47 protein-coding genes (1 of these 47 running past the window's edge) are annotated in these 52,831 nt (G+C 72.6%); 29 read left to right on the forward strand and 18 right to left on the reverse strand.

The window, feature by feature from the left end:
- Window positions 1-238: the start of a threonine aldolase family protein gene (locus AMK11_RS13915; protein ID WP_073726712.1), read on the reverse strand. Its footprint begins 929 nt before the window's first position; the window shows 238 of its 1,167 coding nt (coding positions 1-238); its start codon is at window positions 236-238; its stop codon lies off the left edge, out of view.
- Window positions 239-405: 167 nt separating this feature from the next.
- Between AMK11_RS13915 and AMK11_RS13920 the strand changes: the two genes are divergently transcribed.
- The 10 genes from AMK11_RS13920 to AMK11_RS13965 all read left to right on the forward strand — a co-directional run bounded on the left by AMK11_RS13920 (window position 406) and on the right by AMK11_RS13965 (window position 8,920).
- Window positions 406-1,443, forward strand: coding sequence for a Rossmann-like and DUF2520 domain-containing protein (locus AMK11_RS13920; protein ID WP_073726713.1), 1,038 nt, complete (start codon window positions 406-408; stop codon window positions 1,441-1,443).
- Complete coding sequence (gene panC / locus AMK11_RS13925) at window positions 1,440-2,447, forward strand: pantoate--beta-alanine ligase (RefSeq protein ID WP_073726714.1); 1,008 nt, start codon at window positions 1,440-1,442, stop codon at window positions 2,445-2,447. The genes AMK11_RS13920 and panC overlap by 4 nt, the downstream gene beginning before the upstream one ends.
- Window positions 2,444-4,177, forward strand: a complete 1,734-nt coding sequence (locus AMK11_RS13930; RefSeq protein WP_073726715.1) for an L-aspartate oxidase — start codon at window positions 2,444-2,446, stop codon at window positions 4,175-4,177. The genes panC and AMK11_RS13930 overlap by 4 nt, the downstream gene beginning before the upstream one ends.
- Window positions 4,178-4,182: 5 nt before the next feature.
- Window positions 4,183-5,163, forward strand: a complete 981-nt coding sequence (gene nadC, locus AMK11_RS13935; protein ID WP_073726716.1) for a carboxylating nicotinate-nucleotide diphosphorylase — start codon at window positions 4,183-4,185, stop codon at window positions 5,161-5,163.
- Window positions 5,164-5,168: 5 nt separating this feature from the next.
- Window positions 5,169-5,966 carry a type III pantothenate kinase gene (locus tag AMK11_RS13940; RefSeq protein ID WP_073726717.1) on the forward strand — a complete coding sequence of 266 codons (798 nt, stop codon included), beginning with the start codon at window positions 5,169-5,171 and terminating at the stop codon, window positions 5,964-5,966.
- Between the two features lie 400 nt (window positions 5,967-6,366).
- On the forward strand, window positions 6,367-6,990 hold the full coding sequence (locus AMK11_RS13945; protein WP_079187417.1) for a hypothetical protein: 624 nt from the start codon (window positions 6,367-6,369) through the stop codon (window positions 6,988-6,990).
- Window positions 6,991-7,013: 23 nt separating this feature from the next.
- Complete coding sequence (locus tag AMK11_RS13950; protein WP_073726719.1) at window positions 7,014-7,193, forward strand: hypothetical protein; 180 nt, start codon at window positions 7,014-7,016, stop codon at window positions 7,191-7,193.
- Window positions 7,194-7,340: 147 nt separating this feature from the next.
- A complete protein-coding gene (locus tag AMK11_RS13955) occupies window positions 7,341-7,775 on the forward strand; it encodes a BlaI/MecI/CopY family transcriptional regulator (protein ID WP_073726721.1) in 435 nt (144 codons plus the stop codon).
- Window positions 7,776-7,784: 9 nt separating this feature from the next.
- Window positions 7,785-8,294, forward strand: a complete 510-nt coding sequence (locus AMK11_RS13960) for an amino-acid N-acetyltransferase (RefSeq protein WP_073726723.1) — start codon at window positions 7,785-7,787, stop codon at window positions 8,292-8,294.
- A 290-nt stretch (window positions 8,295-8,584) separates the two neighbouring features.
- On the forward strand, window positions 8,585-8,920 hold the full coding sequence (locus AMK11_RS13965) for a histone-like nucleoid-structuring protein Lsr2 (RefSeq protein ID WP_073726725.1): 336 nt from the start codon (window positions 8,585-8,587) through the stop codon (window positions 8,918-8,920).
- A gap of 20 nt (window positions 8,921-8,940) precedes the next feature.
- Here AMK11_RS13965 and AMK11_RS13970 read toward each other — a convergent pair whose 3' ends face one another.
- Entirely contained in the window at window positions 8,941-9,657 is a 717-nt protein-coding gene (locus AMK11_RS13970; RefSeq protein WP_073726726.1) for an SCO3374 family protein, read from the reverse strand.
- A 430-nt stretch (window positions 9,658-10,087) separates the two neighbouring features.
- Here AMK11_RS13970 and AMK11_RS13980 point away from each other — a divergent pair, with 430 nt between their 5' ends.
- Window positions 10,088-12,613 (forward strand): ATP-dependent Clp protease ATP-binding subunit, encoded by a 2,526-nt coding sequence (locus AMK11_RS13980; protein ID WP_073726728.1) that lies wholly within the window; start codon window positions 10,088-10,090, stop codon window positions 12,611-12,613.
- Window positions 12,614-12,707: 94 nt separating this feature from the next.
- Here AMK11_RS13980 and AMK11_RS13985 read toward each other — a convergent pair whose 3' ends face one another.
- The 3 genes from AMK11_RS13985 to AMK11_RS13995 form a co-directional block, all read right to left on the reverse strand.
- Entirely contained in the window at window positions 12,708-13,394 is a 687-nt protein-coding gene (locus AMK11_RS13985; RefSeq protein WP_073726729.1) for an HAD family acid phosphatase, read from the reverse strand.
- Between the two features lie 133 nt (window positions 13,395-13,527).
- Window positions 13,528-16,101 (reverse strand): NACHT domain-containing protein, encoded by a 2,574-nt coding sequence (locus tag AMK11_RS13990; RefSeq protein ID WP_073726730.1) that lies wholly within the window; start codon window positions 16,099-16,101, stop codon window positions 13,528-13,530.
- A gap of 21 nt (window positions 16,102-16,122) precedes the next feature.
- Window positions 16,123-18,696, reverse strand: a complete 2,574-nt coding sequence (locus AMK11_RS13995) for an NACHT domain-containing protein (protein ID WP_073726731.1) — start codon at window positions 18,694-18,696, stop codon at window positions 16,123-16,125.
- Between the two features lie 399 nt (window positions 18,697-19,095).
- Between AMK11_RS13995 and AMK11_RS14000 the strand changes: the two genes are divergently transcribed.
- Window positions 19,096-19,773, forward strand: a complete 678-nt coding sequence (locus tag AMK11_RS14000) for a M23 family metallopeptidase (RefSeq protein ID WP_073726732.1) — start codon at window positions 19,096-19,098, stop codon at window positions 19,771-19,773.
- A gap of 10 nt (window positions 19,774-19,783) precedes the next feature.
- Here the strand turns inward: AMK11_RS14000 and AMK11_RS14005 are convergent, their stop codons facing one another.
- Entirely contained in the window at window positions 19,784-20,383 is a 600-nt protein-coding gene (locus AMK11_RS14005; RefSeq protein WP_198941353.1) for a TetR/AcrR family transcriptional regulator, read from the reverse strand.
- Window positions 20,384-20,529: 146 nt separating this feature from the next.
- Here AMK11_RS14005 and AMK11_RS14010 point away from each other — a divergent pair, with 146 nt between their 5' ends.
- Window positions 20,530-22,131 (forward strand): MDR family MFS transporter, encoded by a 1,602-nt coding sequence (locus AMK11_RS14010; protein WP_073726733.1) that lies wholly within the window; start codon window positions 20,530-20,532, stop codon window positions 22,129-22,131.
- Between the two features lie 442 nt (window positions 22,132-22,573).
- On the opposite strand, the gene cseC is transcribed toward AMK11_RS14010, so the two are convergent.
- The 5 genes from cseC to AMK11_RS14035 all read right to left on the reverse strand — a co-directional run bounded on the left by cseC (window position 22,574) and on the right by AMK11_RS14035 (window position 27,190).
- Window positions 22,574-23,974, reverse strand: a complete 1,401-nt coding sequence (gene cseC, locus AMK11_RS14015; protein ID WP_073726734.1) for a two-component system sensor histidine kinase CseC — start codon at window positions 23,972-23,974, stop codon at window positions 22,574-22,576.
- Window positions 23,975-23,998: 24 nt separating this feature from the next.
- Window positions 23,999-24,703 carry a two-component system response regulator CseB gene (gene cseB, locus AMK11_RS14020; RefSeq protein ID WP_073726735.1) on the reverse strand — a complete coding sequence of 235 codons (705 nt, stop codon included), beginning with the start codon at window positions 24,701-24,703 and terminating at the stop codon, window positions 23,999-24,001.
- A gap of 122 nt (window positions 24,704-24,825) precedes the next feature.
- Window positions 24,826-25,491, reverse strand: a complete 666-nt coding sequence (locus AMK11_RS14025) for a hypothetical protein (RefSeq protein ID WP_073726736.1) — start codon at window positions 25,489-25,491, stop codon at window positions 24,826-24,828.
- On the reverse strand, window positions 25,479-26,012 hold the full coding sequence (locus AMK11_RS14030; RefSeq protein ID WP_043371941.1) for a SigE family RNA polymerase sigma factor: 534 nt from the start codon (window positions 26,010-26,012) through the stop codon (window positions 25,479-25,481). Before AMK11_RS14030 ends, AMK11_RS14025 begins: the two co-directional genes overlap by 13 nt.
- Before the next feature lie 242 nt (window positions 26,013-26,254).
- Window positions 26,255-27,190 carry an A/G-specific adenine glycosylase gene (locus AMK11_RS14035; RefSeq protein WP_073726737.1) on the reverse strand — a complete coding sequence of 312 codons (936 nt, stop codon included), beginning with the start codon at window positions 27,188-27,190 and terminating at the stop codon, window positions 26,255-26,257.
- A 617-nt stretch (window positions 27,191-27,807) separates the two neighbouring features.
- Between AMK11_RS14035 and AMK11_RS14040 the strand changes: the two genes are divergently transcribed.
- Complete coding sequence (locus AMK11_RS14040) at window positions 27,808-29,343, forward strand: sensor histidine kinase (protein WP_079187419.1); 1,536 nt, start codon at window positions 27,808-27,810, stop codon at window positions 29,341-29,343.
- Window positions 29,340-30,005 carry a response regulator transcription factor gene (locus tag AMK11_RS14045; RefSeq protein WP_073726738.1) on the forward strand — a complete coding sequence of 222 codons (666 nt, stop codon included), beginning with the start codon at window positions 29,340-29,342 and terminating at the stop codon, window positions 30,003-30,005. Before AMK11_RS14040 ends, AMK11_RS14045 begins: the two co-directional genes overlap by 4 nt.
- Window positions 30,006-30,011: 6 nt before the next feature.
- Here AMK11_RS14045 and AMK11_RS14050 read toward each other — a convergent pair whose 3' ends face one another.
- Window positions 30,012-30,653 (reverse strand): phosphatase PAP2 family protein, encoded by a 642-nt coding sequence (locus tag AMK11_RS14050; protein WP_107429677.1) that lies wholly within the window; start codon window positions 30,651-30,653, stop codon window positions 30,012-30,014.
- Between the two features lie 175 nt (window positions 30,654-30,828).
- Between AMK11_RS14050 and AMK11_RS38140 the strand changes: the two genes are divergently transcribed.
- Window positions 30,829-31,677: a hypothetical protein gene (locus tag AMK11_RS38140; RefSeq protein ID WP_073726740.1), complete on the forward strand. Its 849-nt coding sequence runs from the start codon at window positions 30,829-30,831 to the stop codon at window positions 31,675-31,677.
- Between the two features lie 22 nt (window positions 31,678-31,699).
- Here the strand turns inward: AMK11_RS38140 and disA are convergent, their stop codons facing one another.
- On the reverse strand, window positions 31,700-32,824 hold the full coding sequence (gene disA, locus AMK11_RS14060; RefSeq protein WP_073726741.1) for a DNA integrity scanning diadenylate cyclase DisA: 1,125 nt from the start codon (window positions 32,822-32,824) through the stop codon (window positions 31,700-31,702).
- Between the two features lie 81 nt (window positions 32,825-32,905).
- Window positions 32,906-34,315 carry a DNA repair protein RadA gene (gene radA / locus AMK11_RS14065; RefSeq protein ID WP_073726743.1) on the reverse strand — a complete coding sequence of 470 codons (1,410 nt, stop codon included), beginning with the start codon at window positions 34,313-34,315 and terminating at the stop codon, window positions 32,906-32,908.
- 335 nt (window positions 34,316-34,650) lie between these two features.
- Between radA and AMK11_RS14070 the strand changes: the two genes are divergently transcribed.
- Window positions 34,651-36,417 carry a BACON domain-containing protein gene (locus AMK11_RS14070; RefSeq protein WP_073726745.1) on the forward strand — a complete coding sequence of 589 codons (1,767 nt, stop codon included), beginning with the start codon at window positions 34,651-34,653 and terminating at the stop codon, window positions 36,415-36,417.
- A gap of 26 nt (window positions 36,418-36,443) precedes the next feature.
- Here the strand turns inward: AMK11_RS14070 and AMK11_RS14075 are convergent, their stop codons facing one another.
- Window positions 36,444-37,283, reverse strand: coding sequence for a hypothetical protein (locus AMK11_RS14075; RefSeq protein WP_073726747.1), 840 nt, complete (start codon window positions 37,281-37,283; stop codon window positions 36,444-36,446).
- A gap of 71 nt (window positions 37,284-37,354) precedes the next feature.
- On the opposite strand from AMK11_RS14075, the gene AMK11_RS14080 reads away from it, so the two are divergent.
- From AMK11_RS14080 to ilvD, 4 genes are all read left to right on the forward strand, one after another.
- The gene (locus AMK11_RS14080; RefSeq protein ID WP_073726749.1) at window positions 37,355-38,287 is read left to right on the forward strand and encodes a Ppx/GppA phosphatase family protein; all 933 of its coding nucleotides are present in this window, start codon (window positions 37,355-37,357) and stop codon (window positions 38,285-38,287) included.
- Between the two features lie 155 nt (window positions 38,288-38,442).
- Entirely contained in the window at window positions 38,443-39,279 is an 837-nt protein-coding gene (locus AMK11_RS14085) for a sugar phosphate isomerase/epimerase family protein (protein WP_073726751.1), read from the forward strand.
- Window positions 39,276-39,887: a TetR/AcrR family transcriptional regulator gene (locus tag AMK11_RS14090; RefSeq protein WP_383585182.1), complete on the forward strand. Its 612-nt coding sequence runs from the start codon at window positions 39,276-39,278 to the stop codon at window positions 39,885-39,887. Before AMK11_RS14085 ends, AMK11_RS14090 begins: the two co-directional genes overlap by 4 nt.
- 121 nt (window positions 39,888-40,008) lie before the next feature.
- Complete coding sequence (ilvD, locus tag AMK11_RS14095) at window positions 40,009-41,862, forward strand: dihydroxy-acid dehydratase (RefSeq protein ID WP_073726753.1); 1,854 nt, start codon at window positions 40,009-40,011, stop codon at window positions 41,860-41,862.
- Between the two features lie 27 nt (window positions 41,863-41,889).
- On the opposite strand, the gene AMK11_RS14100 is transcribed toward ilvD, so the two are convergent.
- On the reverse strand, window positions 41,890-44,016 hold the full coding sequence (locus tag AMK11_RS14100) for a serine/threonine-protein kinase (RefSeq protein WP_073726755.1): 2,127 nt from the start codon (window positions 44,014-44,016) through the stop codon (window positions 41,890-41,892).
- Between the two features lie 180 nt (window positions 44,017-44,196).
- Here AMK11_RS14100 and AMK11_RS14105 point away from each other — a divergent pair, with 180 nt between their 5' ends.
- The 7 genes from AMK11_RS14105 (at window position 44,197) to proC (ending at window position 49,520) form a co-directional block, all read left to right on the forward strand.
- Window positions 44,197-44,523 (forward strand): SH3 domain-containing protein, encoded by a 327-nt coding sequence (locus AMK11_RS14105; protein ID WP_073726757.1) that lies wholly within the window; start codon window positions 44,197-44,199, stop codon window positions 44,521-44,523.
- A 152-nt stretch (window positions 44,524-44,675) separates the two neighbouring features.
- On the forward strand, window positions 44,676-45,341 hold the full coding sequence (locus tag AMK11_RS14110; RefSeq protein ID WP_073726759.1) for a DUF4232 domain-containing protein: 666 nt from the start codon (window positions 44,676-44,678) through the stop codon (window positions 45,339-45,341).
- Window positions 45,342-45,382: 41 nt separating this feature from the next.
- A complete protein-coding gene (locus AMK11_RS14115) occupies window positions 45,383-45,877 on the forward strand; it encodes a hypothetical protein (protein ID WP_073726761.1) in 495 nt (164 codons plus the stop codon).
- Between the two features lie 152 nt (window positions 45,878-46,029).
- Window positions 46,030-46,836 carry a class I SAM-dependent methyltransferase gene (locus AMK11_RS14120; RefSeq protein ID WP_073726763.1) on the forward strand — a complete coding sequence of 269 codons (807 nt, stop codon included), beginning with the start codon at window positions 46,030-46,032 and terminating at the stop codon, window positions 46,834-46,836.
- A gap of 32 nt (window positions 46,837-46,868) precedes the next feature.
- A complete protein-coding gene (locus tag AMK11_RS14125) occupies window positions 46,869-47,687 on the forward strand; it encodes an ABC transporter ATP-binding protein (protein ID WP_073726765.1) in 819 nt (272 codons plus the stop codon).
- Window positions 47,684-48,484 carry an ABC transporter permease gene (locus tag AMK11_RS14130; RefSeq protein ID WP_073726767.1) on the forward strand — a complete coding sequence of 267 codons (801 nt, stop codon included), beginning with the start codon at window positions 47,684-47,686 and terminating at the stop codon, window positions 48,482-48,484. Before AMK11_RS14125 ends, AMK11_RS14130 begins: the two co-directional genes overlap by 4 nt.
- Before the next feature lie 223 nt (window positions 48,485-48,707).
- Window positions 48,708-49,520 (forward strand): pyrroline-5-carboxylate reductase, encoded by an 813-nt coding sequence (gene proC / locus AMK11_RS14135; protein ID WP_073726769.1) that lies wholly within the window; start codon window positions 48,708-48,710, stop codon window positions 49,518-49,520.
- A 37-nt stretch (window positions 49,521-49,557) separates the two neighbouring features.
- On the opposite strand, the gene AMK11_RS14140 is transcribed toward proC, so the two are convergent.
- Complete coding sequence (locus AMK11_RS14140) at window positions 49,558-50,142, reverse strand: cysteine hydrolase family protein (RefSeq protein ID WP_073726771.1); 585 nt, start codon at window positions 50,140-50,142, stop codon at window positions 49,558-49,560.
- A gap of 74 nt (window positions 50,143-50,216) precedes the next feature.
- Between AMK11_RS14140 and AMK11_RS14145 the strand changes: the two genes are divergently transcribed.
- On the forward strand, window positions 50,217-51,200 hold the full coding sequence (locus AMK11_RS14145) for a GlxA family transcriptional regulator (RefSeq protein WP_073726773.1): 984 nt from the start codon (window positions 50,217-50,219) through the stop codon (window positions 51,198-51,200).
- Here the strand turns inward: AMK11_RS14145 and trpS are convergent.
- Window positions 51,155-52,165: a tryptophan--tRNA ligase gene (gene trpS, locus AMK11_RS14150; protein ID WP_073726775.1), complete on the reverse strand. Its 1,011-nt coding sequence runs from the start codon at window positions 52,163-52,165 to the stop codon at window positions 51,155-51,157. The two genes, AMK11_RS14145 and trpS, sit on opposite strands and share 46 nt — an antisense overlap.
- Window positions 52,166-52,831: the final 666 nt, after the last annotated feature.

Raw genomic sequence — 52,831 nt, forward strand, 5'->3', positions numbered from 1 at the left:
GGGCGGCGGTCTTCTCCTCCAGTGCCGCCACGATGCCGTTGCCGTACATGTCGGAGGGTTCGTCGAGGTCGTACAGCTCGGCGGCGTCGTCCAGCAGCGCCATGCGCTCCCGCAGGCTCGCGATGAACCCCGGGCGCGCCAGCAGGCGCCGTGCGTCGCGGTGGACGGCCACGCGCCGTGCGCGAAGCCGCCGGTACCGTTCCTCGGTCGTTTCAGCTCGCTCTGCGGTATCGCTCATGCCGGGATCATGCCGCGCGGGCCGCGGACGGGGCACCCGGGTTACACGGCCACCGTGCGGAAACCCACAGCCTGTGGACGACCGGACGTGCCCCGAACCAATCGCGTTAACATGACGAGAAATCGTCCGGTACCCCGAGCGGACTGGAACGGGAAGGCCGCCGTCGCGTGAACACAACCCCACAGCCAGACCCCAAGGACCGCCCCGCGCGGCTCACCGTAGGCGTCGTCGGCGCCGGACGCGTGGGCCCCGCGCTGGCGGCGTCGCTCCAGCTCGCCGGGCACCGCCCGGTGGCCGCCTCCGGGGTCTCCGACGCCTCCAGACGGCGCGCCGCGGCACTCCTGCCCGACGTGCCGCTCGTCCCGCCCGCCGAAGTGCTCCAGCGCGCCGAACTGGTCCTGCTGACCGTGCCCGACGACGCCCTGCCGGGGCTGGTCACCGGGCTCGCCGAGACGGGGGCGGTGCGGCCGGGCCAGCTGCTCGTGCACACCTCCGGGCGGTACGGCGCGAGGGTCCTGGACCCCGCCCTGCGCGCCGGCGCCCTGCCGCTCGCCCTGCACCCGGCGATGACCTTCACCGGCACCCCCGTGGACGTCCAGCGCCTGGCCGGCTGCTCCTTCGGCGTCACCGCGCCCGAGGAGCTGCGACTGGCCGCCGAGGCACTGGTCATCGAGATGGGCGGCGAGCCCGAGTGGATCGCCGAGGAGCGGCGCCCGCTGTACCACGCCGCGCTCGCCCTCGGCGCCAACCACCTGGTCACCCTGGTCGCCCAGTCCATGGAGCTGCTGCGCACGGCCGGCGTCGCGGCCCCCGACCGGATGCTCGGCCCGCTGCTGGGCGCCGCCCTCGACAACGCCCTGCGCTCCGGCGACGCGGCCCTCACCGGGCCCGTCGCGCGCGGGGACGCGGGCACGGTCGCGGCGCACATCGAGGAGCTGCGCGCACACGCCCCGCAGGCGGTCGCCGGCTACGTGGCGATGGCCCGCGCGACCGCCGACCGGGCCCTGGACCACGGCCTGCTGAGGGCGGAACTCGCCGAGGACCTCCTCGGGGTACTCGCAGACGGGACCGGGACCGCGGCCGGCGGACCCGGCGGCGCGACGCGGGCCCCCGCCCCCACCGACGACGACGCCACGAGCACAGACGACACCGGCGGCACAGACGACACCGGCGGCACAGACGGCACCGAGGGAGACGCCCGATGACCACCACCACCCCGCCGCCCGTCCTGCTGCGCACCGCCGCCGAACTCCACGCGCGCGTGCGGCACGGCCGCCGGGCCGTCGTGATGACCATGGGTGCCCTGCACGAGGGCCACGCCACGCTGATCCGCACGGCCCGCGACCTGGCCGGCCCGGACGGCGAGGTCGTCGCCACCGTCTTCGTCAACCCGCTCCAGTTCGGCGCCGGCGAGGACCTCGACCGCTACCCGCGCACCCTGGACGCCGACCTGGGGATCGCCGGGCAGGCGGGCGCGGACGCCGTCTTCGCCCCCTCCGTCGACGAGGTCTACCCGGGCGGCGAGCCCCAGGTGCGCGTCACCGCCGGCCCGATGGGCGAACGCCTGGAGGGCGCCTCGCGCCCCGGCCACTTCGACGGCATGCTGACCGTCGTCGCCAAACTGCTCCACCTCACCCGCCCGGACCTCGCCCTCTACGGCCAGAAGGACGCCCAGCAACTCGCCCTGATCCGCCGCATGGTCCGCGACCTGAACTTCGGCGTGGACATCGTCGGCGTCCCCACCGTGCGCGAGGACGACGGCCTGGCCCTCTCCAGCCGCAACCGCTACCTCTCGCCCCGGGAGCGCCGTACCGCCCTCGCCCTCTCCCAGGCGCTGTTCGCCGGCCTCGACCGGCACGCCGCCCAGGAGGCGCTGCGCGCGCGGGCCCGCGAGGTGCCCGCCACGCACGCGCGCGCCGAGGCGCTGAGCGCCCTGGGCGAGTCCCGCGCGGCGGCCGACGCCCACGCCGTCTCGAACGCGACCCCGGGCACCCCGGGAGCCGTACGCGCCGCCGCCCGCCTCGTGCTCGACGACGCCGCCCGCCTCGACCCGCCGCTGGAGCTGGACTACCTCGCCCTGGTCGACCCGTCCGACTTCACCGAGATCGGCGACGACCACACCGGCGACGCCGTCCTCGCCGTCGCCGCCCGGGTCGGCGCGACCCGGCTGATCGACAACGCACCCCTCACCTTCGGAGCCGCCTCGTGACCAGCACAGGCATACGACTGCACGCCCCCGCGCCCGGCTGGGCCATCGACGCGGACGTGGTGGTCGTCGGCTCCGGAGTCGCCGGTCTCACCGCGGCCCTGCGCTGTGAGGCGGCGGGCCTCAGGACGGTCGTCGTCACCAAGGCCCGCCTCGACGACGGCTCCACCCGCTGGGCCCAGGGCGGCATCGCCGCGGCCCTGGGGGAGGGCGACACCCCCGAGCAGCACCTGGACGACACCCTGGTCGCGGGCGCGGGCCTGTGCGACCAGGAGGCGGTCCGCACCCTGGTCACCGAGGGCCCGGACGCCGTACGCCGCCTCATCGCGACCGGCGCGCACTTCGACGAGTCCACCGAGGGCGGCCTGGCCCTCACCCGCGAGGGCGGCCACCACCGCCGCCGCATCGCCCACGCGGGCGGCGACGCCACGGGCGCGGAGATCTCCCGCGCGCTGGTCGAGGCGGTCCGCGCGCACGGCATCCGCACCGTCGAGAACGCCCTCGTCCTGGACCTCCTCACGGACGCCGACGGCCGCACGGCAGGCGTCACCCTGCACGTCATGGGCGAGGGCCAGCACGACGGCGTCGGAGCCGTCCACGCCCCCGCCGTGGTCCTCGCCACCGGCGGCATGGGCCAGGTCTTCTCGGCGACGACGAACCCCGCCGTCTCCACGGGCGACGGCGTGGCACTCGCCCTCCGCGCGGGCGCCGAGGTCAGCGACCTGGAGTTCGTCCAGTTCCACCCCACGGTCCTCTTCCTGGGCCCGGACGCCGAGGGCCAGCAGCCTCTGGTCTCGGAGGCGGTCCGCGGCGAGGGCGCCCACCTGGTGGACGCCGACGGCGTGCGCTTCATGCTCGGACAGCACGAACTCGCGGAACTCGCCCCCCGGGACATCGTCGCCAAGGGCATCACGCGCCGCATGCAGCAGCAGAACGCCGAGCACATGTACCTGGACGCCCGCCACTTCGGCGCCGAGATGTGGGAGAACCGCTTCCCCACGATCCTCGCCGCCTGCCGCGCCCACGGCATCGACCCGGTCACCGAGCCGATCCCGGTCGCCCCGGCCGCCCACTACGCCTCCGGCGGCGTCCGCACCGACGCCTCGGGCCGCACCACGGTCCCCGGCCTGTACGCGTGCGGCGAGGTGGCCTGCACGGGCGTGCACGGAGCCAACCGCCTGGCCTCCAACTCCCTCCTCGAAGGCCTGGTGTACGCCGAGCGCATCGCCGCCGACATCACGACGGCCCACGCGGAAGGCACCCTGCACGCGCGCGTGCCGGCCGCCGTCCCGCACCGCGAACAGCCCGAGCACCCCCTCCTCCCGCCCGAGTCCCGCCTGGCCGTCCAGCGGATCATGACCGAGGGCGCCGGCGTCCTGCGCTCGGCGGAATCGCTCACCCGCGCGGCGGACCGGCTCCACCACCTGCACACCGAGGCCCGCGAAGCCCTGCACGAGCACGGCAAGACGTCCGAACCGGGCGTGGACACGTGGGAGGCCACCAACCTTCTCTGCGTGGCCCGCGTCCTGGTGGCGGCGGCGGCCCGGCGCGAGGAGACCCGCGGCTGCCACTGGCGCGAGGACCACGCCGACCGCGACGACACGACGTGGCGCCGCCACATCGTCGTACGCCTGAACCCGGACCGCACTCTCGCCGTGCACACCACGGACACGCCAGAATTCCCCCCGACGAACCCCTCTCCCCAGCCGACGCAGCGCCCCCAGGAGCAGTGACAGCAGTGAACACCCCCGACCTTCCCCTCGCCTCCGGCGGAGGCTGCGGCGACGGCTGCGCCTGCGGCGCGGACACCGACGAAGACACCTACCTGGAGTGCGGCCTCGACCCGGCCCTCGCGGCACTCCTCCTGGACTCCGGCCTTGACCCCGTCGAGATCGAGGACCTGGCGAACCTGGCGATCCAGGAGGACCTGGCGGGCGGCGTGGACGTCACGACGGTCGCGACCATCCCCGAGGACGCCGTGGCGACCGCCGACTTCACGGCCCGTGAGCCCGGCGTCGTGGCGGGCCTCAGGGTCGCCGAGGCGGTCCTCTCGGTCGTCTGCACGGACGAGTTCGAGGTGGAACGCCACGTGGAGGACGGCGACCGCGTCGACGAAGGCGACAAGCTCCTCTCCGTCACCACCCGCACCCGCGACATCCTCACCGCCGAACGCAGCGCGCTGAACCTCATGTGCCGCCTGTCGGGCATCGCGACCGCCACGCGCGCGTGGGCGGACGTTCTGGACGGCACGAAGGCGAAGGTCCGCGACACCCGCAAGACGACCCCCGGCCTGCGCAGCCTGGAGAAGTTCGCGGTCCGCTGCGGAGGCGGCGTCAACCACCGCATGTCCCTCTCGGACGCGGCCCTGGTCAAGGACAACCACGTGATCGCGGCCGGCGGTGTGGCGGCGGCCTTCGAAGCCGTCCGCGAGCGCTTCCCGGACGTCCCCATCGAGGTCGAGGTCGACACCCTGCACCAGCTCCGCGAGGTCCTCGACGCGGGCGCCGACCTGATCCTCCTGGACAACTTCACCCCGTCCGAGTGCGAGGAGGCGGTCGCCCTGGTCGGTGGCCGGGCCGTCCTGGAGGCGTCGGGCCGACTGACGCTCGACAACGCCAAGGCGTACGCGGCCACGGGCGTCGACTACCTGGCCGTGGGAGCCCTCACCCACAGCTCCCGCATCCTGGACATCGGCCTGGACCTGCGAGCGGCGGAGTAGAAGCCATGCTGCTGACGATCGACGTAGGCAACACGCACACCGTCCTGGGCCTCTTCGACGGCGAGGACATCGTCGAGCACTGGCGCATCTCCACGGACTCGCGCCGCACGGCCGACGAGCTCGCGGTCCTGCTCCAGGGCCTGATGGGCATGCACCCGCTCCTCGGCGACGAGCTGGGCGACGGCATCGACGGCATCGCCATCTGCGCGACGGTCCCCTCGGTCCTGCACGAACTGCGCGAGGTCACCCGCCGCTACTACGGCGACGTCCCCGCGGTCCTCGTCGAACCGGGCGTCAAGACGGGCGTGCCCATCCTCACCGACCACCCCAAGGAGGTCGGCGCCGACCGCATCATCAACGCGGTGGCGGCCGTCGAGCTCTACGGAGGCCCGGCGATCGTCGTGGACTTCGGCACGGCGACGACGTTCGACGCGGTCAGCGCGCGCGGGGAGTACGTCGGCGGGGTCATCGCCCCCGGCATCGAGATCTCGGTGGACGCCTTGGGCGTCAAGGGCGCGCAGCTCCGCAAGATCGAGGTGGCCCGGCCGCGCAGTGTGATCGGCAAGAACACGGTCGAGGCGATGCAGTCCGGGATCGTCTACGGCTTCGCGGGCCAGGTCGACGGTGTCGTCAACCGCATGGCCCGCGAGCTGGCCGACGACCCCGACGACGTCACGGTCATCGCGACGGGTGGGCTGGCGCCGATGGTGCTGGGCGAGTCCTCGGTCATCGACGAACACGAGCCGTGGCTGACCCTGATGGGACTCCGCCTGGTGTACGAACGGAACGTGTCCCGCCTGTAGCGGTGACGCGGGGTGCGTGCGGGTGGGCTCCGCGGCCCGGCGTCCACGGTCACCCGGCGTGGGTGCGGGCGTCGGGGGTGGGTGCGCGGCCCGGCGCAGGCCGGTTGCCCGGCGTCGGTGCGGGCGTGGGGGTGGGTCGCGCCGCCCGGCGCTGCCGGGGTGCCGCTGCGCCCACCCGTGCCGCCCCAGCGGCACGACTGCCCGCAGCTGGGCAGGACGGCGCGGACCCGACCCACCGACAACGCACCGCGCTACCCGCACCCCCACCGACCCGCACAGGCCGCCGGAGGCAACCGCAGGCACCTCGCCCCACCGCCGGAGGCCCACGCAACAGAGTGGCCCCCACGCCACACCCCATCCCCTATGCCGAGTTTGTCTGATTAGCGCGTATCGTCACCGCATGCCCACGCCCTACGGACCCCGCGGCGGCATGGCGTTCGGTGCTCAGGAGCTGCGTGTGCTCCGGCGCGCCCTCGCCCTCGCCCTCAAGCCCAGCCCCGTCTCGGCACAGGAGGCCCGGGACTGCCTCCACCTCGCAGAGTCGCTCGACGAGGCGATGCGGGAGAGCGCCAGGCTGCGCGCCTTCCTGGTGGCCGACCTCGCCCGGTACCGCGCCGCCCTCCCCGGCACCGCCGCCGGCTACCTCGCGCTCCTGGAGGAGGCCCTGGCCGCCGGACACCGCCCGGACGCGGACGACCTGGCCGCCCTCGGCGCCCTGCGCGGCAACCCCGCCGCAGCCGCCCTCCTGGCCCGCTGCGCGCCCCAGGCGCCGTCCGCCCCCAAGGTCACCCTCCCGGCCGCGCGCACGCGCACCGGCACCCGTCTCCTCCTCGCCCTCCCCGGCGGCCGGCGGTCCGACAGGAAGCCCGAGCAGGACCCGCCCCGGAAGCCCGCACAGCAACCCACCCCGAAGCCGGCCACCCCCAAACGTCCCGTCCCCACCCCGGGCGAGGTGTTCCCCCGCCGCAAGCCCGCCCCGCCCGAGCCCGAGTCCGCGTCCCGGCACCACCTCGCCGCCGGCTGAGACGGCCTGGCTACCCTGGATCCATGGACTACGTCTCCGCGCTCCTGCCTCCGGCCGTCATGGCCGTGTTCTTCATCGGCGTGATCAGGGTGATCGTGAAGACCCAGGGCGGCGCCAACAAGGCCAAGGAGGACGCGGCCGTCGACGCCGCCCTCGCGCGAGCGGAGGGCGCCCGCCAGCCGTCCGCCCACCCCGAGACCTGACCGGCATCACTCCGCCCCACGGGCGTACGACTCCCCGCACCCACCACGAGGAGTCGTACGTCCTTTTCGCATCTGTTTGACACCAAACGCGCACGTACGGCACGTTCCGGCACGCCATCGCCCGGATCCCCCACTATCGTTCGAAGCGTGCCTCGCCCATTGGGAGAACTCGAAGACGCGGTCATGACGAGGGTGTGGAAGTGGAACCGCCCCGTCACCGTTCGAGAAGTCCTGGAAGATCTGCAACAGGAACGGTCCATCGCCTACACCACGGTGATGACCGTTCTGGACAATCTCCATCAGAAGGGCTGGGTGCGCCGCGAGGCGGAAGGCCGGGCCTATCGATATGAGGCGGTCTCCACCCGCGCCGCCTACGCCGCCGCGCTGATGAACGACGCATGGTCCCAGAGCGACAACCCCGCCGCGGCCCTCATCGCCTTCTTCGGCATGATGAGCGAGGAACAGCGCCAGGCGCTGAGAGACGCCATCCGCATCGTGCAGGGTCCGGATACGCCGCCCGATACCCGGCCCGATACCCCCGCTCCCAACCCCGGTTCGGTACCGGACGCCGGCGAGCGATAGCGTCCCCACATGCCAAAAGCCATCACCGTCCGGCGGGCCCGCACCAGCGATGTCCCGGACGTGCGCCGGCTCCTCGACGCGTACGTTCGTGACCGCATCCTGCTCGACAAAGCGATGGTGATGCTTTACGAGAGCATCCAGGAGTTCTGGGTCGCGGAACGGGACGACAACGCCGAGGTGGTCGGCTGCGGCGCCCTGCATGTCATGTGGGAAGACCTCGCGGAAGTGCGGACTCTCGCGGTGAAGCCCGGCCTGAAGGGCTTCGGCGTGGGTCACCGGTTGCTGGAGAAGTTGCTGGACACGGCGCGCTGGCTCGGTGTTCGCCGCGTTTTCTGCCTGACCTTCGAAGTGGACTTCTTCGGCAAGCACGGCTTCGTCGAGATCGGGGAGACGCCCGTCGACACGGATGTCTACGCGGAGCTGCTGCGTTCCTATGACGAGGGCGTTGCGGAGTTCCTGGGTCTCGAACGAGTGAAACCGAACACTCTGGGCAACAGCCGGATGCTTCTGCATCTGTGATCGCCGCGCACCGACGGGCTGTCACAGGCTTCGACGGGCTTCGACTGGCTTCGACAGGCGTCCTTCGCCAGGTTTATTCGACCGATGCACCGTGCGCGGGTTCCCTATGTCCGAAACGCGCATCTTTTCGTCCCGGAGGCGGGCTACCGGTCTCCGCCGGGGGTTTGTGTTTTTCCGGCAAAAGCGGTTTGCTTTCCGACGTACTGCAGTACTGCATATAACAAGGGACGGCGATACGGCGGACGCCGGCGGACCTCCGGTCCCTCAAGTTATCGATGAAAGGAAATCCGGTGGCACAGAAGGTTCAGGTCCTTCTTGTCGACGACCTCGACGGTGGCGAGGCAGACGAGACCGTGACGTTCGCGCTCGACGGCAAGACGTACGAGATCGATCTCACCACCGCCAACGCGGACAAGCTCCGCGGTCTTCTCGAGCCTTACGTGAAGGGCGGGCGTCGCACCGGGGGCCGTGCTTCCGGCGGACGCGGCAAGGCGCGTGCCTCTTCGGGTGGCAGCCAGGACACCGCGGCGATCCGCGCCTGGGCGAAGGAGAACGGCTACGACGTCAACGACCGCGGCCGTGTCCCCGCGATCATCCGCGAGGCGTACGAGAAGGCCAACGGCTGATCACCCGGCCGCGCCACACGTCACAGGATCGGCGCCCGGGGCGGCGAGAGCCGGACCCGGTGGCATTCCGTCGCCAGGGTGTGCACCAGCCGGGCGAGATCGGGGGCGGACCCCACGCCGCCCACGGCCGACAGCGTCGGCAGCGAGGCCTCGACCTCGCACCCCTGCTCCGGGGGCCGCAGCCAGACGGCGGTCCCCCGCCGGAGCCGGCCGTCGCGGTCCGGGGGACGCGGCGGCGGGAGCACCGAACCGGAAGCCGGGGCCGGGGCGCCCGCACCGCCCACGCCGCCCTGACCGGTCACGTCGGCCACCGGTCCCAGCGGCGCCTCCACCAGGCCGCCCGCTCCGGCCGCCGCCAGGTCGAGCGGCAGGGACCCCCACTCCAGCCACTCCAGCAGCCCGGGCAGCTCGTCCGCGCCGCCCGCGGCCACGAGCAGCAGCATCCGCTCACCGCGCAGGGCCACCGGGAACCCGGGCCGCCGCGGGCCGGTGCCACGGCGGCCGAGCCGTTTCAGTGCCGCGTGACCGGCCTTCGCCGGGACGTCCAGGACGTCGAAGCGGACTCCCGTACGCAGCCGGACCGGCGCCCCGGGAGCCGTCGGCCAGCCGAGCACGCTCTCGTACCACCACCGCACCCGGTCCCAGGAGCCGGCCGCTTCGGCCGGGCGGCGGGGCACGGGCACGCCGGCGACGGACGCATCACGGACTGCCGGTACCGAGGGCGGGACGCCAACCATGCCAAGTGCAACAGTCGAAACAGCCCCCGAGTTACGCTGGGTGGCGATACGGACGCACAGAGTGCTGGAAAGGGGGGCGTGCGGGGGTGCGGGGAGGCGCAAGGTTGTTCGCCCATAGCGGAGGGAACCGGTGCGCGCGGCATGGAGTGTCAGTCCCAGCGGGTAAGACATCCCTAGTGGGAGGGGGCGACGAGCGGATCGGGCCGCCTCACGTTCGCCATCGGCGTAGTGGCGAGTGGGGTAAGTGCCTGGCCTGCGGGAACATCGTCTCGCACCATCGGGTTGTGGCAGATGTCGGCGTCTGGGGTCAGGAGGCCATCGACGGTGTCGGCAGTTGGAATGAGCGGTCCCCGCTTGCGGGACTAAGCTGCGGAAGGACAGGGAGGGGAAGTTCCCCTTACTGCCTGACCGCTCTGAGGAGCGATTAACGATGTTCGAGAGGTTCACCGACCGCGCGCGGCGGGTTGTCGTCCTGGCTCAGGAAGAAGCCCGGATGCTCAACCACAACTACATCGGCACCGAGCACATCCTCCTGGGCCTGATCCACGAGGGTGAGGGTGTCGCCGCCAAGGCCCTTGAGAGCCTCGGGATTTCGCTCGAGGCGGTCCGCCAGCAGGTGGAGGAGATCATCGGGCAGGGCCAGCAGGCTCCGTCGGGTCACATCCCCTTCACCCCCCGTGCCAAGAAGGTCCTGGAGCTGTCGCTCCGCGAGGCCCTCCAGCTCGGTCACAACTACATCGGCACGGAGCACATCCTGCTCGGCCTGATCCGTGAGGGCGAGGGCGTCGCCGCCCAGGTCCTGGTCAAGCTGGGCGCCGATCTGAACCGGGTGCGGCAGCAGGTGATCCAGCTGCTCTCCGGTTACCAGGGCAAGGAGACCGCCACCGCCGGCGGTCCTGCGGAGGGCACGCCTTCCACGTCCCTGGTCCTCGACCAGTTCGGCCGGAACCTCACCCAGGCCGCTCGTGAGTCCAAGCTCGACCCGGTCATCGGGCGCGAGAAGGAGATCGAGCGGGTCATGCAGGTGCTGTCCCGCCGTACCAAGAACAACCCGGTGCTCATCGGTGAGCCCGGCGTCGGCAAGACCGCCGTCGTCGAGGGCCTCGCGCAGGCCATCGTCAAGGGCGAGGTGCCCGAGACCCTCAAGGACAAGCACCTCTACACCCTGGACCTCGGCGCGCTGGTCGCCGGCTCCCGCTACCGCGGTGACTTCGAGGAGCGCCTGAAGAAGGTGCTCAAGGAGATCCGCACCCGCGGTGACATCATCCTGTTCATCGACGAGCTGCACACGCTGGTCGGTGCGGGTGCCGCCGAGGGCGCCATCGACGCCGCGAGCATCCTCAAGCCGATGCTGGCCCGTGGTGAGCTGCAGACCATCGGTGCGACCACGCTGGACGAGTACCGCAAGCACCTGGAGAAGGACGCGGCCCTCGAGCGCCGCTTCCAGCCCATCCAGGTCGCGGAGCCGTCGCTGCCGCACACGATCGAGATCCTCAAGGGCCTGCGCGACCGGTACGAGGCGCACCACCGCGTCTCCATCACGGACGAGGCCCTGGTCCAGGCGGCCACGCTCGCCGACCGCTACATCTCGGACCGCTTCCTGCCGGACAAGGCGATCGACCTGATCGACGAGGCCGGTTCCCGGATGCGCATCCGCCGGATGACCGCGCCGCCGGACCTGCGCGAGTTCGACGAGAAGATCGCCGGCGTCCGCCGCGACAAGGAGTCCGCGATCGACTCGCAGGACTTCGAGAAGGCCGCCTCCCTCCGCGACAAGGAGAAGCAGCTCCTGGCCGCCAAGGCCAAGCGGGAGAAGGAGTGGAAGGCCGGCGACATGGACGTCGTCGCCGAGGTCGACGGCGAGCTGATCGCCGAGGTCCTCGCCACGGCGACGGGCATCCCGGTCTTCAAGCTCACGGAGGAGGAGTCGTCCCGCCTGCTGCGCATGGAGGACGAGCTCCACAAGCGGGTCATCGGCCAGGTCGACGCCGTCAAGGCGCTGTCCAAGGCGATCCGCCGTACCCGTGCCGGCCTGAAGGACCCGAAGCGTCCCGGTGGCTCGTTCATCTTCGCCGGTCCGTCCGGTGTCGGTAAGACCGAGCTGTCCAAGGCGCTCGCCGAGTTCCTCTTCGGTGACGAGGACGCGCTGATCTCCCTCGACATGTCGGAGTTCAGCGAGAAGCACACGGTGTCGCGTCTCTTCGGTTCGCCCCCCGGCTACGTGGGCTACGAGGAGGGCGGCCAGCTGACCGAGAAGGTCCGCCGCAAGCCGTTCTCCGTCGTCCTCTTCGACGAGGTCGAGAAGGCCCACCCGGACATCTTCAACTCGCTGCTGCAGATCCTGGAGGACGGTCGCCTGACCGACTCCCAGGGCCGGGTCGTGGACTTCAAGAACACGGTCATCATCATGACGACCAACCTCGGCACCCGGGACATCTCCAAGGGCTTCAACCTCGGCTTCGCCGCCGCGGGTGACACGAAGTCCAACTACGAGCGCATGAAGAACAAGGTCCAGGACGAGCTGAAGCAGCACTTCCGGCCCGAGTTCCTCAACCGTGTCGACGACGTGGTCGTCTTCCCGCAGCTCAGCCAGGACGACATCCTGCGGATCGTCGACCTGATGATCCAGAAGGTGGACGAGCGCCTCAAGGACCGGGACATGGGCATCGAGCTCTCCCAGTCCGCCAAGGAGCTGCTGTCCAAGAGGGGCTACGACCCGGTGCTGGGCGCGCGTCCGCTGCGCCGCACGATCCAGCGCGAGGTCGAGGACACGCTCTCGGAGAAGATCCTCTTCGGCGAGCTGCGTCCCGGCCACATCGTGGTCGTGGACACCGAGGGCGAGGGCGACTCGGCGACCTTCACCTTCCGGGGTGAGGAGAAGGCGGCCCTCCCCGACGTCCCGCCGATCGAGCAGGCGGCCGGCGGTGCCGGGCCGAACCTGAGCAAGGAGGCGTAGCCCTCCGGGGTGAGCCCGAAAGGGGGCTGCTCCGGGACTTCGGTCCCGGAGCAGCCCCCTTTCGCGTCAGGAGTCAGGAGTCAGGAGCCAGGAGTCAGGACAGCTGGCCGTCGTAGTCCGGAAGCTTGAACGTCTTCTCGGCGTGGCCGCCCGACAGGTCGGTGGCGCTGTTTCCGATGTTCGCGATGATCGTGTAGCCCTTGGACTCGATCTCGGCGCGCTGTTCCGTCTTGTACTCGGCGACGTCCCGGAACAGGTCGAGGAAGCCGCGGACGTACAGGCCGGAGGACTCGTAGCCGGCGTGGTCGAGGTTCCACTCGGTGGGCGCCTCGATGATGCCCGGGCGGGCGGTCACGAAGAACAGGGCGACACCCCGGTCCTGGGCGTACCGGGCGGCCTCCAGGACGGGCCGGTTGGCGGGCTGCGGGTAGCTGAAGCCGAAGTCGGTCTCCAGCGAGGTGTTGTCGATGTCGAGGACGATCGCCTGCTTCTCGCCGGGCGCGGCGTCGGCGATGCGCTCCTTCAGGTACGGCAGCGCCCGGTCCATCACGGCCCGGCAGTCCCGCTGCCAGGTGTCGTAGTCGACGTCGGCCGCGGCAGCGGCGACTGTGGTGACGGCCGGCTGCTCGGAGGGAGCGGAGGGGGCGGCCACGGCGGGCGTGACCGTCACCGAGAGGGCCGCCGCGGTGACGGCGGCGGCGCCGACGGCGCGCTGCCACGTACGCCGAGCCCGGCCGGTCTCCGTGGAGGCCTGTCTGGTCTGTCCGTTCTGTTCGGTCATGGGGGGGTGGGTCCTCTCATGCCTGCGCGGATGCCTGACGGCACCAAGTTGTCGCGTGCATGTTCGCCCGAACAAGTGGCGGGACGGCAACGATTGGGTTACTGAGCAGTAGTCACCAACCTGCCGCCCCTCGTCAGGCCGTGATCTCCACCCCGTCCGGCACGTTCCGCACCCGCGGCAGCCGCGGATTGACCCGCAGCACCCGCAGCCGGGGGAAGCCGGACAGCCAGGAGAGGTCCGTGTCGGGCAGCTCCGCGTTGAGCCAGAGGTGGGTGAGCTGCCCGGGGAGCAGCCCCGCCAGCAGCTCCTCGGCCCGCATCACCCCGGCCACCTGGATGCGCGGACGCCCGCCCAGCCCGCGCAGCGCCGTCAGTTCGGCGGCGTCGGAGACCGGGAAGTAGAGGCCGTCCGGGTCCAGGTGGGCGATGATCTCGTCGGCGTACCGCTCGGTGTCGAAGTGCCGCCATCCCCGGGCCAGTTCGGCGCGGACCGGCAGGGCGGACCGGGAGCGCAGCCGGACCAGGTAGTCGATGGCGGCGTCGTCCTGCACCCGGGTCGCGGTGATCGCGAGCAGCAGCGCCTGACGGTCGTCGGGGACCTGTCCCGGGTCCGGCAGCAGCTCCAGCACGATGGGGCCGACCCAGCCGAGGCCCCGGGCGGCGAGCTCCGTCGTCGGGCGCACCAGGTTCTTCGTCCGCTCGTGCACCAGTTGCTGCACCGCGGGGTCGAGTTCGGTGACGTGCTCCAGGCAGGCCGCGGCCATCAGCCGACGGTGGTTGACCTGCGGGCGGCGCAGTCCGGGCGCGGCGGCGAGCAGCCGGTCCAGGAAGTGCGCGCACTCCTCGGGGCGGGCGTGGGCGGCGGCCATCCGGATGACCTCCTCCCACTCGGGCTGGTGGGCGTGGTCGACCAGGGTGGGAAAGCGGCCCCGCGCCACGATCTCCTTGGCGGCCAGGTAGTCCTGGAAGGTGCGGTGGACGAAGTCGACGGACTCGCCCGACCGTTCCCGCAACAGCCCGGTGCGGTGCAGCAGATGGTCGAAGATCTTCGCCCCGTCGCCCTGCGCACGGGCGGCCGGCATGGCGGGCAGCGCGGCGTCCAGGATGCCGACCGCCCGCTCGCGGGTCAGCTCGGAGGCGTCCTCCTCCAGCATGGCGTGGGCCAGCTTCTGCAACAGCCGCTCCCTGGTGCTCTGCTGGAGCCGCACATCGTCGGCGTACAGCACGTCCCGTTCGGGGTCGCGGCGCTGGAGCAGCATCTCCAGGGCGGCGTCGTACAGCTCCTTGCGGCCGCTGGGCAGGGAACCGGACCGGTCCCGGTTCAGGGCGCAGATCAGGCCGCACATCAGGGGGTTGGTGGCGAGCTGGCGCAGCTCGCGGTAGATGCGTACGGAGTGCAGGAGGCGCTGCTCGTACTCGTCCAGGGCGCCGCGCTCCCGCGGCCCCCGCGACCGGCTCTGCTCGTCGAGGCGGGCCGCCGAGTGCCAGTCGCGGATGAACCGCGTCACCTGCTCCCGCGACATGGGCGCGAGCGACAGCTCGACGAAGTCCTCCTCGGCCAGCCCGCCCCCCGAGAGCCAGCCGTCGGACACGGCGGACGGCCGGGAGGTGACCAGGCAGCCGTTGCCGGAGAAGACCCGCAGCAGCCGCCGCAGCCGGTCGCGCAGCTCGCCGCGCGTCTTCTCGGGCGCCTCGTCGATGCCGTCGACCAGCAGCAGCGCTCGGCCCGCGAGCAGGGTGCGCACCACCCAGCCCTCCGGCGCCCGGTCGGCGAGCGGGTGCCGGACCGCGTGCAGGAAGTCGTCCGGCGCGGGGAAGCCCTCCCGGGCGAACCGGCGCACGGGGAGCACGAAGGGGACCCGGGAGCCCTCCCGGGCGGCGGCCACCGCCAGCCACTGCACCAGCGTCGTCTTGCCCGAACCGGCACCGCCGCGCAGCAGCACCCTCTCGTGGTCCTCCAGGGCGCGGTCGGCCAGCAGCACGGTGCGCTGCTCGTCCTCCGCGCCGCCCACGCCGCCGCTGCGCTCCTCCGCCTCCAGGCTCAGGTAGGTCTCTTCCAGCGGCCAACGGTCGGGCGCGTTGGGGAAGTCCACGCCGACGATGGTCAGCCAGCCGTGGCGCCGGGCCACCCACCGGGCGTACTCGGCCTCGAACGCGGCGTCCTCCGCGGACCGCTCCGGCTGCCGGGCCGCCGCCTCCGCGTCGGCGAGGTCGACCAGCTGGGCTATCCGGCTCGCCCGGCCCGGCAACTGCCGCTGGAGGTGCGGCGAGCGGCGCACCAGGTGGTGCAGCACGTGCAGGCACACGGAGACCAGCAGCGCGTCGTGGAACCAGGCGGCGTCCGGCGACAGCCCCCGGTCCGCGCCCTGCACCGCGCCCCGCAGCCGCCGCGCGTAGCCCTGCGGCCCGAGCCGCACGGCGTCGGCGTCGGTGACGTCCACCTCGGCGATCGCGAGCAGGGTGCGGGCCAGGACGTCGACGACCGACGCCAGTTCGGCGGCGGGCGCGGCGTGCCGCTCGGCGGCGAGGTGGACGAGGTCGGCTGCGGTGCGGTGGACGTCGTCCGGCGTGGCCGACGCGCCCCGGCCGTGCCAGGTGACGAGGCCGGGGACCGGTTCCGAGAACACGGGCGGCCGGGTGGGGGCACGGAAGAGTCTGCGGACGAGGGGCGCGGCGAGTTGGGAGGGCGTGCGCACGGCGGAATCCATGGATACGGCTTACCCCTGGGGTCATGAGGACGAGTCGGGCGCGGCGATCTGGAGCTTCACCCCTTCGGGCGCCTGTCGGGCCACGGCGAGGTCCGTGTCCGACAGCACGGCGACGGTGCGCAGGCCGGGGAAGGCCGAGAGCCAGGCCAGCCCTTCCACGGGGTGGGTCGCGTCCAGTGTCAGGTGGAGGAGACGGTCGGCGACGATCAGTTCGGTCAGGTCCTCGACGCGGTAGGCGCCGCGGACGTGGATGTGCTCCCAGCCGCCGAGTGAGCGCAGGGTGCGCAGGTCCTCGACCGTGGACACGCGGACGGCCCACTGCCTGGGCAGATGGGCAAGGACCTCGCGGGCGTACCGTTCCCGGTCGAAGGTGTGCCAGGCGGCGGCGAGGGACTGCTGCACGCCGGAACTGCGGTGATCGCGGAAGCGGCACAGGAACTGCAACGCCGCCTCGCTGCCCACGCCGACCGCTGTGTGCACCACGCGGGCCGCCAGGCCGAGGTCTGCCTCCTCCGGGCCCGGAAGCAGCCCCAGCACCAGGTCGCCTCCGGCGCGCGCCAGTTCCAGCGCCGCGTCGAAGGTCTTCGGCGGCACGTGCGTGAGCAGCCCGGCCTCGACCCGCTTGCGCACCCCCGGGTCGACTTCCGCAACGTACTGGAGCCCGGCGGCCGCCAGCAGACTGCCGCGCGGGTGGCGCAGCTCCGTCAGCCGGCTCAGTACGTACTCCGCCTCCCTGGGCCGGGCGTGCGCGAGGGCGAGCAGGACGACGTCCTCCCAGTCGTCCATCTCCGCGTGGTTGACCAGCAGGTCGAAGTCCATCTCCTGCACGGCCAGCCGGGCACCCAGATAGTCCCGGAAGGTGCGGTGCAGGAAGTCCACCCTTGCCTCGGCGGGCTCGCGGAGCAGTCCGGAGCGCAGCAGCAGCGCGCGGTAGACGTCCTCCTCGCCGGTGTCCGCCAGGCCCAGGGCCGGCAGCGCGCGGCCGATGAGCTGCAGGGCCTCGGCCCGGTCCATCTCCTGGCGGCCGTTGCGGATCAGCCACCACGCCAGCTTCTGCAGCAGCTGCACCTGGGTCGCGTACGGCAGCCGCGGCCCCTCGGAACCGGGCAGTTCACGCTCCCGGTCGCGGCGTTCCAGGAGCATGGTCAGGGCGGCCTCGTACAGGGACTTGCGGTCCTGCGGCAGGAAACCGCGGCGGTCGCGGTGCAGGGCGCACAGCATGCCGCACATCAGCGGGTTGGTGGCCAGCCGGTTCAGTTCGGACGTGCTCCGCACCGACCTCAGCAGCGACTCGCCGACCGACTCCTCCGCGTCGGCCGCGCGGTGCCAGCGCCGTACGAAGGTGGCGACGTCGTCCTGGGACATCCGGGCGAGGGAGTGCTCGCCGAAGCCCTCGGCGGCCAGCCAGTCCTCCGGCACGGCCGACGGGCGTGAGGTGACCAGCCACAGGTTTCCGGGAAAGGCCCGCACCAGTTCGCGCAGCCAGCGCCGGGCGGCGGCGCGGCGGTCGCCGGCGATCTCGTCGATGCCGTCCACCAGCAGCACCCCGCGCCGGGCCCGCAGCACGCGCTCGGCCCACCCCGGCGGCTGCTCCCCGGCCACGGGGGCGCCCACCGCCCGCAGGAAATCGCCGGGGAAGGGCAGCTCCGCCCCCGGCCGGACGATGCGGCGCATGGGCAGCACGAAGGGCACCCGCCCGATGAGGTGGGTGAGCCCGTGGTCGTAGGCGCGGCTCGCCGCGGTCACCGCGAGCCACTGCACGAGGGTCGTCTTCCCGGAACCGGCGGCGCCGCGGAGGAAGACCTGCTCCTGCCCGGCGAGCACCTGCTCGGCGGCCACGGCCAGGTACTCCGTGTCCCGGCGGCCCTCCCGCCCCGCGTGCGGCCGGGTCGCCTCCAGACTCAGGTACGCCGCGTCCAGCGGCCACTCCCGCGTCCCGGCGTCCAGCCCGTAGATGGTGAGGGTGCCGTAGCGGGCGGCGATGTGGTCCGCGTAACGCTCCTCGAAGCCGGCGTCCTCGGCGGACTGGGACGGCAGCCGTTCCAGCAGTACGTCGACGGCCCGGACCAGCCTGGCCAGTTGCTGGGTCTGGACGGTCTGCTGGCGGGCCACGTAGGTGGAACGCTGGGTGAGGAAGTTCAGGATGTGCAGCGCGGCGGTGTGCAGCAGCCGCTCGTACAGGAGCGTCCCGCTCCCGCCCAGGCCGTACGGGGCGAGCGGCACGCCCGTGCGCAGCTCGCGGACGAAGCGCTCCGGGCCGAGCCCGACGGCCTCGTAGTCCTCGATGGTGATCTCGCCGAGCCGGGCGAGGGTGTGGGCCAGGGCGTCCTGGACGGCGCGGGCCTCGTCGGCGTCGATGGGCTGCTCACCGGGCCCGGCGGCCCGCAGCGCCCGGCGGACCAGTTCCCCGGCGACCTTGTCGACGTCCTTCGGTGTGACGCCGCGCTTCTCGCTCCGGAAGGAGACCAGCGCCGATATCCGCACCGGCCGGTCGACGAGCCCGGCCCCGGGACCGTCCCGGACGAAGAGCCTGCGGACGAGCGGAACCACCGCGCTGGACGCGACACGGGCCCCGAGTGCTGTGACGTCGACCATGTTCCGAGCCTAGGTGAACAGCCTTGTGCGGGGGGCGGGTTAAGGGTGACGGGAGTAGCCCGGGTCACATTCGAGGGGTCATCGCGGACCGCCGCCGGTGATGTGCCGCACAGGGGTTCCGGGGCGTACTACGGGGAATAGTGGATGCCTCAAGAACTACGAAAACGGACATATCTCCGCGAAGGAGTGGCCGCCTTGCGGGGCTCTGGCCTGGTTTTGTCCGAATCGGGAGTTGTGTCAAGAGGTGGGAAGTATCGTGCTGAAGTACTACTTAGGGTCGTAGGTCACACCATTGTGCGGTTTGGGCTGGTCGGGTTACCAAGGTTGAGCCCGCCCGGTGAGCGCCTCGAGCGTCCCGCCGGAGGGGCTTTCCTCTGCACCCGTCCCCATGAGGTTCGAATGTTCCCGCGTGTCACGTCCCGTGTTTCCCGTACGTCCGTCCGCACCCGCGCCGCGGTGATGGCCGCAGGCCTCGGTGCCTCGGTCGCACTGGGGGCCGGGGTCGCGGCAGCCACCGGCACCACGGCGGCTTCCAGCACCTCCACCGCGGCGAGCGCCGTCGAGGCCCAGGCCGTGGCGCAGGCCGAGGCGGCGAAGGCCGAGAAGGCCGCCGCCAAGACCGCCACCGCCAAGAAGTCGGCCACCAAGAAGAAGGCCGCCTCCTGGGTCGACCCGGTGAAGAACTACAAGCTCACCGCCAGCTTCGCCCAGAACGGCGGCATGTGGGCCAGCAAGCACAGCGGCCAGGACTTCGCCGTGCCGATCGGCACCAACGTCGTCGCCACCCACGGCGGCACCGTCGTCAAGGCCGGCGGCAACGGCGCCGGTGACGGCCCCGCCTACGGCAACGCGATCGTGATCAAGCACGGCAACGGCACGTACTCCCAGTACGCGCACCTGTCCAAGATCAACGTGAAGGCCGGCCAGATCGTGAAGACCGGCCAGTCCATCGCGAAGTCCGGCAACACCGGTAACTCCAGCGGCCCGCACCTGCACTTCGAGATCCGTACGACCCCGAACTACGGCTCGGCCGTCGACCCGGTCTCCTTCCTGCGCTCCAAGGGCGTGACGGTCTGAGGACCAGGGGTCACGTACCCGTAGCGCCCCGGTGCGCCTGAGTCACCAGGTCGGTGGCTACCTCGAGGACGGCCGCGCGCTTGTCCTCGGGGTCGCCCGCCAGGTCGTTCAGGACGAACATCCCGGCGTGCAGCGTGAAGAGCGCACTCACACAGCGGACCTGGTCGGCCAGGTCCGCTTCGGGGTCTATCAGGATGTCCCGCAGGCCGAGCATGCGGGTCTTGAACATCTCGCCGATGCGCAGGTCCCGCACGGTCGCCTGGTTCTCCTGCATGAAGCGGAAGAGCGGGGCCGCGGCCGCCAGCGCGTCGCTGTAGCGGCGGATGATCTCCTGTTTCGTCTCCAGGGTGTGCGGCTGCTCCCGCCCCCACTCGATCAGGTCCTCCACCGGCCGGACCAGACCCTCGAAGATGCTGACCAGGATCTCTTCCTTGGTCTTGAAGTGGTAGTAGAGCGCCGCCTTGGTGACGTCCAGCCGCTCGGCGATCTCGCGCAGCGAGGTCTTCTCGTACCCCTGCTCGGCGAAGAGCGCGAGCGCCACGTCCTGGATGCGCCGGCGGGTGTCCCCGCGGCGTCGCTGCTGCTTGGTGCTGTCCATCGTGCCGCCCATCCTCCTACGCACCTCCCGCTCCGCGCACTTTCCGAAAACTTACTTGACGCCCGGCTAGTTACGCCTCTACCTTCCCGAGTGTAGTCAACTTGCCGGTCGGCAAGTAAGCGGGCGAGCGACAGCGGTAGCTGGGGGAGTGAAGGTCCATGGCGGACGCACCGGCGGCAGGGGCCGTCGACACGAGTGGCGGCAAACAGCCGAGGAGCGTGCGGGTGGTCCTGCTCGCTCTCATGATCGCGATGATGCTCGCGATGCTGGACAACATGATCATCGGTACGGCGATGCCGACGATCGTGGGCGAGCTCGGCGGCCTGGAGCACCTCTCGTGGGTGGTCACCGCCTACACGCTCGCGACCGCTGCCTCCACCCCGCTGTGGGGCAAGCTCGGCGACCTGTACGGGCGCAAGGGCGTCTTCATGACGTCCATCGTCATCTTCCTGATCGGCTCCGCGCTCAGCGGCATGGCACAGGACATGGGCCAGCTCATCGGCTTCCGCGCCGTCCAGGGCCTCGGCGCCGGCGGTCTGATGGTCGGCGTCATGGCGATCATCGGCGACCTCATACCGCCCCGGGAGCGCGGCAAGTACCAGGGCATGATGGCCGGCGTCATGGCGCTGGCCATGATCGGCGGACCGCTGGTCGGCGGCACCATCACCGACCACTGGGGCTGGCGCTGGTCCTTCTACATCAACATCCCGCTCGGCGCGATCGCACTCGTCGCCGTCAGCGCGGTGCTGCACCTGCCGAAGAAGCGAAGCCAGGCCCGGATCGACTACCTCGGCGCCGCGCTGCTGACCGTCGGCATCACCGCGATCGTGCTGGTCACCACCTGGGGCGGCACCGAGTACGCCTGGACCTCCGCGCGGATCATGGAGCTGATCGGCATCGGCGTCGCCGCGCTGGTCGGCTTCGTGTTCTGGCAGACCAAGGCCGCCGAGCCGATCGTGCCGCTGCACATCTTCCGCAGCCGCAACTTCACGCTGATGTCGCTCATCGGCTTCATCGTGGGCTTCGTGATGTTCGGCGCCACCCTCTTCCTCCCGCTGTACCAGCAGGCGGTGCAGGGCGCCTCGGCCACCAACTCCGGGCTGCTGCTCCTGCCGATGCTGGGCGCGATGCTCGTCACGTCGATGGTCGCCGGGCGGATCACCACCAGCACCGGCCGCTACAAGGTCTTCCCGGTGGCGGGCGGCGCGCTGATGACGGTGGGGCTCTTCCTGCTCTCCCTCATGGACACCGACACCAGCCGCGTCACCTCCGGGCTGTACATGGCCGTGGTCGGTCTCGGCATGGGCTGTCTGATGCAGATCACCATGCTGGTGGCGCAGAACAGCGTGGAGATGAAGGACATGGGCGTCGCGTCCTCCTCCACCACCCTCTTCCGCACCCTCGGCTCCTCCTTCGGCGTGGCGATCATGGGCGCGATCTTCAACCACCGGGTCCAGGACGTCATGTCCGAGCGCGCCGGAGCGGCCGGCTCCCAGGTGACCGAGCAGTCGGCGACGCTGACCAAGGAGGCGCTGGACCTGCTCCCGGCGACGGCCCGCGAGGCCTACCAGCACGCGGTCTCCTCCGGTACCCACGGCGCGTTCCTGCTCGGCGCCGCGGTGGCGGTGCTCGCGCTGGTCGCGGCGGTCTTCGTGAAGGAGGTCCCGCTGAAGGGCGCGGGCCCGCAGGCGGCGGACGGCCCGGCCGACGGGGACGACGACACGGCGGCGAAGAAGGCACCGGTGACCGAGGCGGTGTGAGGCCCACGGAGAAGGCCCCCGGGTGGTTCCGGCCACCCGGGGGCCTTCTCCGTGGGCCGTGTTCACCCCGCCGTACGGCCGGTAGCGTGGCGGCGTGAGCGCCGTCCCCGTACGGCTCCGCACTCGCCGAGGAGGCCGCCAGTGAAGCGCTCCGTCGTCCGCGCCCTCGCCGCCACCGCGGGGGTCGCCGCGGTCGTGGCCACCGCCGTCGTACTCCGTCAGACCCCTCCGTCCGAGCCCGAGAGCGGCACCTCGTCCTTCGAGGTCCAGCAGGACCGGCGCGAGGTGGAGAAGTACTGGACCGAGCGCCGCATGGAAGAGGCCGAACCGGCCCCCATGCCGCACGAGGAGCAGCCCCGAGGCGTCCCGGGGGCAACCGACGACAACGCCGTAGATGTGCGTGCCAGACCCCGCGTCTGCGGCATGATCCGCCGGACTGGCCCTAGGCCCCGCCCACCCGGTCCGGCAGCATCGGATGGCTTCCGGTGTTGGTCGGCGCGTGCTCCGGCAGCCAGAGCACGGCGACCGCGCCCTCGGCCGGGACGTTCTCGGGCGCACCGGCGGGACGGACGTTGCGGAAGGTGAGGCGGGCGCCCAGGACCCGTGCCTGGCCCGCCGCGATGGTCAGGCCCAGCCCGTGTCCCCGCCCGGCCCGGTCCGCCGCGCCGGTGCGGAAGCGGCTCGGCCCCTCGGCGAGCAGGTCCTCGGGGAAGCCCGGCCCGTGGTCGCGGACCCGGATCACCCGTCCCTCGACGCTGACCTCGACGGGCGGACGGCCGTGCCGGGCGGCGTTGGCGAGCAGGTTGAACAGCACGCGCTCCAGGCGCCGGGGGTCGGTGGTGACCTCCGACTCGTGCACCACGTGGACGGCGACGTCCGGGTCCTTGGCCGTCACCCGCCGGGTCACGAAGGCGCCCAGCATGATGTCCTGCAGTTCGGCCCGCTCCGAGGCCCCGTCGAGCCGGGCCACCTCCAGGACGTCCTCCACCAGCGTGCGCATCGCCTTGGCCCGGTCCAGCACCAGCTCGGTCGGCCGCCCCGGCGGCAGCAGCTCGGCCGCCGTCAGCAGCCCGGTCACCGGCGTACGCAGCTCGTGCGCGATGTCGGCGGTGACCCGGCGCTCGGCGTCCAGCCGCTTCTGCAGGGCGTCGGCCATCGCGTCCACCGCGCTCGCGAGGTCGTCCGTCTCGTCCCGGACCACGCCGCCGATGGCGTCCCGCACCCGCACGTCCGGCTCGCCCTTGGCGACCTCGTTCGCGGCGGCGGCGGCCTTGCGCAGCCGGCGCGAGAGCTGGCCGCCGATGAGCACGCCGAGCGCGCTGCCGCCGAGGACGACCGCGATGGAGCCGATGACCAGGGCCTGGTCCAGGTCCTCGAGGATGTCGGCGCTGCGGTCGGTGAAGCCGGAGTGCAGGGACATCACGTGCCCGTCCTTGAGCGGCACGGCGGCCCAGATGTCCGTCACCCCGTCGTCCCGCTCGGAGACGTACGTCGCCCGCCGCCCCTCCTCGACCTTGCGGCGCAGCTCCGGGGGCAGGTCGGGGTCGTCGATCTTGGCGTTGGGGAAGTTCTGCCGCCCGGACAGCTCGTAGTTGCGCTGGGCGATCAGGACCCGGTCGTCCGCGAGGTCGCGGGCGTTGTCCAGCATCGAGACCCGCGCCGCGTTGTGCACGACCAGGCTCAGCGCGACCGCGACCAGCGCGCCGACCAGCGCGATCGCCGCGCTGAGCTTCCAGCGCAGCCCGCTGCGGATGCCGAGCGTACGGATGCCGAGCGTACGGATGCCGAGCGGGCGGCTGCCTGGCGTGCGGACGCCCTGCCCGCGTTGGAAGAACCCCCGCATGTCCCTGTGTCCCGCCGTCCCCGCTCAGGCCTTCAACTTGTAGCCGAAGCCGCGGACCGTCTCGATCCGGTCCTGGCCGATCTTGGTGCGCAGCCGCTGCACGTGGACGTCGACGACGCGGGTGTCCCCGCCCCAGCCGTAGTCCCACACGCGCTCCAGCAGCTTGTCCCGGGAGAGCACCGTGCCCGGCGCCGAGGAGAACTCCAGCAGCAGCCGCATCTCGGTCGGCGTGAGCGCCACCGGCCGCCCGGACCGCCGCACCTCCATGCCCTCGGTGTCGACCTCCAGCTCGCCGAAGGTGAGCACACCCCCGGTGTCCGGGGCGTTCCCCGCGTCCGCCCGGTCGCCGCCGCCCGCGTGCCCGAAGCGGCGCAGCACCGCACGGATCCGGGCGACCAGCACGGCCCCGTCGAACGGCTTGGTCACGTAGTCGTCGGCGCCCGCCTCCAGGCCGAGCACCACGTCGATGGAGTCCGCCCGCGCCGACAGCATGATCACCGGCACGGTCGACTCGTCCCGGATGCGGCGGCACAGACTGACGCCGTCGAGACCGGGGAGCATGACGTCGAGGAGCGCGATGTCGGGGCGGTCGGCCCGGAACGCCTCCAGGCCCGACAGCCCGTCGGGCATCGCGGTGACCGCGAAGCCGTCCCGCTCCAGGGCGAGCTGCGTGGCCTCGCGGATGACGTCGTCGTCCTCGACGAACAGGACGTGGGTCTGGTCTGCCATCCCGGTGCTCTCAGTCCTCGTGTGCGGTCACTCGGTAGACGCGGCGAGCGCGCGCCGCGTTCATTCCCCCGCCGGTGTTTCATGTCTTCATCGGCCCGGGCGGCCCGATCGGTTCACCCGGGTCAGTTCTCCGGTTCCGGAGCCGGAGAGGGCACGCTTCCGACCGCGTTGCTGTAGTCGTTGTGCATGCGGTACTCCTCGGTGAACCGGTCCGACGCCCAGCCGTACGTGATCACGATCTGGCTGGACGGGCTCGACACCGTGTCGCCCTTCTCGTAGACCTGCTTGGACACCACCAGGTCGCCGCGGTCGATCTCCGCGTAGACCGGCGGCTCCTCGGCCTGGAACACATTCTGGTAGGCGCCGTCCTCCTCGCGGTACACGTAACTGCCCACACCCACGCCGTCGGCGCACGTCAGCACGTTGACGACGACGTCCTCGGCCGAGCCGCCGGTCAGCTTCCCGTACGAGACGTCGACGGGGTACTGGTCGCCGGCGCACGGCTTCAGCTCGCGCTTGACCTCGGCGGACACCTTCGGGTCGGTCTTCACCAGCCGCACCGCGTCCACGCGCTGGGGACCCTTCGAGGGGGAGGCCACCGGGGAGGGGGAGGCGGCACCCTCCACCGCCTCCGCGTGGGCGGGCCCCTCGTCACGGGCGCCGGTGCCGCCGGCCCCGCAGCCGGACAGGGAAACGCCGAGGGCGACGAACGCGGCCACCGCCGCACTCGCCGCCTGCGTGCCGTTCCTCGCCCCGCCGGGTGATCGACCGTTGGTCAGGCCGCGCAACGCTCCCGCTCCTCACGCTCCAGCGCCCGCGCGTCCAGATCGCGGGCGACCAGCTCCTCGCGGAGCCGGGCGAGCGCCCGGTGCAGCGTGCTCTTGACCGTTCCCGCCGACATGCCGAGGGCGGCGGCGGTCTCCTCCGTTGACATCTGCTCCCAGTGTCGCAGCACCACGACACTGCGCTGCTTCGGGGCGAGCACCTTCATGACGTCCATCAGCAGGGCGCGGTCCGCGTGCTGCTCGGTGGAGTCGTCCACACAGGACTCCGGGAGCTGCTCGGTCGGCACCTCCTCCAGCTTCCGCGCCCGCCACCACTCGGTCCGCGTGTTGATCATCACCCGGCGCAGGTAGGCGTCCGCGAGCCGCTTGTCCTCGATGGTCGACCAGCGGCGGTACGTCCGGGCCAGCGCGGTCTGCAGCAGGTCCTGGGCGTCGACGGGGTCCGGGACCAGGCGCCGGGCACTGCGCAGCAGCGCGTCCTGCCGGGTGCGGACGTACTCCTCGAACTCGAGCACCTCGCCCATGTCAACCGCCTTCCGATCCCCGTACTCCGACGGTGGTCACCGCCGGAAACGAAGTTAGGGAAGCGTTGTCACGGCGCTGTGCGAAGGACCCTGCGGCAATCCCTCGGCTGTCCGTCGGTTGTGTAACGGAAGGAGGAACCGGACAAATTGCCGCGCCGCTTGCGGGTGACAAGGGTGTTTCAGGAGTGCCTAAGAGGTGTCTGAGGACGATTCGCCCGGCCGTGCCGGTGTTACGGGCGGCGTCAGCCCACCGGCAGCCGGTACAGCCCGTCCGCCAGCGGTTCCACCAGGCCGTCGGAGACGAGGCCGTCCAGGGCGCGGGCGCGCTGCACCGGCTCGTGCCACACCTGGTCGAGCGCTGCCTGCGGCACCGGTCCCGGCGCCTCGCGCAGCACCGCGAGCAGCCGTCCGCGCACCTGCCGGTCGGTGCCCGCGTACGTCTGCCCGCGCCGCGGCGGCCCGTCGTGCGCGGGCTTGCCGGCCAGCCGCCAGGCGCACCGGCCGGAGATCGGGCAGCGGTGGCAGGACTCGTTCTTCGCCGTGCACACCAGGGCGCCCAGCTCCATCGAGGCGGCGGCCCAGCGGGCGGCGTCGCCCTCGTCCTCCGGCAGCAGCGTGCGCGCCAGCTTCCGTTCGGCGGCGGTGGTGGCGTTCGGCGGGTACTGCACCCCGGTGACCGCGCGGGCGAGGACCCGGCGCACGTTGGTGTCCAGCACGGCGTGCCGCTGGCCGTAGGCGAACGAGGCGACCGCGGCGGCCGTGTACTCGCCGATGCCGGGCAGCGCCAGCAGCTGCGCGTGGTCCGACGGCACGTCGCCGCCGTGCCGTTCCGTTATGGCCGAGGCGGCGCCGTGCAGGCGCAGGGCGCGACGCGGGTAACCGAGCCGGCCCCAGGCCCGGACCGCCTCGCCGGGCGCCTCGGCGGCGAGGTCGGCGGGGCGCGGCCAGCGGGCCAGCCACTGTTCGTAGACGGGCAGGACGCGGTTCACCGGCGTCTGCTGGAGCATGAACTCACTGACCATCACGCCCCAGGCACCGGCCTCGGGACGCCGCCACGGCAGATCGCGGGCGTGCTCGGCGAACCAGTCGGCGACGGGGGCGTGCAGCGGCCCGCCGGAGGCCGGAGCCGCGGCGGGGTCGGAGGGGCCGTTGTGCGAGGGCTTCGTGGGCGCAGTCATGACCCTCCGATCCTGCCACGGAAGGACCCTCCCACGGGCGCACCGCCACCCGGTGGCGGGGCGCCCGTGGGGCACGACACCTGACGATCGGCAGGGGCGCCGCCCTGCCCGCCGCTTGTAGCGTCGGGCCCATGGAAGGAACCCGTCCGGCCGACGCCCCGGCGCCCACCACCGTTGCCGGGGTCGGCCTCGGTCCCGCTGCCGATGAGTCTCCGGTCCGGGCCTCGGGCCCTGCCGTCGCTGCGGGGGTTGCCCCCGGTGCCGCTGCTGAGGCGTCCCCGGTTTCCACCACCGTTGCCGGGGTCGGCCTCGGTCCCGTCGCCGATGTGCCTCCGGTCCGGGCCTCGGGCCCTGCCGTCGCTGCGGGGGTTGCCCCCGGTGCTGCTGCTGACGCGTCCCCGGTTTCCACCACCGTTGCCGGGGTCGCCCCCGTCCCCGGCCCCGGCCCCGGCGACGTAGCCCCCGTCCCGGCCCCGGGCCCCGCCCCCGCTGCCGAAGCCGCGCCCACCACCGTTGCCGGAACCGGCGGTGCCGGTCCCGGTCTCGCTCCGTTCGGCAGGGGTGTCCTCCTCTGGGCCGTCCTGGCGCTGCCCGCCGTCACCGCCGACCGGCTCGGGATGAACGAGCCGCGGCCCCTGTGGCAGCAGCTGGCCGGGCTGGGGGTACTCGCCGTGGCGGCCGCGCTCTCCCGCCGGCGGCCGCTCGTCTCCTTCACCCTCACGGCGGCCCTGGGCCTGACCGCCGCCCCGGCCCTGTTCACCGTCTCGTACGGCCCCGCCCTCGGCGTCTTCGCCCTCCTGCTGGGCCTGCGCGCCCAGCGGGCCCGCCCCGCGGTGGCCGCCTTCGTGGCCGTCGACCTCGTCGGCACGGCGCAGATCGCGCTCGTCGGAGCCGACCCGCCGCCCGAGTGGCTGGTGATGACGGGCACGCTGCTCTTCGGCTGCGTCTTCCCCTGGCTCTGCGGACGCTACTGGCGCCAGAGCCGGGCGCTGGCCGAGGCCGGCTGGCTCAGGGCGGCCCGGCTGGAGGATGAGCAGCGGCACGCCGAGGAACGGGCCAGGCTGCGCGAGCGGGCCCGGATCGCCCAGGACATGCACGACTCCCTCGGCCACGAACTGAGCCTGCTCGCCCTGCGCGCCGCCGCCCTCCAGGTCTCGCCCGGCCTCGCCACCGACCACCGGGCCGCCGCGGCCGACCTGCGCGCCGCCGCCGCGGACGCCACCGACCACCTGCACCGCATCATCGGCGTACTGCGCGAGGACGACGAGCCGGCCCCGCTCGCCCCCGCCGGGGAGAGCATCGAGGAACTCGTCGCCAGGGCCGCCGAGTCGGGCCTCCCCGTACGCGTGGAGCGGCCCAGGGGCACCGCCGTGCCCTCGGCAGCGGCCCCGGAACCCGGCGGCGTCGCCGGACGCCTCCCGCACCGCGTCGTGCGCGAGGCCCTCACCAACGCGGCCCGCCACGCGCCCGGCGCCCCGGTCGTCGTGGCGGTCGGGAGCCACGCCCACGGCACGACCGTCACCGTCACCAACGGACCGGCCACCGAGGAGGCGGCCCCGACCCAGGGCGGTTCGGGCCTGCTCGGGCTGCGCGCCGCCGTCACCTCGGTCGGCGGCGACTTCTCGGCCGGCCCGCACGGGGACGGGTTCCGCGTCCGGGCGTACGTCCCCGCACAGCAGCCCACGCCCGCCACCCCCGTCCTGCCGCCCCCCGCCCCCACCAGCCCCTTCCCCCGCGCCCGCCGCCGCGTCGCCCTCGGCCTGGGCGCCGCCGCCGGCGCGGGCGTCGTCCTGGTCGGCGCGGCCTTCGGGTGGTACGCGTACACGGAGACGCACTCGGTGCTCACCCCGGCCGCGTACGCGCAACTGCGCCCGGGAACGCCGTACGACGAGGTCGCCCCCGTGCTGCCGGACCGCGAGGCGCACGACCCGCCCACCGACCGCGCCCCCGCACCGCCACCGGGTGCCCACTGCCGCTACTACCGGGCGAGCGGCGAACTGCTCGTCTCCATCGACCACTTCCGGCTCTGCTTCGACGCACCGGGACGGCAGGGGAAACTGATCGCCAAGGACGTGGTCCCCGGCGTCGGCCGCCCGGACCAGGACCACGACGAGAACGCCGAGAACACGGAGAACGGGGGACCCGTACGGTGATCCGGGTACTGCTGGCCGACGACGAGGCGATGGTGCGGGCCGGGGTCCGCGCCATCCTGGCGAGCGGCGGCGAGAGCGAGGTCGTCGCCGAGGCGGGCGACGGCCGCGAGGCGGTCGAACTCGTCCGCGCCCACCGCCCCGACGTGGCCCTGCTGGACATCCGGATGCCCCGCCTGGACGGCCTCGCGGCGGCCGAGGCGATCGCCCGGACCGTCCCCGGCACGGCCGTCGCGATGCTGACCACGTTCTCCGAACAGTCCTACGTGGCCCGCGCCCTGGCCGCCGGAGCCACCGGCTTCCTGCTCAAGTCCGGCGACCCCTACGAACTGATGGCCGGCGTGCGGGCCGTGGCCGAGGGCGCGGCCTTCCTGTCCCCGAAGGTCGCCCGGTACGTCGTCGAGGACCTCGGCCGGGACGGCGGCCGCCTCGCCCGCGAGGAACGGGCACGCGCGAGCGTCGCCCGCCTCAGCCCGCGCGAGCGCGAGGTCCTCGGCCTCGTCGGCGCCGGCCTGTCCAACCCGGAGATCGCCGCCCGGCTGCACCTCGTCGAGGGCACGGTGAAGGCGTACGTGAGCGCGGTGCTGGACCGGCTGGAGGTACGCAATCGGGTCCGGGCGGCGATCGTCGCGTACGAGGCGGGACTGGTCGAGCCGGACGGCTGAGCCGCCTCAACGACGCCGGTGCGAGGCGGCATACGCGGTGCCGCGGGGCCCCGCCCCGGTCAGCCACCGCACCGCCGGCGCCGACGACGCCCGCATCGCCCCGGCCAGCCGCGTCGCCGGGCGCGTGCCCAGACGTACGGCCGCGGCGGCGACGAGGGCGCCGAACAGCAGCCCGGCGACGACGTCGTGCGGGTAGTGCACGCCGACGAAGACCCGGGAGAAGGCCATCAGCAGGGCCAGCGGCACCGTCAGCCACACGGCGGTCCGCCGGACCAGGACCAGCGCCACCGCCGAAGCGCCCGCTATCGTCGCGTGGTTGCTCGGGAAGGACCAGTCGCCGGTCGGCGGGCACTCGGCCAGGGACGGCACCGCCCCGGCGACCGCACGGCACGGACGCTCCTGCGCGAAGCCGGACTTGACCAGCTCACTGCAGACGTACGCCACAGCCGTGGCCACGGGTGCAAGGACCGCGATCGCGAACGCCCGGGTGCCGTCGCTCCTCGACCGCCACCAGGCGACGACGAACAGCGCCCCGAACAACAGGATCCCCGCCTCCGTCCACACTTCCGCCGTGTGCTGTACCCACGTTGGGGTGTCATGGGCGAAGCCGGTGATGTCTCGGTAGAGCTCGTCGTCCTCGAAGTTCATGCTCACGGACGGTAGGCAACGGCCCGGAGTCGTCACACCCCGCGATCGACACCTGCCGCCCCTGACGATCGGCAGGGGGTCGGGGACCGTCTCCGGAATGATGATCGGTAAAAGATGCGGTCCTGAACGGCGGGTGGGACAAGGGAACGCGCCGATCTCTCGTACAGTTTGCGCCGTGGGATCTCTGCGCAATCCGATCGGGCCGCTTCCCTCCTCCATCTACTGGCGACGGAGGGCCGTACTGCTGTCCCTGCTCGCCCTGTTGGCACTGCTGATCACGTGGGTCGTGGTCTCCGGCGGCGGTGACGGCGGCAAGGGCCGCGAGGACAGCGCCGACGGCAAGAACCCGGCTCCCTCGATCACCCCCGGACCGTCGGGTTCCGGCCCGGCGATCAGTGAGGCGCCGGGCGGACGCGACGAGTCGGGCGGCGAGGACTCCGGCGGATCGGGCTCGGGCAGTGGGGGAGCGGGCGGCACCGGCAGTGACAGTGGCTCCGGCTCAGGCTCCGGCGGCGCGGGCGGCGGCAACGGCACCGGAAGCGGCGCGGGCACCGGCGGCTCCGCGGGCGGCGCGGTGACCGGAGTCGGCGCGGGCGACGCGCTGCCGGGCGGTTCGGGCCTGCCCAACTGCACCCCGGGTGCCGTGAAGTTGAGCCTGCGCAGCGTCCGCAACAGCTACACGCCGGGCCAGACCCCCACCTTCGAACTGACCGTGCGCAACACCTCCGGCGCCGACTGCCAGGTCGATCTCGGCCCGGAGCACGCGGTGTTGACGATCACGCCGGCCGAGGGCGACGACGCGTACTGGTCCTCCGACGACTGCGTGAAGGGCACGGGCAGCCTGCGGTACCGGGTGGCCGCGGGCAGCGGCATCACCTACACCGTGAAGTGGGACCGCAAGCCGAGCACCCCCGAGTGCGGGACCCCTCCGGCGGGATCGGCGAAGGCCGGCACGTACCTGGTGGAGGCGAAGGCCAAGGGCTTCGAGAAGGTGCGGACGTCCTTCGTCCTGAAGAACGACTGAGCCCGGACTGCGCCGGCAGGGGCTAGACGTACCGCTCCAGGATCGACGACTCCGCCAGCCGCGACAGCCCTTCCCGCACGCTGCGCGCCCGCGCCTCACCGACGCCGTCCACCGTCTGCAGGTCGTCCACGCTCGCGGCGAGCAGCTTCTGCAGACCGCCGAAGTGCTCCACCAGCCGGTCGATGATCGCGCCCGGCAGCCGCGGCACCTTCGCCAGCAGCCGGAACCCGCGCGGCGACACCGCGGAGTCCAGCGTCTCGGGCGACCCGGTGTAGCCCAACGCCCGCGCCACCGTCGACAGTTCGAGCAGCTCCGCATGGCTGAGCTTGTCCAGCTCGGCGAGCGCCTCGTCGACCGTACGGGACCGCTTCGCGGTCGGCTCGGGCACGTAGTCCCGCACGACCAGCTCCCGCTCCGGCTCGACACCGGCGATCAGCTCGTCCAGCTGAAGCGCCAGCAGGCGCCCGTCCGTCCCGAGCTCGACCACGTACTCGGCGATCTCGGTCGCGATCCGGCGCACCATCTCCAGCCGCTGCGCGACCGCCGAGACGTCCCGGACGGTCACCAGGTCCTCGATCTCCAGCGCCGACAGCGTGCCCGCGACCTCGTCCAGCCGCAGCTTGTACCGCTCCAGGGTCGCCAGCGCCTGATTGGCCCGCGACAGGATGGCGGCGGAATCCTCGAGCACCCGCCGCTGCCCGTCCACGTACAGCGCGATCAGCCGCATCGACTGCGAAACCGACACGACGGGGAACCCGACCTGCTTGCTCACCCGGTCCGCCGTACGGTGCCGCGTACCGGTCTCCTCCGTCGGAATGGTCGGATCCGGAAGCAGCTGCACTCCCGCCCGCAGGATCTTCGACAGGTCCGACGACAGCACGATGCCGCCGTCGAGCTTGCACAGCTCCCGCAGCCGCGTCGCGGTGAACTCCACATCCAGGACGAAACCGCCGGTGCACATGGACTCGACGGTCTTGTCCGAGCCCAGCACCATCAGACCGCCTGTGTTGCCGCGCAGGACCCGCTCCAGGCCGTCCCGCAGCAGCGTGCCGGGCGCCACCGCGCTCAGCGAGGCGCGCATCAGGCCATCGGCACCGGCACTCCCACCGGACTTTCCGGGAGCTGCTGCCCGGTCGTTGGCTGCCACTGCACTCCTCCGGTCGCAGGTTCTTCTGGCGCTCCCGTGTCGCACACTCGGTCGTACGGACGGACGAGACCAGGGCAAAGTCTACCGGCGGTCCTCCTCTTCCCGTGGGGCCTCTCGCCGACGCGAGCGAGGAAGCACCCGCAGGGCGTCTCCCATGTCCGCGACTTCCAGGACCTTCATGCCGTCGGGGACCCGCCCGGGATCGGCCGGTACCAGGGCGTGCGTGAACCCCAGGCGGTGCGCCTCGGAGAGCCTGCGCTGCACGCCCGTGACCCGTCTCACCTCACCGGCGAGACCGACCTCGCCGATCGCCACGAGGTTCTTGGGCAGCGGAGTGTCACTCGCGGCGCTCGCCAGCGCCAGCGCGACCGCCAGATCGGCGGCGGGCTCGGACAGCTTCACACCCCCGACCGTCGCCGAGTAGATGTCCCTCTTCCCCAGGGCACTGATCCGCCCCCGCTGCTCCAGCACGGCCAGCATCATCGACACCCGGGAGGTCTCCAGCCCGGACGTCGTACGCCGCGGGGACGGGATCTGCGAGTCGACGGTCAGCGCCTGCACCTCGGCCACCAGCGGCCGGCGCCCCTCCAGGGTGACGGTCAGACAGGTGCCGGGCACCGGCTCGGCACGCCGCGTCAGGAACAGCCCGCTGGGGTCGGCCAGCCCCGTGATCCCCTCGTCGTGCAGCTCGAAGCAGCCGACCTCGTCCGTCGTGCCGTACCGGTTCTTGACCCCCCGCACCAGCCTCAGCCGCGCGTGCCGGTCGCCCTCGAAGTGCAGCACCACGTCCACCAGGTGCTCCAGCAGCCGGGGCCCGGCGATGGCCCCGTCCTTGGTGACGTGCCCCACCAGCAGCGTGGACATCCCGCGTTCCTTCGACGCCCGGATCAGCGCCCCCGCGACCTCCCGAACCTGCGCCATGCCCCCCGGCGCCCCGTCGATCTCGGGAGAGGCGACCGTCTGCACGGAGTCGAGGATCAGCAGCGACGGCTTCACGGCGTCCAGATGCCCCAGCACCGCCGCGAGATCGGTCTCGGCCGCGAGATACAGGTGAGCGTCGATCGCCTTGATCCGGTCGGCCCGCAGCCGCACCTGGCTCGCCGACTCCTCACCCGTGACGTACAGCGTCCGGTGCTCGTCACTCGCCGACTTGGCCGCGACGTCCAGCAGCAGCGTGGACTTCCCGACGCCGGGCTCACCCGCGACCAGCACCACGGCACCGGGCACGAGCCCGCCGCCGAGCACCCGGTCCAGCTCGGGCACGCCGGTGGGCCGCGCGGTGGCCTGCCGCCCGTCGACCTGCCCGATCGGCAGCGCGGACGTGGTCACACGCCCCGGCGTGGTCGTCCGCACGGCGGGCGCGCCGTACTCCTCGACCGTGCCCCATGCCTGGCATTCGGGACAGCGGCCGAGCCACTTGGCCGTCTGCCAGCCGCACTCGGTGCAGCGGTAGGACGGCCGTTCCTTGCTGGTCTTCGCACGGGCAGCCATGCACGAACCGTAACCGCCCCCACTGACAACGCCCCTCGCGGTCCGCCAGCGCACCGGCGTGGGGGTGAGTCGCGCGGCCCCGACCCACACCACCACGCACCGCGCGACGCGTACCCCCACCGAACCCGCACAGGCGCCGCAGGCACCCCGCCCCCACAGCCGGAGGCAACCGCAGACACCCCGCCTCACCACCCCGAACGGATCACCCCCCACCCCGCCCCATCCACGGAACAACAGCTTCCTGTCCCCTTATGAGGGATCGTTTCACCCGTACGGGTTAAAAGTGTCCAACGCGCCAGTTCGCGCCACCCATAGCCCCCTACGGTCGCCGAGTGATGAGCAGCAGTACGGAGACCACGACCCGCACGACCGGCGCACACCGGGCGCACCGGGAAGCGCGTGACCGCACCGCGGCGCGGACGCTGGCGGAGCGGCCGCCCGCGCGCTACGACGCGTACCTGGACGGCCTGTTCACGTACTGCCTGTCCGTCCTCTGCGACCACGACGCCGCGACCGCCGCCCTGGGCGACGCCCTCGCACTCGCCGAGCGCCGCACCCACCGGGGCCACCGCGGCCCAGGCTCCGCCGCGGACCGCAGGGCATGGCTGTACGCACTGGCCCGCTGGGCCTGCCTGCGCAAGCTCGCCGAGGCGAAGGCGAAGGCCAACGCCAAGCAGAAACGTCCGAGCAGCCACGCGGCAGGCCGCCCCGACACCCCGCACAACGACGAGGACCACCAGCGCCACCGCCGCGAACTCGCCCTCCTCGCCTGGCCGGAGGCCGCCGGCACCACCCCTGAGCAGCGCGAGGCCCTCGAACTCGCCGTGCGCCACCACCTCGCCGCCCACGAGGTCGCCGCCGTCCTCGGCACGGACCTGGCCGCCACCCGCGAACTGCTCGCCTCCGCCGCCTGCGAGGTGGAACGCACCCGTGCCGCCCTCGCCGTGGTCGAGACCGGCACCTGCCCGGGCGTCGCCCGCCTCACCGGCGACAATCAGTACGTATTGAGCACAGCCCTCCGCCGCGAACTGGTCCGGCACGTCGACGACTGCCCCCGCTGCCGCCGCACCGCCGAACGCGCGATCCCCGGCCGCTGGCCCGGCACCAGCGTGACCCCCGCGGAGCTGCCCGTCCTGGAGGCCCCGCGCGCGGCCCTGCACATGGCCATGACCCACGTACCGCGCGCGCGGAGCGCGGCCCCCCGCTTCGACCGGCGCGGCTTCCCGATGGACCCCAAGGACCGCGCGGCCCGCCGGGACCGCCTGCGGGCGCGCGCCGTCACCACGACCGTCGTCGCCACCGTCGTGGCGGCCCCCGTGCTCGCGCTGTGGGCCGCCTACCGCGGCACCCCGGTCGTCGAGGGTGAGGAGGGCCGCTCGGCCAGCGCCACCGAGGCGCAGGACCCCAGCGCCATGGACGGCGAGTCCGCGGGCGGCGGCTACGGCTTCGAGAACACCGGCAACACCCACACCACCCCCGGCCCCCGTTTCGACAAGAACGGCAAGGCCGACGTCTCCGTCGAGGTCGTCAGCGTCTCCGGCGCCGGCGAGAAGGGCGCCGGCCACCTGGAGGTGGCGGCCGGCCACGACGGCGACACCACCCTGGTCACCCTCACCGCGACCGGCGACGCACCGGTGAGCTGGTCCGCGACCACCGGGGCGTCGTGGCTCTACCTCAGCCAGTCCTCGGGCACCCTGCACCCCGGCGAGTCACTGACGATCAAGGTGTACGTGGACCACCTGCGCGAGCCGTCCGGCCACTGGCGCGCCCGCGTGGCCGTCTCGCCCGTCGGCGCGGTCGTCTCCATCCAGGGCTACGGCACCGCCCCCAGCCCTTCCCACCCGGGCCCGCACCCCAGCACCCCCGACGACTCCCCGCCCCCGTCGGACCCCGGCCCCGACCCGGACCCCTCCACCTCGCAGCCCCCCGACCCGACGCCCACGGACGACCCCCCGCCCACCTCACCGGACCCGGACCCGACGACTCCGACGGACGACCCGTCGCCCACCGACGGCACGGGGGGCACGGGCGGCCCCGGCGACGCGGACGGCTCCTCCCCACCCCCGAGCGACACCGGCGACCCGAGCCCGACCACCCCGTAGGGACTGTCCGGCGAGCCTCCCCGGCTTCAGCGGCCGCCCGCCCCCGGGTCCGCCGGATGAGGCGCCAGCAACGGCAGCTGAGACGCCAGCCGCTCCTCGCACAGCTCGACCAGCCGGTCGTACCCCGCCTTGCCCATCAGCTCGATCAGCTCCGGCCGGTAGGACACGTACACCGGCTCCCCCGCCCCGTGCGCCGACGTCGCCGAGGTGCACCACCAGTGCAGGTCGTGCCCGCCCGGCCCCCACCCCCGGCGGTCGTACTCACCGATCGACACCTGCAGCACACGCGTGTCGTCGGGCCGGTCGATCCACTCGTACGTCCGCCGCACCGGCAGCTGCCAGCACACGTCCGGCTTGGTCTCCAGCGGCTCCCGGCCCTCCTTGAGCGCCAGGATGTGCAGCGAGCACCCCGCACCGCCGGCGAACCCGGGCCGGTTCTGGAAGATGCACGAGCCCTGGAAGGGCCGGGTCTGCCGGGAGCCCTCGTCGTCCTCGGAGATCCACCCGTCCCGCGTGCCCTCGGCGTGGTGCTGCCAGATGTCCGGCGTGAGCCTCGCCACGTGCTCGGCGACCCGCTTCTCGTCGTCCTCGTCGGAGAAGTGGGCGCCCAGCGAGCAGCACCCGTCGTCCGCGCGGCCCGCCTGGATGCCCTGGCAGCCGCTGCCGAAGATGCAGTTCCAGCGAGAGGTCAGCCATGTCAGATCGCAGCGGAAGACCTGCTCGTCGTCCGCCGGATCCGGAAACTCCACCCACGCGCGTGCGAAGTCGAGTCCCTTCTCGTCGCCCATTTCGTGCTTCTTCTCCCGTTTACCCTGCTTGGCAGACTTGGCCGACTTGCCGTCCTTCGCCTTCTTCGTCTTTGGCACGGCTCCAGGGTAAGTCGCCCGGGCGGGAACACGTCGCCGCCGCCCGCCCCGCTGGCAGTAGCGTTCCGTACATGAGACTCGGTGTCCTCGACGTGGGTTCGAACACGGTGCATCTGCTGGTGGTGGACGCCCACCCCGGCGCCCGCCCGCTGCCCGCGCACTCCCACAAGGCCGACCTGCGCTTGGCCCAGCTCCTCGACGAGGACGGCGCCATCGGCCCCGACGGCGTCGACCGCCTGATCACGGTCGTCCACGACGCCCTCCGCGCCGCCGAGGACAAGGGCGTCGAGGACCTGCTGCCCTTCGCCACCTCCGCCGTGCGCGAGGCGACCAACGCCGACGACGTCCTCGCGCGCGTGCGCACCGAGACCGGCGTCGAGCTGGCGGTCCTCAGCGGCGAGGAGGAGGCCCGGCTCACCTTCCTCGCCGTCCGCCGCTGGTTCGGCTGGTCCGCGGGCAAGCTGCTGGTCCTCGACATCGGCGGCGGCTCCCTGGAGATCGCCTACGGCATCGACGAGGAGCCCGACACCGCCGTGTCGCTGCCGCTCGGCGCGGGCCGGCTGACCGCCGCCCGCCTGCCCGGCGACCCGCCCCACCCGGACGACGTCAGGGCGCTGCGCCGCCACGTCCGTACGGAGATCGCGCGGACGGTCGGCGAGTTCAGCCGCTTCGGCGCCCCGGACCACGTGGTCGCCACCTCCAAGACCTTCCGGCAGCTGGCCCGCATCGCGGGCGCCGCCCGCTCCGCCGAGGGCCTGTACGTCCAGCGTGAGCTGAAACACGCCTCCCTGGAGGCGTGGGTGCCCCGCCTCGCCGCCATGACCGCCGCCGAGCGCGCCGAGCTCCCCGGCGTCTCCGAGGGCCGCGCGAACCAGCTCCTGGCCGGCGCCCTGGTCGCGGAGGCCGCGATGGACCTCTTCCACGTGGAGAGCCTGGAAATCTGCCCGTGGGCCCTCAGAGAGGGCGTGATCCTGCGCCGCCTGGACCACATGGGCCAGGGATAGCGCGCCCCCGAAGGGGCGCGGGGCTGTATCGATGTGCGGCTCCGCCGCGTGGGCGCGCGCAACCACGAACCGTCGTGCACTCGCCGTGTGCCGAGCACCACAACGGCGAGCAGGCGCCCCGCACCCACCCACCCCCACCCCGTAACCTGGCCCCCGTGGCAGAACCAAGGGACGTAGTCCGCATCCCGGATGCGAAGGTCGCCCTGTCGACCGCCTCCGTCTACCCGGAGTCGACGGCGACGGCCTTCGAGATCGCCGCGCGCCTCGGCTACGACGGCGTCGAGGTCATGGTCTGGACGGACCCCGTCAGCCAGGACATCGACGCCCTGCGCAGACTCAGCGACTACCACCACATGCCGATCCTGGCTGTGCACGCCCCGTGCCTGCTCATCACGCAGCGCGTCTGGTCCACCGACCCCTGGACCAAGCTCCAGCGCGCCCGGTCCGCCGCCGAGCGGCTCGGCGCGTCCGCCGTAGTCGTCCACCCGCCGTTCCGGTGGCAGCGCCAGTACGCCCGGGACTTCGTCGACGGCATCTGGCGGATGGCGGACGAGACGGACGTGCGGTTCGCCGTCGAGAACATGTACCCCTGGCGCTACCGCGACCGCGAGATGCAGGCGTACGCCCCCGACTGGGACGTGACCAAGGACGACTACCGCCACTTCACGATCGACCTCAGCCACGCCGCCACCTCCCGCACCGACGCCCTCGCCATGGTGGACCGCATGGGCGACCGCCTCGGCCACGTCCACCTCGCCGACGGCAAGGGCTCCGCCAAGGACGAGCACCTGGTCCCCGGCCGCGGCAGCATGCCCTGCGCCGAGGTGCTGGAGAGCCTCGCGCACACCGGTTTCGACGGCCATGTCGTCATCGAGGTCAACACCCGTCGCGCGATGTCCAGCGCCGAACGTGAGGCCGATCTCGCCGAGGCGCTGGCCTTCACACGCCTGCACCTGGCGTCGTCGTCGGCGGCGAAGGCGCAGGGGCGGTGACCGGTATCCCGGAGGGGACCCGCCGCCGCGGCCGTCCCCCGCGCACGGAGTCCGCCGACACCCGCGCCCGCATCCTCACCGCGGCCCGCGAGGAGTTCTCCGAGCGCGGCTACGAGAAGACCTCCGTACGCGGCATTGGCAAGGCGGCGGGCGTCGACGCGGCGCTGGTGCACCACTACTTCGGCACCAAGGAGCAGGTCTTCGAGGCGGCCATCGAGGTCGCCTTCGCGCCCGCGCTCGAGGCCCCGGACGCGATCGACGACGGCCCCCTGGACGACGTCGGCGAGCGGCTGACCAGGTTCATCATCGGCGTGTGGGAGAACCCGTCCACCCGCAAGCCGGTGCTGGCCATCGTCCGCTCCGCCGTGAACAACGAGACCGCCGCCGCCGTCTTCCGCCGACTGATCGCCGCCCAGGTGATGCGCCGCGTCGCGGCCCGGCTGGAGCGGCCGGACGCGGAGCTGCGCGTCGAACTGGCGGCGGCGCAGCTGGTGGGGTGCGCGATGCTCCGGTACGTGATCAAGGTGGAGCCGCTGGCCTCGGCCGACCCGGAGGACCTCGTCGCCCGCCTGGCACCGGTCGTACAGGGCCACCTCACCGGCCCCTGAGGGCACCCGCCCGCAACGTACGGCGAGACGGGCGTCCCGCATTCCGGACACCCTGTCCCGACCCCTGGATGACCGGCGTACGCTCGACGACAGTCATAACTCTCCGAAGGAGCGAGCGACGATGCCCGAACTGAGGTCCCGCACAGTCACCCACGGCCGCAACATGGCGGGCGCCCGCGCCCTTATGCGTGCCTCCGGTGTACCCGGCGCGGACATCGGGCGTAAGCCGGTCATCGCCGTCGCCAACAGCTTCACGGAGTTCGTGCCGGGCCACACCCACCTCGCGCCGGTCGGCCGGATCGTCAGCGAGGCGGTCGTCGCGGCCGGTGGCATCCCGCGCGAGTTCAACACGATCGCCGTCGACGACGGCATCGCCATGGGCCACGGCGGCATGCTGTACTCCCTCCCCTCCCGCGACCTGATCGCCGACAGCGTGGAGTACATGGTCGAGGCCCACTGCGCCGACGCCCTGATCTGCATCTCCAACTGCGACAAGATCACCCCGGGCATGCTCAACGCCGCCCTGCGGCTGAACATCCCGACGGTCTTCGTCTCCGGCGGCCCGATGGAGTCCGGCCGCGCCACCCTGGTCGACGGCACGGTCCGCACGCTGGACCTGGTCGACGCGATGTCGGAGGCGGTCAACGACAAGATCTCCGACGAGGACATCCTCCGCATCGAGGAGAACGCCTGCCCGACCTGCGGCTCCTGCTCCGGCATGTTCACCGCCAACTCGATGAACTGCCTCACCGAGGCCATCGGCCTCTCCCTCCCCGGCAACGGCTCGGTCCTGGCCACCCACACCGCCCGCAAGGCGCTCTACGAGAACGCCGCCCGCACGGTCCTGGACCTGACCCGCCGCTACTACGAGCAGGACGACGACTCGGTCCTGCCCCGCAACATCGCCACCCCCGCGGCCTTCGCCAACGCCATGGCGCTCGACATCGCGATGGGCGGCTCGACCAACACGATCCTGCACCTGCTGGCCGCCGCCCAGGAGGCGGAGGTCGCCTACGGCCTCACCGAGATGGACGCCCTCTCGCGCAGCGTCCCCTGCCTGGCCAAGGTCGCGCCCAACGTCGCCAAGGACCGCACGTACTACATGGAGGACGTGCACCGCGCGGGCGGTATCCCCGCCCTCCTCGGCGAACTGCACCGCGGCGGCCTGCTCAACGAGGACGTCCACTCCGTCCACAGCCCCTCCCTCGCCGACTGGCTGAAGACCTGGGACATCCGCGGCGGCTCGCCCTCCCCGGAGGCCGTCGAGCTGTGGCACGCGGCCCCCGGCTGCGTCCGCTCCGCCGAGGCCTTCTCTCAGTCCGAGCGCTGGGACTCCCTGGACGAGGACGCCGAGGGCGGCTGCATCCGCTCCGTGGAGCACGCCTACTCCAAGGACGGCGGCCTCGCGGTGCTGCGCGGCAACCTCGCCGTGGACGGCTGCGTCGTCAAGACCGCCGGCGTCGACGAGTCGATCTGGACCTTCGAGGGCCCGGCCGTCGTCTGCGAGTCGCAGGAGGAGGCCGTGCAGAAGATCCTCACCCAGCAGGTCGAGGAGGGCGACGTCGTCGTCATCCGCTACGAGGGTCCCAAGGGCGGCCCCGGCATGCAGGAGATGCTCTACCCGACCTCGTACCTGAAGGGCCGCGGCCTCGGAAAGGCCTGCGCCCTGGTCACCGACGGCCGCTTCTCCGGCGGCACGTCCGGCCTCTCCATCGGCCACGCCTCGCCCGAGGCGGCGGCCGGCGGCACCATCGCCCTCGTCGAGGACGGCGACCGCATCCGCATCGACATCCCGAACCGCTCCATCGAGCTGCTGGTCGACGACGCCGAGCTGACCCGCCGCGAGCAGGCCCTGAACGGCCGGTACGCCCCGAAGAACCGCGACCGCAAGGTCTCCGCGGCCCTGAAGGCGTACGCCGCGATGGCGACCAGCGCCGACAAGGGCGCCGTGCGCGACGTGAGCAAGCTGGGCTGACGCCCCGACGCCCGCCTCGGACCCCGCCTACCAGCCGACGGGGTCCCGTCCCGCCACCCCGAACACCGTGCCGTCGGGCGCACCGGCGTAGACGTGGCCGCCCGCGAGCACGGGCCGGGGGAGCGCGGCGGGCACGCGGTCCGACTCGGCACCGAGCCGCGGCCGCGTCTGCCCCAGCAGCCGTCCCGCACGGGCGTCGACACCGAGGAGCCGCCCGTCCGGAGCGGTGACGTACACGTGCCGCCCGTCGGAGGCGGGCGCCGAGCCCCGGCTCACCCCCGTCTCCAGCCGCCACCGCTGCTTCCCCGCCGCCATGTCCACGGCCACCAGCGAACCGCCCGCACCCATCAGGTACACGGTGTCCCCGTGCACCCCGGCCTCGGCCTGCGCGACCGGCACCGGCAGCTTCACCCGCCGGACGTCGCCCGTGCCGGGCGTGTACCGCACCACGGCCTTCGCGTCCCCGTACACGGCACCGCCGACGACCAGGTACACCGACCCCTCCGCCGCCCCCACCGGCGTCAGAGACCCGGCCAGCTCCGCGTCCCACCGCACGTCACCGGTGGCCGGGTCCACCGCGGTGACCCGGGTCCGCTCCCCGTCCCCGACCGCACTCACCGCGTACGCCGACGGGTCCTGGGCGAAGGACGAGAAGTACGGCACGGCCTGCCCCGGAATCCGGTGCGACCACTCGACGTCGCCCGACGCGCTGTCCACGCCGGTGACCGTCCCGTCGGAGCGGGTGAGCAGCAGAGTGTCACCGGCCACCCGCACCCCGTCGTACTCGGGCACGTCCTCCTGCCACACCTGCCGGCCCGTTGCGGGATCGAGCGCCTCCAGCGTGCCGATCCGGTCGAGGGAGGGCTGTACCAGGCCGCCCGACACGACCGGCGGTTCACTGCGCACCGCCTCCTCGGCCTCGTGCCGCCACAGTGTGCCGCCGTCGGCCGGATCGAGGGCGAAGACCACCCCGGTCCGCGCGCACAGCAGCACCCGCGCCGCGTACGAGCACTGCGGCATCCCCGCGCCCTTCGACGCGGGCGCCGCCTCCCACACGCCGAAACCGCCGGGCGCGCTCCGGCCGGCGGGCGCCTTGCGCGCCGCTTCCGCGCCGCCGAACACCTGGACCGAGGCGAGCCCGCCCAGCACGGCGAGGCTCACCGCCCCGGCCACCAGCCCCGTCCGCCGCCCCAGCCGCCGCACGGGCCACCGTCCGGACCACCGCGCGGGCGTGTCCGCCGGGCGTCGCCCCGGAGCACTCTCCGCGGAAGCCTCTGCCGCGGGCTGCATCCGCTGCGCCGGTATGAACACCTGCGTGTCGTACGACGCCGCCGCCGACCGCAGCTCCCGCATCAGCTCGTCCGGCGTGGGCCGGTCGCCGGGCTCCTTGGCGAGGCACCGCAGCACCAGCGGCGCGAGCGTCTCCGGTACGCCGGTCAGGTCGGGCTCGTCGTGCACGACCTGGTAGGCGACGACGTAGGGACTGTCGGAGTCGAACGGCCCGCGTCCGGTCGCCGCGTGCACCATGAGCGACCCGAGCGCGAACACGTCCGCGGCGGGCCCGACCTCCCGGGGCCGCCGGAACTGCTCGGGCGCCATGAACGGCGGCGTCCCGATCAGTTTCCCGGTCTCGGTCCGCAGCTCGCTGTCCTTCGGCCGGGAGATGCCGAAGTCGATGACCTTCGGCCCGTCCTCGGCGAGCAGCACGTTGCTCGGCTTCAGGTCCCGGTGCACGACCCCGACCCGGTGGATGTCGCGCAGCGCCTCCGCGAGCCCGGCCATCAGCCGGCGCAACTGGTCCGGATCCATGGGACCGTTCCGCTTCACCTGCTCGGAGAGCGTCGGACCGGGGATGTACAGCGTGGCCATCCAGGGCCGCCCGCCGTCCGGATCGGCGTCCACGACCGGCGCCGTGAAGGCCCCGCTCACCCGCCGCGCCGCGGCCACCTCCTGCCGGAACCGCCCCCTGAACTCGGGGTCCCTGGCATACGAGGCGTGTACGACCTTCACCGCGACCCGCATCCCCGAGGTGCTCCGGGCCAGGTGCACGACGCCCATCCCGCCCGAGCCCAGAGAGGACTCCAGACGGTAGTGACCGGCGTACTCCGGAAGTTCCGCTTCCGCACCCGCTCCGGCGTTCGGCTGCGGCGCCATGGAACCACCCCCGTGCTGTTCGTTCGCGCGCGCGACGCTCGGAGCCTAGTCGATGGTTCCGACGGGGCCGAGGCGGCTTGCTAGCCTCCGCGTGCGAGTCACGAACTGCTGTTCCATGGCTCGCCTTAGGGGAATCAATGTGACCCCACGCCACTCGTGGGGTGAACGGGGGAGGTTTTCATGTCTGCCGACCAGCTCACGGACGCTCCGGGCGAGGACGAGAGCACAACCGCCGAGGCCGTCACCACGACGGCCGCTGCCGCCGGCTCCTACCCGGTGGCGCCGGGCTACCGGCTGAACGTCCGCAGCGGCCCCGGCACCGGCTACTCCGTCGTCCGGGTCCTGCCCGAGGGGTCGCGGGTGCAGATCTACTGCCAGACGGCGGGCACCAGGGTCTGGGGCCCGTACGGCACCTCCAACATCTGGGACAACATCGGCAGCGGCCAGTACGTCTCCGACGCGTACATCCGCACCGGCAGCGACGGATACGTGGCCCCTCGCTGCTGACCTTGTAACAGGGCTGTCCTGAGGGCGTCTCAGGAGGTTGCCGAGGGGAACGGCGTGCCGGTCCGAGTGGCTCTTGCCGATCGGAAGCGCCGCTCGCACCGATGGGTACGGGCGGCGGACCGGCACGCCAACCGACTCTGAGGTAGACAACGATGCGCGTTCGCAAGCTGACCATCGCCGCCATGGCCCTCGCCGCCGGTCTCTCGCTCACGGCCTGCCAGAACGACGACGCCTCCGACACCAGCGCCGCCCCGTCGGCCGCCTCCACCGGCTCCTCCTCGACCGGCGGCTCCGCTTCGACGGGCCCGGACCAGCAGGGCGGCACGGACTCCGAGGGGGCCCCCGACGCGACGGGAGGCACCGGAGGAACCGGCGGAACCGACGAGGACGGCAAGGCGGCGGCCAAGTGCCGCACGGACGAGCTGGAGATCACGGCGACCGACGCCACGATCGGCGGCGACGACCGGGGCACCGTCGCGGTGGACCTGAAGAACGGCGGCGGCCGGGACTGCTCGCTCGCGGGCCACGCGGGCGTCGACCTGAAGACGAACTCCGGCACCCTGTCCGCCGAGCGCACGGGCGAGCCGGCGCCGTCGGTGGTCCTGAAGGACGGGGAGCGGATCACCTTCGGCATCACCTACCCGATCAACGACTCGGGCGGCTCCGGCGTCCGCATCACCGGGCTGGTCGTGACCCCGCCGGACGAGACCAAGTCGGTCACCCTCGACTGGCCGGGCGGTGCCACGCTGCCCGTCACGGACGGCTCCGGCACCCCGGTGCAGGTCGGCCCGCTCGGCAGCGCCGGCCAGGGCGGCTGACCGCGGCGCACGCCCCGAGCGGCGCGCGCCATAATCGACCCGTGAGCGCAGAGAACGGCACCCCGGACACCCCCGCCGGCCCCCGCCCCGAACCCCTCCGGTTCTACGGCACGACCTGGGTCCACCACGACAACGGCTACACCGCCCGTCGGGTGGGCCTCGCCGTCGGCTCCCTCGCGGCGGCGGCCGCCGCCTGCTTCGTGCTCCGGGTCGCCTACCAGGGCCTCCAGATCGCGGACATCGGCAGCTTCGTCTCGCTGCTGATGATCGTGATGTTCGCGATCTGCAGCGCGCTCGCCTTCCGCCACACCTGGTCCGCCTTCGGCACCCGCCCCGACCCCGACCGCCAGTCCTCCCTCCGCGGACTGCTGGCCATCGGCTTCGTCGGCTCCCTCCTCGCCTACTTCTTCCGCACCCTCACCGAAGCCCCGGGCGAGAAACTGCACCGCGCGGAGTACGAGAAGGCCCGCGAGGAGTACGAGAAGCGCACGACCCGCCGCTCGGGCAACCCCTCTAAGAAGCGCCGCCGCCACTGACGCCGCCCGCCCGGCCCCGAGCCTGCCTGGTCCCTGCCCCTGCCCTGCCCCTGCCCCAGCGCCGGCCGGGCCCGGCGGAGTCCGAGTCCTCGCCCTCCCCGCCCTCCCCGTAACCCCTGCGCGCCCCAGCACCCCCCGGCCACCATGGCCGCATGACGACGACGCCCGGAGCCACCCCACCCCCGGCCCAGCCCGCCACCCACACCGCCCGCGCCCACTCCTTCAACTCGGCCGCGGCCCAGTACGCCACCGCCCGCCCCTCCTACCCGCCCGCCCTCTTCGACGCGCTGGAGGAGTTCGCCGGCCGCCCCTTGGCCGGCTCCCGCGTCGTGGACGTCGGCGCCGGTACGGGCATCGCCACCGCCCGCCTGCACGCGCGCGGCGCCGACGTGATCGCCGTCGAACCCGGCGACGGCATGGCCGCCGAGTTCCGCCGCGCCCTCCCCGACGTGCCGATCGTCCAGGGCAACGGCAACGCCCTGCCCCTCGCCGACCACAGCGCCGACCTTCTCTCCTACGCCCAGGCATGGCACTGGACCGACCCCGCGCTCTCGGTCCCGGAGGCGCTCCGCGTGCTGCGTCCGGGCGGCACGCTCGCGCTGTGGTGGAACACCGAGGCTTTCGACGTGCCCTGGATCGCCGCGGCGGCCCGGCGCGTCGACCGGCACTTCGACCACGAGCTGTCCGCCGAGAGACGGAAGGTCGGTCCGGACGTCGCCGATCCCGCGGGCCGCCTCGGCCTCACCCGACGCGAGATCCGCTGGAGCCGACGCGTCCCCGTCGACACCCACCTGGCCAACCTCACCAGCCACTCCGTCTTCCTGACCGACAGCGCCGAACGCCGCGCGGCCTTCCTGGCCGACGAGCGCCGGCACCTCCTGGCCGCCTTCCCGGACGGAGTGGTCGAGGAGACGTACGTCGTCGTCCTCCTGCTCGCCAGGGCCCCCGCGACCGCTTGACGACGGATGGGCCGCGGAGGAGTATTCATCACATGATGAATTACTCTTCCGTCCCGCCGGGAGAAACCGGCGGCGACCCCGCCCCACCCGCCGTCCACGCCCAGGACCTCACCGTCGTCCGAGGCCCCCGCACCGTCCTGCGCGGCCTCGGCTTCACCGTCCCCCGAGGCCGGATCACCGGCCTCCTCGGCCCCTCCGGCTGCGGCAAGTCGACCCTCATGCGCGCGATCGCCGGTACCCAGGCCAAGGTCACCGGCACCCTGGACGTCCTCGGCCGCCCCGCCGGCCACCCCGCCCTCCGCACCCGCATCGGCTACGTCACCCAGGCCCCGTCCGTCTTCGACGACCTGACCGTCCGCCAGAACCTCGACTACTTCGCCGCGATACTCGCCCCCGGCCGAGCCGCCTCCGACCGCCGCCGGGAGGACGTCACCCGGGCGATCACCGACGTCGACCTCACCGCCCACGCCGACGCCCTCGCGGGCAACCTCTCCGGCGGCCAGCGCAGCCGCGTCTCCCTCGCCGTCGCCCTCCTCGGCGACCCGGAACTCCTGATCCTCGACGAACCGACCGTCGGCCTGGACCCCGTACTCCGCCGAGACCTGTGGACCCTCTTCCACTCCCTCGCCGCCGACCGCGGCGCCACCCTCCTCGTCTCCTCCCACGTCATGGACGAGGCCGAGCGCTGCCACCGCCTCCTCCTCATGCGCGAGGGCGAGATCCTCGCCGAGGACACCCCCGACGCCCTGCGCGCCCGCACCGGCTCCGAGACGGTCGAGGGAGCCTTCCTCCACCTGGTCGACGAGGCGAAGGCGAAGGCGGCGACCCGCACGAAGGAGACCACCCGATGACCAGGCCCACGGCCCCCGAGACCCCCGCACCCGCCCTCACCCCGGCCCCCACCCGCCCCCTCAGCCTCTCCCGCACCACAGCCACGGCCACCCGGGTTCTGCGCCAGCTGAGCCACGACCCGCGCACCATCGCCCTGCTGATGCTGATCCCCTGCGTGATGCTCTTCCTGCTGCGCTACGTCTTCGACGGCAGCCCGCGCACCTTCGACAACATCGGCGCCTCGCTCCTCGGGATCTTCCCGCTGATCACGATGTTCCTGGTCACGTCCATCGCGACCCTGCGCGAGCGCACCTCCGGCACCCTCGAACGACTCCTCGCCATGCCCCTGGGCAAGGGCGACCTGATCGCCGGCTACGCCCTGGCCTTCGGCACCCTCGCCATCGTCCAGTCGGCCCTCGCCACCGGCCTGGCCGTCTGGCTCCTCGGCCTCGACGTGACCGGCAGCCCCTGGCTCCTGCTCCTGGTCGCGCTGCTCGACGCCCTCCTCGGCACGGCACTCGGCCTCTTCGTCTCGGCCTTCGCGGCCTCCGAATTCCAGGCGGTGCAGTTCATGCCGGCCGTGATCTTCCCCCAGCTCCTCCTCTGCGGCCTCTTCACCCCGCGCGACAAGATGCACCCCGCCCTGGAGGCGATCTCCGACGTCCTGCCGATGTCGTACGCGGTGGACGGCATGAACGAGGTCCTCCGCCACACCGACATGACCACCGCCTTCATCCGTGACGCCCTGATCGTCGCGGGCTGCGCCGTGCTGGTCCTGACCCTGGGCGCGGCGACGTTGAAACGCCGAACGGCATAACAGCCCGTCCGGCGCTTGAGGACGAGGCCGTCCAGACCGAAAGCGGGGGTCCGGGGGCGGCAGCCCCCAGGGACGGGAACGGGAAGGGGCGGCGGGGGCGAAGAACCCCGACGGCCACCACGTCCCGCGGACTGGACACGTCACCCACCCCGCCACCACGAATGCGAGGATGACGACAACGGACGACGCACCCCAGACAGGTCACCGGAGGGCACCCGAACCCATGACCCAGAAAGTCGCAGTCCTCGGCACCGGCAAGATCGGCGAAGCCCTGCTCAGCGGCATGATCGGAGCCGGCTGGGCCCCCGCCGACCTCCTGGTCACCGCCCGCCGCCAGGAACGGGCCGACGAACTCCGCGCCCGCCACGGAGTCACCCCCGTCACCAACGCCGAGGCCGCCAAGACCGCCGACACCCTGATCCTCACGGTCAAGCCGCAGGACATGGGCACCCTCCTCGACGAACTCGCCCCGCACGTCCCCGCCGACCGCCTGGTCATCAGCGGAGCCGCGGGCATCCCCACCGCCTTCTTCGAGGAACGCCTCGCCCCCGGCACCCCGGTGGTCCGCGTCATGACGAACACCCCGGCCCTCGTCGACGAGGCCATGTCCGTCATCTCCGCCGGCACCCACGCCACCGCCGATCACCTCGCCCACACCGAGGAGCTCTTCGGCGCCGTCGGCAAGACCCTGCGCGTTCCCGAGTCCCAGCAGGACGCCTGCACCGCCCTCTCCGGCTCCGGTCCGGCGTACTTCTTCTACCTGGTCGAGGCGATGACCGACGCCGGCATCCTCCTGGGCCTGCCCCGCGACAAGGCGCACGACCTGATCGTCCAGTCCGCGATCGGCGCCGCGAAGATGCTCCGCGACAGCGGCGAGCACCCGGTCAGGCTCCGCGAGAACGTCACGTCCCCCGCCGGCACCACGATCAACGCCATCCGCGAACTCGAGAACCACGGCGTCCGCGCCGCCCTCATCGCCGCCCTGGAGGCCGCCCGCGACCGCAGCCGCGAACTGGCCTCCGGCACCAAGGACTGACCGGCACCAGGGAACTCTCCGGCACCAGGGACGGGACTCACTTCGCCGACGCCAGCACCTCCTCGGTCGTCACCACCCGCGCGAAACCGCCCCCGTGCAGCGAAACCGCGGACGCCCGGGCCAGCTCGTCGGCGCTCTGCCGCCAGCCGAAGGGCCCCTCCAGCCCGAAGGTGTACGTGGCGTCGAAGGCCACGACGACCTCGTACCCGAGGTTCCCGCCCATCCGTGCCGTCGTCTCGACGCACATGTTCGTCTGGATCCCGGCCAGCACGATCTGCGAGATTCCCGCCCCGCGCAGCCAGGCGCCCAGGTCCGGCGACCCCAGGAACGCCGAGTTCACGGTCTTCGTGACCAGCAGCTCGGCCCCGCTCCCCTTCCCGCGCCGCTGCTCCACGTACTCCTTGAACCCGTTGCCCCGGTACCCGGCCCGCAACGGCGATCCCGGCTTGACCGAGTCGTGCCGCACGAAGACGACCGGCCGCCCGGCCGACTGCCATACGTCGATGAGTGCGGCGATGTTGTCGTCCGCCGCCGGATTGTTGCGCGTACCCCAGAAGTCGGCTTCCTCGAAGCCCTTCTGCACGTCCACGACCACCAGTGCCGCGTTCTCCAGGATCTCCATGCCCCGATGGTCGCCCCCCGCGGTACCAGGGCACAGAGGTACAGAAGCCACCGACCGATGGTTTACTGCCACCCATGGCAGCCCCCTACCGCGTCGCCTTGGTCGCCTTCCCGGGCATCCGGGCCTTCGACGTCTCCGTCATCACCGAAGTGTGGGGCGCCGACCGCACTGACCGGGGCGTCCCCGCCTTCGAACTGCGCCGCGCCGCCGTCGACGGCTCCACCGTCGTCCCGATGCGCGGCGGGCTCGCCCTCCACCCCGACCGCCCGCTCGACTGGCTGGACCGGGCCGACCTGGTCGTGGTCCCAGGCCTCGACGACCACGTCACCCCGGCACCCGCCCCGGTCCTCGACGCCCTCCGCCACGCCCATGCCCGCGGCACTCCTGTCGCCGCCCTCTGCGGGGGCGCCTTCACCCTCGCCCAGGCCGGCCTCCTCGACGACCGCCGCGCCATCACCCACTGGCGTCTGGTCGACCTCCTACGGACCCGGCATCCTCGGGTCAGGGTCGTCCCGGACGCCCTCTTCATCGAGGACGACAACATCTGGACCGCCGCGGGCACGGCGGCCGGCATCGACCTCTGCCTCCACCTGGTCCGTCTGGCCCACGGCGCCGAGGCCGCCGCCACCATCGCCCGCTCGATGGTCACCGCCCCTTTCCGCACGGGCACACAGGCCCAGTTCATCGAGCACCCCACACCCCGCGCCGACCGGGACGCCGACGCCCTCGCCGACGTCCGCGAGCACGCCCTGCGCCACCTGCACGAACCTCTCACCGTCGCCGACCTGGCAGCCCGCGCGGGCATGTCCCCTCGTTCCTTCGCCCGCCACTTCACGGCGGCGACCGGTACCACCCCGCTCCGCTGGCTCCTCGACCAGCGCGTCGCCGCCGCCCAGAAACTCCTGGAGCGCACCGACCTGGCCATGCCCGAGGTGGCCCGCCGAGCCGGCTTCGGCAGCGAGGTCACGATGCGCCAGCACTTCGCATCGCGCCTCGCCACCAGCCCCCGCGCCTACCGAGCCGCGTTCACCGGAGGCAGCAACCCGATCGCCCGGTAGGCGGCATCCACGGTCGGCCGGGCCATCGCACGGGCCTTGTCCGCCCCCTCCCGCAGCACGCCCTCCACGTACCCGGGATCCGCGCACAGCTCCTGGTGCCGCTCCCGCACGGGACGAAGCACCTCGACGACGGCCTCGGCGGTGTCCTTCTTCAACGCCCCGTACGAGTCGTATCCACCCGCCAGCTCCGTCGGCTCCCCACCCGTGCAGGCGGCGAGGATCTCCAGCAGATTCGCGAGCCCCGGCCGCGCCTCACGGTCGTACACGACCTCCCGCCCGCTGTCGGTCACGGCCCGCGCGACCTTCTTCCGCACCACGTCCGGCTCGTCCAGCAGGTAGACGATCCCCGGCCCGACGTCGTCGCTCTTGCCCATCTTCGACGTCGGATCCTGCAGGTTCATGACCCGGGCCGCCAGGCCCGGCAGGGTCGCCCGGGGCACCACGAACGTGTGCCCGTACCGCTGGTTGAACCGCACCGCGAGATCCCGCGCCAACTCCACGTGCTGCGCCTGATCGTCCCCCACCGGCACCTCGTCCGTCCCGTACGCCAGGATGTCCGCCGCCATCAGCACGGGATAGGTCAGCAGCGACAGCCGCACACTCCCACCCCGCACCCGCTCACGCGCGGCCTTCTCCTTGTACTGGATCATCCGCCGCATCTCCCCGTCGGTGGCGACGCACTCCAGTACGTACGACAGCCTCGCGTGCTCGTCCACGTGACTCTGCACGAACACCGTGCAGCGCTCCGGCTCCAGCCCCGCGGCCAGCAGCAGCGACGCCGCCTGCCGGCTCAGTCTGCGCACCCGCGCCGGATCGTGGTCGACGGTCAGTGCGTGCAGGTCGACGACGCAGAACACAGCGTCCGACCGATGCTGGTCGACCGTGGCCCACTTCCGCATGGCGCCCAGATAGTTCCCCAGCGTCAGGTGCCCGGTCGGCTTGATCCCGCTGAAGACCCGTGTCATCTCTCCACCTCCTGGTCAGGACCGCCGCCATCCGCCGGCCGCCCCTCCTGGAGGGAGATACGAGAACGGCCGCCGAAGCGGCGGCCGTCGAGTGCATACGTGTGTGCGGCCGCCGTCAGGCGGCCCACCAGAGCTGAGTACACGTACGCGTCATCACGCCCTCCACACTACGCCCTGGCAGAGCGCCAGGCCCGGGATTTGACACCCCGGGTGCGCACTCGTAGTGTTCTCCGAGTTGTCCGACGTGAGCGCCGACTTCGGTCGGTCCCCGGACAGCGATTCCACAAGTACCAACCACTCCTCGACGAGCTGTCGTGTTGTCGGTGCGCGTATTCATGGAATGAGGAATCCACGTCCGTCAGGACACGGTCCCCCGATTAGCTCGGAGGCCGGGAATCCGCTAAAGTCTCACTCCGTCGGAACGGCCCAACAGCCGGGAAGACAACCCCCTCTGACTGGGAATCAGGGCCCGAAAGGATCTGATAGAGTCGGAACCGCCGGAAAGGGAAACGCGAAAGCGGGAACCTGGAAAGCACCGAGGAAATCGGATCGGAAAGATCTGATAGAGTCGGAAACGCAAGACCGAAGGGAAGCGCCCGGAGGAAAGCCCGAGAGGGTGAGTACAAAGGAAGCGACCGTTCCTTGAGAACTCAACAGCGTGCCAAA

Source organism: Streptomyces sp. CB02414 (assembly GCF_001905385.1).
In the GTDB taxonomy this organism is placed as follows: domain Bacteria; phylum Actinomycetota; class Actinomycetes; order Streptomycetales; family Streptomycetaceae; genus Streptomyces.

Excerpts from the sequence above, each read along its gene's own strand:
- panC (WP_073726714.1), top strand. The coding sequence starts at position 1,440 with ATGACCACCACCACCCCGCCGCCCGTCCTGCTGCGCACCGCCGCCGAA.
- AMK11_RS13940 (WP_073726717.1), top strand. The coding sequence starts at position 5,169 with ATGCTGCTGACGATCGACGTAGGCAACACGCACACCGTCCTGGGCCTC.
- AMK11_RS13945 (WP_079187417.1), top strand. The coding sequence starts at position 6,367 with ATGCCCACGCCCTACGGACCCCGCGGCGGCATGGCGTTCGGTGCTCAG.
- AMK11_RS13950 (WP_073726719.1), top strand. The coding sequence starts at position 7,014 with ATGGACTACGTCTCCGCGCTCCTGCCTCCGGCCGTCATGGCCGTGTTC.
- AMK11_RS13960 (WP_073726723.1), top strand. The coding sequence starts at position 7,785 with ATGCCAAAAGCCATCACCGTCCGGCGGGCCCGCACCAGCGATGTCCCG.
- AMK11_RS13970 (WP_073726726.1), bottom strand. The coding sequence starts at position 9,657 with ATGGTTGGCGTCCCGCCCTCGGTACCGGCAGTCCGTGATGCGTCCGTC.
- AMK11_RS13980 (WP_073726728.1), top strand. The coding sequence starts at position 10,088 with ATGTTCGAGAGGTTCACCGACCGCGCGCGGCGGGTTGTCGTCCTGGCT.
- AMK11_RS13985 (WP_073726729.1), bottom strand. The coding sequence starts at position 13,394 with ATGACCGAACAGAACGGACAGACCAGACAGGCCTCCACGGAGACCGGC.
- AMK11_RS13990 (WP_073726730.1), bottom strand. The coding sequence starts at position 16,101 with ATGGATTCCGCCGTGCGCACGCCCTCCCAACTCGCCGCGCCCCTCGTC.
- AMK11_RS13995 (WP_073726731.1), bottom strand. The coding sequence starts at position 18,696 with ATGGTCGACGTCACAGCACTCGGGGCCCGTGTCGCGTCCAGCGCGGTG.
- AMK11_RS14000 (WP_073726732.1), top strand. The coding sequence starts at position 19,096 with ATGTTCCCGCGTGTCACGTCCCGTGTTTCCCGTACGTCCGTCCGCACC.
- AMK11_RS14005 (WP_198941353.1), bottom strand. The coding sequence starts at position 20,383 with ATGGGCGGCACGATGGACAGCACCAAGCAGCAGCGACGCCGCGGGGAC.
- AMK11_RS14010 (WP_073726733.1), top strand. The coding sequence starts at position 20,530 with ATGGCGGACGCACCGGCGGCAGGGGCCGTCGACACGAGTGGCGGCAAA.
- cseC (WP_073726734.1), bottom strand. The coding sequence starts at position 23,974 with ATGCGGGGGTTCTTCCAACGCGGGCAGGGCGTCCGCACGCCAGGCAGC.
- cseB (WP_073726735.1), bottom strand. The coding sequence starts at position 24,703 with ATGGCAGACCAGACCCACGTCCTGTTCGTCGAGGACGACGACGTCATC.
- AMK11_RS14030 (WP_043371941.1), bottom strand. The coding sequence starts at position 26,012 with ATGGGCGAGGTGCTCGAGTTCGAGGAGTACGTCCGCACCCGGCAGGAC.
- AMK11_RS14035 (WP_073726737.1), bottom strand. The coding sequence starts at position 27,190 with ATGACTGCGCCCACGAAGCCCTCGCACAACGGCCCCTCCGACCCCGCC.
- AMK11_RS14040 (WP_079187419.1), top strand. The coding sequence starts at position 27,808 with ATGAACGAGCCGCGGCCCCTGTGGCAGCAGCTGGCCGGGCTGGGGGTA.
- AMK11_RS14050 (WP_107429677.1), bottom strand. The coding sequence starts at position 30,653 with ATGAACTTCGAGGACGACGAGCTCTACCGAGACATCACCGGCTTCGCC.
- radA (WP_073726743.1), bottom strand. The coding sequence starts at position 34,315 with ATGGCTGCCCGTGCGAAGACCAGCAAGGAACGGCCGTCCTACCGCTGC.
- AMK11_RS14070 (WP_073726745.1), top strand. The coding sequence starts at position 34,651 with ATGAGCAGCAGTACGGAGACCACGACCCGCACGACCGGCGCACACCGG.
- AMK11_RS14080 (WP_073726749.1), top strand. The coding sequence starts at position 37,355 with ATGAGACTCGGTGTCCTCGACGTGGGTTCGAACACGGTGCATCTGCTG.
- ilvD (WP_073726753.1), top strand. The coding sequence starts at position 40,009 with ATGCCCGAACTGAGGTCCCGCACAGTCACCCACGGCCGCAACATGGCG.
- AMK11_RS14100 (WP_073726755.1), bottom strand. The coding sequence starts at position 44,016 with ATGGCGCCGCAGCCGAACGCCGGAGCGGGTGCGGAAGCGGAACTTCCG.
- AMK11_RS14105 (WP_073726757.1), top strand. The coding sequence starts at position 44,197 with ATGTCTGCCGACCAGCTCACGGACGCTCCGGGCGAGGACGAGAGCACA.
- AMK11_RS14110 (WP_073726759.1), top strand. The coding sequence starts at position 44,676 with ATGCGCGTTCGCAAGCTGACCATCGCCGCCATGGCCCTCGCCGCCGGT.
- AMK11_RS14120 (WP_073726763.1), top strand. The coding sequence starts at position 46,030 with ATGACGACGACGCCCGGAGCCACCCCACCCCCGGCCCAGCCCGCCACC.
- AMK11_RS14125 (WP_073726765.1), top strand. The coding sequence starts at position 46,869 with ATGATGAATTACTCTTCCGTCCCGCCGGGAGAAACCGGCGGCGACCCC.
- AMK11_RS14130 (WP_073726767.1), top strand. The coding sequence starts at position 47,684 with ATGACCAGGCCCACGGCCCCCGAGACCCCCGCACCCGCCCTCACCCCG.
- proC (WP_073726769.1), top strand. The coding sequence starts at position 48,708 with ATGACCCAGAAAGTCGCAGTCCTCGGCACCGGCAAGATCGGCGAAGCC.
- AMK11_RS14140 (WP_073726771.1), bottom strand. The coding sequence starts at position 50,142 with ATGGAGATCCTGGAGAACGCGGCACTGGTGGTCGTGGACGTGCAGAAG.
- AMK11_RS14145 (WP_073726773.1), top strand. The coding sequence starts at position 50,217 with ATGGCAGCCCCCTACCGCGTCGCCTTGGTCGCCTTCCCGGGCATCCGG.
- trpS (WP_073726775.1), bottom strand. The coding sequence starts at position 52,165 with ATGACACGGGTCTTCAGCGGGATCAAGCCGACCGGGCACCTGACGCTG.